Source organism: Telluria sp. ZB4P36 (assembly GCF_059685865.1).
On record NZ_JCASIE010000010.1, the window covers coordinates 115344 to 173014 of the forward strand.

39 protein-coding genes (2 of these 39 cut by a window edge) are annotated in these 57671 nt (G+C 67.2%); 19 read left to right on the top strand and 20 right to left on the bottom strand.

Annotated elements, in window-relative coordinates:
• From rbsK to AC56LK_RS14690, 9 genes are all read right to left on the bottom strand, one after another.
• A protein-coding gene (rbsK, locus tag AC56LK_RS14650; RefSeq protein WP_497185226.1) for a ribokinase crosses the window boundary here: on the bottom strand, positions 1 to 700 show its 5' portion. It extends 260 nt beyond the left edge of the window; the window shows 700 of its 960 coding nt (coding positions 1-700); its start codon is at positions 698 to 700; the stop codon falls past the left edge of the window.
• Positions 700 to 1713: an ABC transporter permease gene (locus tag AC56LK_RS14655; protein ID WP_497185227.1), complete on the bottom strand. Its 1014-nt coding sequence runs from the start codon at positions 1711 to 1713 to the stop codon at positions 700 to 702. Before AC56LK_RS14655 ends, rbsK begins: the two co-directional genes overlap by 1 nt.
• Entirely contained in the window at positions 1697 to 3277 is a 1581-nt protein-coding gene (locus tag AC56LK_RS14660) for a sugar ABC transporter ATP-binding protein (protein WP_497185228.1), read from the bottom strand. Before AC56LK_RS14660 ends, AC56LK_RS14655 begins: the two co-directional genes overlap by 17 nt.
• On the bottom strand, positions 3274 to 4236 hold the full coding sequence (locus AC56LK_RS14665; protein WP_497185229.1) for a substrate-binding domain-containing protein: 963 nt from the start codon (positions 4234 to 4236) through the stop codon (positions 3274 to 3276). The genes AC56LK_RS14660 and AC56LK_RS14665 overlap by 4 nt, the downstream gene beginning before the upstream one ends.
• 31 nt (positions 4237 to 4267) lie before the next feature.
• On the bottom strand, positions 4268 to 5584 hold the full coding sequence (locus AC56LK_RS14670) for a right-handed parallel beta-helix repeat-containing protein (RefSeq protein WP_497185230.1): 1317 nt from the start codon (positions 5582 to 5584) through the stop codon (positions 4268 to 4270).
• Positions 5581 to 7818 carry a formylglycine-generating enzyme family protein gene (locus tag AC56LK_RS14675; RefSeq protein WP_497185231.1) on the bottom strand — a complete coding sequence of 746 codons (2238 nt, stop codon included), beginning with the start codon at positions 7816 to 7818 and terminating at the stop codon, positions 5581 to 5583. The genes AC56LK_RS14670 and AC56LK_RS14675 overlap by 4 nt, the downstream gene beginning before the upstream one ends.
• 127 nt (positions 7819 to 7945) lie before the next feature.
• A complete protein-coding gene (locus AC56LK_RS14680) occupies positions 7946 to 8857 on the bottom strand; it encodes a carbohydrate kinase family protein (RefSeq protein WP_497185271.1) in 912 nt (303 codons plus the stop codon).
• A gap of 13 nt (positions 8858 to 8870) precedes the next feature.
• Entirely contained in the window at positions 8871 to 10091 is a 1221-nt protein-coding gene (locus AC56LK_RS14685) for an AGE family epimerase/isomerase (RefSeq protein WP_497185232.1), read from the bottom strand.
• A complete protein-coding gene (locus AC56LK_RS14690) occupies positions 10088 to 11377 on the bottom strand; it encodes a sugar MFS transporter (protein WP_497185233.1) in 1290 nt (429 codons plus the stop codon). Before AC56LK_RS14690 ends, AC56LK_RS14685 begins: the two co-directional genes overlap by 4 nt.
• Positions 11378 to 11633: 256 nt before the next feature.
• Between AC56LK_RS14690 and AC56LK_RS14695 the strand changes: the two genes are divergently transcribed.
• Entirely contained in the window at positions 11634 to 12215 is a 582-nt protein-coding gene (locus tag AC56LK_RS14695; RefSeq protein WP_497185272.1) for an aldose epimerase family protein, read from the top strand.
• 790 nt (positions 12216 to 13005) lie between these two features.
• Here the strand turns inward: AC56LK_RS14695 and AC56LK_RS14700 are convergent.
• Together AC56LK_RS14700 and AC56LK_RS14705 are read right to left on the bottom strand one after the other, a co-directional pair.
• Positions 13006 to 14229, bottom strand: a complete 1224-nt coding sequence (locus AC56LK_RS14700; protein WP_497185234.1) for a cellulase family glycosylhydrolase — start codon at positions 14227 to 14229, stop codon at positions 13006 to 13008.
• 84 nt (positions 14230 to 14313) lie between these two features.
• Positions 14314 to 15516, bottom strand: coding sequence for an AraC family transcriptional regulator (locus AC56LK_RS14705; RefSeq protein ID WP_497185235.1), 1203 nt, complete (start codon positions 15514 to 15516; stop codon positions 14314 to 14316).
• Positions 15517 to 15711: 195 nt separating this feature from the next.
• On the opposite strand from AC56LK_RS14705, the gene AC56LK_RS14710 reads away from it, so the two are divergent.
• Genes AC56LK_RS14710 through AC56LK_RS14725 form a run of 4 tightly spaced genes read left to right on the top strand, consistent with a single transcriptional unit; the run spans position 15712 to position 21235 of the window.
• Positions 15712 to 17109, top strand: a complete 1398-nt coding sequence (locus tag AC56LK_RS14710) for a sugar porter family MFS transporter (RefSeq protein ID WP_497185236.1) — start codon at positions 15712 to 15714, stop codon at positions 17107 to 17109.
• A gap of 42 nt (positions 17110 to 17151) precedes the next feature.
• Positions 17152 to 17991, top strand: coding sequence for a phytanoyl-CoA dioxygenase family protein (locus tag AC56LK_RS14715; RefSeq protein WP_497185237.1), 840 nt, complete (start codon positions 17152 to 17154; stop codon positions 17989 to 17991).
• A 4-nt stretch (positions 17992 to 17995) separates the two neighbouring features.
• Positions 17996 to 18916, top strand: a complete 921-nt coding sequence (locus AC56LK_RS14720; RefSeq protein WP_497185238.1) for a hypothetical protein — start codon at positions 17996 to 17998, stop codon at positions 18914 to 18916.
• 21 nt (positions 18917 to 18937) lie between these two features.
• Entirely contained in the window at positions 18938 to 21235 is a 2298-nt protein-coding gene (locus AC56LK_RS14725; RefSeq protein WP_497185239.1) for a GH36-type glycosyl hydrolase domain-containing protein, read from the top strand.
• A gap of 15 nt (positions 21236 to 21250) precedes the next feature.
• Here the strand turns inward: AC56LK_RS14725 and AC56LK_RS14730 are convergent, their stop codons facing one another.
• The 9 genes from AC56LK_RS14730 to AC56LK_RS14770 all read right to left on the bottom strand — a co-directional run bounded on the left by AC56LK_RS14730 (position 21251) and on the right by AC56LK_RS14770 (position 36678).
• Entirely contained in the window at positions 21251 to 22639 is a 1389-nt protein-coding gene (locus tag AC56LK_RS14730) for a right-handed parallel beta-helix repeat-containing protein (RefSeq protein ID WP_497185240.1), read from the bottom strand.
• A 43-nt stretch (positions 22640 to 22682) separates the two neighbouring features.
• Positions 22683 to 23987, bottom strand: a complete 1305-nt coding sequence (locus AC56LK_RS14735; protein WP_497185241.1) for a polysaccharide pyruvyl transferase family protein — start codon at positions 23985 to 23987, stop codon at positions 22683 to 22685.
• 146 nt (positions 23988 to 24133) lie between these two features.
• Entirely contained in the window at positions 24134 to 26878 is a 2745-nt protein-coding gene (locus AC56LK_RS14740; RefSeq protein WP_497185242.1) for an MGH1-like glycoside hydrolase domain-containing protein, read from the bottom strand.
• Between the two features lie 20 nt (positions 26879 to 26898).
• Positions 26899 to 29136 (bottom strand): beta-glucosidase BglX, encoded by a 2238-nt coding sequence (bglX, locus tag AC56LK_RS14745; RefSeq protein ID WP_497185243.1) that lies wholly within the window; start codon positions 29134 to 29136, stop codon positions 26899 to 26901.
• A 397-nt stretch (positions 29137 to 29533) separates the two neighbouring features.
• Positions 29534 to 30280: a LytR/AlgR family response regulator transcription factor gene (locus AC56LK_RS14750; protein WP_497185244.1), complete on the bottom strand. Its 747-nt coding sequence runs from the start codon at positions 30278 to 30280 to the stop codon at positions 29534 to 29536.
• An 89-nt stretch (positions 30281 to 30369) separates the two neighbouring features.
• Positions 30370 to 30717: a hypothetical protein gene (locus AC56LK_RS14755; protein ID WP_497185245.1), complete on the bottom strand. Its 348-nt coding sequence runs from the start codon at positions 30715 to 30717 to the stop codon at positions 30370 to 30372.
• Positions 30718 to 30876: 159 nt separating this feature from the next.
• Entirely contained in the window at positions 30877 to 32823 is a 1947-nt protein-coding gene (locus AC56LK_RS14760) for an NPCBM/NEW2 domain-containing protein (protein ID WP_497185246.1), read from the bottom strand.
• On the bottom strand, positions 32820 to 34646 hold the full coding sequence (locus AC56LK_RS14765; protein WP_497185247.1) for an endo-1,4-beta-xylanase: 1827 nt from the start codon (positions 34644 to 34646) through the stop codon (positions 32820 to 32822). The genes AC56LK_RS14760 and AC56LK_RS14765 overlap by 4 nt, the downstream gene beginning before the upstream one ends.
• A gap of 16 nt (positions 34647 to 34662) precedes the next feature.
• Positions 34663 to 36678, bottom strand: coding sequence for a glycoside hydrolase family 97 protein (locus tag AC56LK_RS14770; protein WP_497185248.1), 2016 nt, complete (start codon positions 36676 to 36678; stop codon positions 34663 to 34665).
• A gap of 336 nt (positions 36679 to 37014) precedes the next feature.
• On the opposite strand from AC56LK_RS14770, the gene AC56LK_RS14775 reads away from it, so the two are divergent.
• The 14 genes from AC56LK_RS14775 to AC56LK_RS14840 form a co-directional block, all read left to right on the top strand.
• A complete protein-coding gene (locus tag AC56LK_RS14775; protein ID WP_497185249.1) occupies positions 37015 to 38196 on the top strand; it encodes a fumarylacetoacetate hydrolase family protein in 1182 nt (393 codons plus the stop codon).
• A gap of 24 nt (positions 38197 to 38220) precedes the next feature.
• A complete protein-coding gene (gene xylB, locus AC56LK_RS14780) occupies positions 38221 to 39012 on the top strand; it encodes a D-xylose 1-dehydrogenase (protein WP_497185250.1) in 792 nt (263 codons plus the stop codon).
• Entirely contained in the window at positions 39009 to 39887 is an 879-nt protein-coding gene (locus tag AC56LK_RS14785; protein WP_497185251.1) for an SMP-30/gluconolactonase/LRE family protein, read from the top strand. The genes xylB and AC56LK_RS14785 overlap by 4 nt, the downstream gene beginning before the upstream one ends.
• Complete coding sequence (locus tag AC56LK_RS14790) at positions 39888 to 41669, top strand: IlvD/Edd family dehydratase (protein ID WP_497185252.1); 1782 nt, start codon at positions 39888 to 39890, stop codon at positions 41667 to 41669.
• 121 nt (positions 41670 to 41790) lie between these two features.
• A complete protein-coding gene (locus AC56LK_RS14795; RefSeq protein WP_497185253.1) occupies positions 41791 to 44193 on the top strand; it encodes a glycoside hydrolase family 3 N-terminal domain-containing protein in 2403 nt (800 codons plus the stop codon).
• 146 nt (positions 44194 to 44339) lie between these two features.
• A complete protein-coding gene (locus AC56LK_RS14800) occupies positions 44340 to 45749 on the top strand; it encodes a right-handed parallel beta-helix repeat-containing protein (protein ID WP_497185254.1) in 1410 nt (469 codons plus the stop codon).
• 3 nt (positions 45750 to 45752) lie between these two features.
• Positions 45753 to 48440 carry an alpha-mannosidase gene (locus AC56LK_RS14805; RefSeq protein WP_497185255.1) on the top strand — a complete coding sequence of 896 codons (2688 nt, stop codon included), beginning with the start codon at positions 45753 to 45755 and terminating at the stop codon, positions 48438 to 48440.
• A 199-nt stretch (positions 48441 to 48639) separates the two neighbouring features.
• The gene (locus tag AC56LK_RS14810; protein WP_497185256.1) at positions 48640 to 50310 is read left to right on the top strand and encodes a sodium:solute symporter family transporter; all 1671 of its coding nucleotides are present in this window, start codon (positions 48640 to 48642) and stop codon (positions 50308 to 50310) included.
• A 43-nt stretch (positions 50311 to 50353) separates the two neighbouring features.
• The gene (locus AC56LK_RS14815; protein WP_497185257.1) at positions 50354 to 51412 is read left to right on the top strand and encodes a UDP-glucose--hexose-1-phosphate uridylyltransferase; all 1059 of its coding nucleotides are present in this window, start codon (positions 50354 to 50356) and stop codon (positions 51410 to 51412) included.
• A 19-nt stretch (positions 51413 to 51431) separates the two neighbouring features.
• Complete coding sequence (galK, locus tag AC56LK_RS14820; RefSeq protein WP_497185258.1) at positions 51432 to 52583, top strand: galactokinase; 1152 nt, start codon at positions 51432 to 51434, stop codon at positions 52581 to 52583.
• 146 nt (positions 52584 to 52729) lie between these two features.
• Positions 52730 to 54880, top strand: a complete 2151-nt coding sequence (locus AC56LK_RS14825) for a glycoside hydrolase family 88 protein (protein WP_497185259.1) — start codon at positions 52730 to 52732, stop codon at positions 54878 to 54880.
• A gap of 21 nt (positions 54881 to 54901) precedes the next feature.
• Positions 54902 to 56362 (top strand): polysaccharide pyruvyl transferase family protein, encoded by a 1461-nt coding sequence (locus tag AC56LK_RS14830; protein ID WP_497185260.1) that lies wholly within the window; start codon positions 54902 to 54904, stop codon positions 56360 to 56362.
• 104 nt (positions 56363 to 56466) lie between these two features.
• Positions 56467 to 57483 carry a LacI family DNA-binding transcriptional regulator gene (locus AC56LK_RS14835; protein WP_497185261.1) on the top strand — a complete coding sequence of 339 codons (1017 nt, stop codon included), beginning with the start codon at positions 56467 to 56469 and terminating at the stop codon, positions 57481 to 57483.
• A 30-nt stretch (positions 57484 to 57513) separates the two neighbouring features.
• A protein-coding gene (locus AC56LK_RS14840) for an MFS transporter (RefSeq protein ID WP_497185262.1) crosses the window boundary here: on the top strand, positions 57514 to 57671 show its beginning. 1198 nt of this gene lie beyond the right edge of the window; 158 of the gene's 1356 nt are visible here — the first part of the coding sequence; its start codon is at positions 57514 to 57516; the stop codon falls past the right edge of the window.

Below are 57671 nucleotides of genomic sequence, written 5' to 3' on the forward strand. Positions count from 1 at the left end.
TGTCCAGGCAAACGCCCAGCGCACCCATCGTAAGCAGCACGGCGCGCGCGCCGGCCCGGCGCAGCGCGGCGGTCGCCTGCAGCGCAGACGCACGATCGGCCGCCACCACCCCGGTCAGTTCGAGCGCTTCGGTCTGGTTCACTACCAGGTAATCAACCTGCCCGAGCAAATCACCGTCCAGCACCTCGCGCTGCACTGGAGCGGGATTGAATACCACCTTCACGCCCGCCGCGCTGGCAAGGGCGATCGCCTCGCGCACCGCGTCCAGCGGCGTCTCCAGCTGGCAGATAAGCAGGTCCGACCGGGCGATCACGCCGGCCAGCTGGCGCACGCGTTCGGCGCTCACGCAGGCATTGGCGCCCGCCGCGACCACGATGCTGTTTTGTCCTTGCCGGTCGACGACGATACCGGCCACGCCACTGGGCCTGCCTGGCATGCTGTCGAGATAGTCGACCGAGACGTTGTGCGAGGCCAGGTTGTCGCGCAGCTCGGCGCCGATGGCGTCATCGCCCACGTGGCCGATCATGGTCACGCACGCGCCTTCGCGCGCAGCCGCCACAGCCTGGTTGGCGCCCTTGCCGCCCGGTTCCTGGCGGTATGAGCGGGCCGCCAGGGTCTCGCCGGGCGCGGGCATGCGTTCGGCAGTGAATACCAGGTCCATGTTGACGCTGCCGACTACAACAATGCGCGGCGCGGCCATCATGCGCTCCGCTGGCCGCGGTTGCGCAGCATGTCGGCGATAACCGCGATCACGATCACCACGCCGGTGATGACGCGCTTGGCCGGATCGCTGGCGCCGATCTGTGCCAGTCCCGCTTCGAGCACGGCAATGATCAACACGCCGATAAAGGTATTGATTACCGAGCCGCGCCCGCCCATCAGGCTGGTGCCGCCGATGACCACCGCGGCGATCACCTGCAGTTCCATGCCGGCAGCCGAGTTCGGATCCGCCGCCTCGAGGCGCGCCACCTGGAACGTTGCGGCCAGCGCCGACAGCAGGCCAAGCAGGGCGAACACGGTGACCCTGGTGCCGCCGGTGCGAAGGCCCGCCATGCGCATGGCAGCCTCGTTGGTGCCGATGCCGATCATGTGGCGCCCGAATACGCTGCGCGAGAGCACCAGCTGGCCCAGCGCCACCACGGCCAGCGCGATCACGAAGGCGGGTGATACGCCCAACGCGATCGGCTCGTTGATGAAGGAGACCGCGCTGCCGATGTACTTGGTGCGCGAGCCGGTGACCATGTAGGCCGAGCCGCGCGCCACCTCCAGCATGCCGAGCGTGACAATGAAGGATGGCAGCGACCAGGCTACCGACACCGCGCCGTTGACCAGGCCGCAAGCCAGGCCCGCGCCCAGGGCCAGCGTGGCGGCGGGCACGACGCCCCAGCCCCAGTCGACCATTGCCAGACTGAGCAGCCCGCCGCATAGCGCCAGCACCGAACCGACCGACAAGTCGATGCCACCGGAGATCATCACGAAGGTCATCCCAACCGCCATCACGGTCAGCGCCGGGATCTGGTTGGCGAGGGTGCTGAAGGTGTCGGCGCTGAGGAAATAGTCGCTCGACAGGCTGAAGAAGATCAGCATCGCGCCCAGCACCAGCAGCAGCCCGGCATACTGGCTGAATTGAAGCGCACTGCCCAGCCGGTGGCGGCCGGGAAGGCGCGCGGTAAACGGCGTGGCCGCGAGGGAGTCGCTATCGCGGAGAGTCATGATGGATTTCCTTTTCCTGTGGCGCGTGCGGGCGCCGGTCATCGGTAGTTTGGTTGGCTTCGTTGTATTGGCTGAATGCGGCCGCCAGCAGCGCGTCCTGGCTGGCCTCGTGGCGAGCGAAAATGCGCACCAGCCGGCCGGCGCTCATGACGCCTATGCGGTCGCACAAGAGGCGCAACTCGGCCAGGTCGCTCGACACCACCACCAGCGCGCGTCCTTCGGCGGCCAGGCCGGCCATCAGCCGGTAGATGTCGAACTTGGCGCCGACGTCGATGCCGCGCGTGGGTTCGTCGAACAGCATGATGTCGCAGCGCTTGTGCAGCCAGCGGCCGATCGCCACTTTCTGCTGGTTGCCGCCGGAGAGCTGGCCGACTGGCTGCTCGACCGAATCGGCGCGCACGCCCATGGCCTGGCCGATGCGCACGGCGACCGCGCTTTCCCGGACCCGCCGCAGCCAGCCGGCGCGCGACACCGCCTTGATGTCGCCCAGCGTGGTGTTGACCCGAATCGGCTGCGACAGCAGCAGCCCTTCTTCCTTGCGGTCTTCGGAGACCAGGCACAGGCCGTGGCGCAGCGCGTCGCGCGGCGAGCGCAGGCGCAACTCCCGGCCGTCGACGGCAATCGTCCCGCCGTCGGGACGGTCGGCCCCGACAATCAAGCGCAAGGTTTCGGTGCGGCCCGAGCCGACCAGCCCGGCGATGCCGAAGATTTCGCCGGCATGCACCTCGAAATCGACCCCGCGCACCGCCGCGCCGCGGCACAGGCCCCGCACCTTCAGCCGCACCACGTCAGAGGTGCTGTTGGTGCGCTCGAGCTCCTCGCCCACCTCGCGGCCCACCATGAGGCGCACCATTTCGGCGGTGGCAAAATCGGCAGCCTGGCGCGTGGCCACCAGCCTGCCGTCGCGCAGTACCGAAATCGAGTCGGCGATACGGCGCGTCTCTTCGAGCCGGTGCGAGATGTACAGGATCGCCACTCCCATGGCTTTCAAGCGCGCGATCTGGGCGAACAGCAGGTCGACTTCGCGCCCGCTCAGCATGGCGGTGGGCTCATCGAGGATCAGTACGCGGCATTCTCCGTTGAGCGCAGCCGCGATCTCGACCATCTGGCGCTGCCCGATACCCAGCCGTGACACCGGGGTGGCGGGGTCGAGCGCGCCCAGGCCGACCTCGGCCATCAACCCGGCCGCGCGCGCGTGCAATGTACGGTAGTCGATCAGGCCGGCGCGCTGCGGCAGCTCGCGCAGGAACAGGTTCTCGGCCACGCTCAGGGTGTTGATCAGACTCAGTTCCTGCAGCACGATGCGCACGCCATGGCTTTCGGCTTGGCTGCGCGATTGGGGCGCATATGGCTCGCCATCGAGCAGCAGGTGGCCGGCGTCCGGCTCGGCCAGGCCGCAGATGATTTTCGACAGCGTGCTCTTGCCGGCCCCGTTCTCGCCGGCCAGCACCCGCACTTCGCCCGGCTGCAGCGACAGCTCGACTTCGCGCAGCACGGGCGCCGCGTAGCGCTTGGACACGCCGCGCACCTGGAAGCGCGGCGTGGCGGTCCACGGCACGGTCACAGGCGTCCCGCGACCAGGTCGACCGGGGTCTCGACCAGCATGCTGTGCACGGCATCGCGGCGCTGCACCAGCTTGAGCGCGGTCTCGATGCCGTGCACTGCCAGCCGATCGGCGTGCTGGTCGGCGGTCGCCGCCAGCCGACCGTCCTTGAGCATCGGCCCGACCGCCGCCAGGTTGTCGAACCCGGCCACCTTCACCTTGCCGGTCTTGCCGGCCGACTTCACTGCCGCCACCGCGCCCATCGCCATGCTGTCGTTGGCGCACAGGATGGCCTTCAGGTCCGGCGTCTCGCGCAGCATGGCCGCTGCGACCCGGCTGGCCTTGTCGATCTCCCAGTCGCCGTTCTGCACGCTGGCCACCTTGAGGCCGGCGGCCCTGGCCGCGTTCTGGAAGCCGGCGCTGCGCAGGCGCGAGTTGTTGGCGTTGGGCAGGCCCTCGATAATGGCGACCTTGTCGCCTGGTTTCAGCGCCCTGGCGACATAGGTGGCCACCTGCGCGGCGCCCTTGCGGTCCTGCGGACCGACAAAGGGTACGCTGATTCCCTTCTCCTTGAGCGCCGCCGGATCGAACTGGTTGTCGATGTTCACGACCACGATACCGGCTTGCTGCGCGCGCTTGACGGCCGCGACCAGCGCGCGCGAGTCGCTCGGGGCCACCACGATGGCGTTCACGCGGGCCACGATCATCTGTTCGATCAGGCGGATCTGGCCCCCGGTGTCGGCTTCGTCCTTGATGCCGTTGGCGATCAGTTCATAGCGGGCGCTGTTGTTTTGCTGGTGGGCGCGCGCGCCCTTTTCCATGGTCAGGAAGAACTCGTTGGCCAGCGACTTCATGATCAGGGCCACGCGCGGGCGCGCCGGCGCAACAATTGCGGCATTCGCGGCATTCGCAACATTGGCGCCCTGCGCGAGCACGGCCAAGCCGGCCGCGATGGTCTTGAGGAAAGTACGGTGCTGCATGCTGTTCTCCGGTGTGGTTGCGTACAAATGATCAGTCGGCGCGCCGAAGGCCCGCCTTCCAGGCGGGTGCGCCTGGCGCAAAGGCGCCGTAATAGCCCACCGCCGGCCGCGGGGCCGGCATGCGCGGCCGGTAATCCTCGGCCCCGGGATCGACGAAGCGCACCGGCGCCGCCACTTCCGTCGGCGCCAGCGGACGGCCCAGCATGGCGGGCACGTCGCCGTTCGCGCTGTAGTACAAGTTATTGCTGCGCTTTTGCGGGACGATGCCCAGCGGGTGGGACGCGCTCCGGTACAGGCGCTGGCGGCCATCAAGCACGAACAGGTTGTTCGCTACCTCGAACTCGTCGTCACCCTTGTCGTTGAAGCTCCAGAATACCGTCCCGAGCGGGAAGAAGTCCTTCTCGGGGAAATTCGGCAGCGACAGGCGCACGACGGTGTTGTTCAGGATGCGCACGTTCTTCACGTTGCTGCCGCCGACGAACTTGTCGACGTCGACCGACAGGTTGTGCTCGACCAGCACGTTCTGCGCCCGCCCCGCGATCTCCAGGAAGCCGCCCTTGACGTCGAAGGAGGCGTTGTGGTGGATGTGGATATCGTGCGCGTCGTATTCCGGGTCCTCGCCGTCCAGTTCCACCGCTGCGCCGTCGTTGACGTAGATGCCCCCGAAGAAGCCGATGTTCTCCATCCGGTTGTAGGCCACCTCGTTGTACGGGCCGACGATCGAGACGGCGATCGCGCCCCACTGCTCGGTGATCTTGCCGCTGTCGCGAAACAGGTTGTTCAATACCCGCGAATGGGACCCGCGCACGCGCACGCCCACGGGCGTGTTGACGAACTCGTTGTTGCGCACCGTGACACGGCGCGCCCCGCGGTCCACGAACAGCGCGGCGAGCTGAGTCACGTTGCGGTGCTGGGCGCTTTCCTTCCAGTGCACGGGCGGGTCGTCGGGTGGCGGCGTGGGCGTGTCGTGGAGGTAGAGGTTCTCGACCACCACGTGGCTGCCATACACTTCGATGATCCGGCCCATCGACCATGCATGGAAGGGATTCGACAGGCGCGGCGCCCTGCCCTTGCCATAGCTGGACACCACGATCGGCTGCGCTGCGGTGCCCGATTGCGACACGCGCAGGGCGCCGGCCCAGGCGCCGCCGCGCGCGAAGTACAGCCCGTCGCCCGGCTTGAGCACGGCCCGATTGGCGCGTTCGATGCTTTTCCACGGGCGCGCGCGCGTGCCCGGATTGTCATCAAGGCCGCCGGCGGAATCGAGGTAATACTCATCTGCGAGCGCCGCGGCGCTGGCCAGGTAGAGGGCGGCCGCGAGCCGCGTCAGGCGTGGAAAACACTTCATTGTTCGGCATCCTTTACACATCGAAATCCTGTCATCGCATTGCGGTCCATGCTGGGCGACATCAAGAGGAACTTGCCGTGCTGGTCGAGGCGCTGGGCCTGCGGAAAGTACCAGTGCGAGCCTTGCGGGCGGTAGATGCTGCCGCCGCGCAGGACCGCCGCGCGCGTATGCTCGTCGCCGAACTCGTCGGTCCACTGCCACACGTTGCCGATCAAATCCATCACACCGAAGGGGCTGGCGCCGCCCGGATGGGCGTCGACCGGGGCCGGCGGGCCGGGTTCGCGGCGGGTATCGGGCTCGGGCACCCTGCTGGCGTCCCAGGCGTTCCCCCATGGGTAGAGGCGGCCGTCCGTGCCCTGGGCGGCATACTGCCACTCCCAGGAGGTCGGCAGGCGCTTGCCGGCCCAGCGCGCGTAGGCGCGCGCATCGTCCAGCGACACCCACACCACCGGACGCGCGGCCAGCTCCGGCGCAAAACTGCCGTCCTTCCAGTGGCGCAGGTAGTTCTGGGTGTCGCGCGGCACGTAGCCGGATGCGTCGATGAAAGCCTTGTACCGGGCGTTGGTGACCGGGTAGGTATCGATGTGGAAGGACGGCAGCTGCATGCTCCTGCGGTGGAAGCGGCGCGGCTGGTCTTCCCACGGATACTGGACGTCGACCCCGGCCTGGTTGATGCCCTCGACCGCGATCCCGGTCACCTTGAAGTCGAACAAGCCGGCTGGAATGGTGCGCATGCCCTCCGGCGCGTGCCTGCTGCGCGGGCTTGGCCCCTGTTCCACCATGCGCTGCGGCAGCGGCTTCCATTCGTTGTGATACGCGGAGAGCGGGCGCGCCGTCATGGTGCGCATGCTTGCCAGGTGCCGCTCCAGCGCGGCGTCCACCGAAGGGCTCGCCAGCAACGCGCCGAAGCCCTTGCCTTCGAGTCCGAAGCTGAGCACATCGAGGCCATCGGGCCCGCGGCGCGGCCGCAGCTCGACGCCGTGGTAGACGTCGAAGTAGCGCATGCCCGCGACATGCGGCACCGCGATCTGCTCGCCCTTGACGCCGTACTCGTTGCGGTTGACGATGGTGTAGAGCGCGCCGCCGGCCAGCCGCCAGCGGCTGGCCAGCACGCCATACTGGCGCGTCGGAGTCATCGGTTCCCACCCGGGACTGGCCAGGTAGGGCGCAAAGGCGCGCGAGATGGTGGCGATGCGCCGCAGCGCCTCGCCGTCGCGCGCAGTGAGGCCGTTCCAGATACCCCAGACGTTCTCCCAGGACTGGAAACCGGTACCGTTGAAGAAAGCGAACTGCAGCATCTCGGCGCGGTTGCGCTGCCAGCGGTCATTCACATGCACCATGTGGCGCGGCTCGAGCCACTTGAACTTGGACAAATGCACGACCGGGTTCTGGAGTGCGTAGGGATATTCGAAATAGCCCCAGCTCATCAGGTTCCACCCCAGCTGGTCTTCCATGGGGGCGATTTCCGGCTCCGTCGCCAGCGGATAGCCGATCCTCTCCGCCGCCTGCGCGAAGGCCAGCGGCACCCCGGTCATGGTGTCGCCATTCAGGCCGTCCGCACCCAGCTCCTTCATGAGGGCCGCCGCCTCCTCCGGCAGGGGCTTGCCGCTGTTGCGCGTGCCCGCATCCCAGGGCATCACCGGGAACAGCACGCGTACGCCGCGCGCCTTGAACTCGGCCACCATGCGCCGGACGCCCTCTTTCCCGCCCGGCATGTTCTCGATCATGTCGAGCTGGTTGCGGTTGTCGATGCCGATGTTCGGGTAGATCGGCCAGACCAGCACCGAGTCGATGCCGCCATAGCGCGCGACCAGGTCGTCGAGGTAGCGGTCGACGGTGTAGCGGCCCGCGACCGGATCGTAGAAATAGCGGTCATGCACCATCATCTGCGGCTGGACGAAACTGCGCTGGGTCCACGCCAGCGCCGGATTGCGGTAGCGCGCGTCGTCGTAGCGCAGTTCGGCCAGGCGCCGCACGCGCCAGCGGCCGAGCGCATCGCGCCACGCGGCCAGCTGCTCGCCCGTGCAGCCGAAATCGTCGCCCGGCTTTTGCGACCAGCGCAGCACCAGGCAATCAGGGCCGCTAATCAGCTGCCGGGTGTTGAATTTTCCGGCAAAGGACGGGACCGGCTTCTGGCCGGGAATGGCAGCGGCGTCCTGGGCGCACACCGGCAAGGCCGGCGCGAGGACTGCGGATGCCAGGACCCAGCTACGCAGGAATGGGAAGAGATGCATGGTAGTCGCCGTTTCACACGATGGAACAGCCCAGTATCGGCAAGACGGTGGCGACCGGCAATGATGGAAACTGGTAAGAGGTGTTCCGTTTTTTGGGATGCGGTACGGGCGCCGCCTCGATTGCGGCTCACAACAACGCCGTGACGGCATCCAGCGTCGGCGGTGTGGCCCCCGCGGCACAGCAGGCAGCCGCACCGGCGGCGACCGCGAAGCGCAGGTGCGCGGCGGACGACCCTTCCGGCCGGTAGAGCATGCTGTAGACCAGTCCGGCGATGCTGGCGTCGCCCGCGCCGACCGTGTCGACCACGCGGATCTTCGGCGCCGGCGCATGCCACTCGGCCCCGCCGATATGCAGCGACGCGCCATGTGCGCCGCGTGTGTACAGGATGGTGGCCTCCGGGTTCCAGCTGCGCAGCGTCGTGAGCGAAGCGCCGAGGTCGGTGCTCCGGAACAGCCCGGCCAGGTCCTCGTCGGACACTTTGATGACCTGCGCCAGTTCGGTCATGCGGCGCAAGGTGGCGTCGTAGGCGCCCGTCATGAGATTGCGGTAGTTCGGGTCGTAGCTGATGCGCACCCCGCGTGCGTGGAGGGTCTCGGCCAGCCCGACCAGCCGCGAGGCGAGCGGTTCGCGCGCCAGGCTGATGCCGCCGAAATGCACCCAGCGTACCGCGTCGAGCCAGTCGAGCGGCAACGCAGCCGGCTCGAAGTGCAGGTCGGCGCTGTCGCTGCCGGCAAAGAAGTAATCCGGCGGGTCAAGCTGGTGCACCACCGCGAGCAAGGGATTGCGCCGCTTGCGCTGGATGAAGCGCAGGTCCAGGCCCGCCGCTTCGCTGGCCTGCCACAGGCTGCGGCCGAAGACGTCCAGGCTGATGGCGCCGGCGAACGCGCTGGGCGCGCCCAGGCTTGCCATGGCGCGCGCCACGTTCCAGGTCGAGCCGCCCGTGACGGCGTTCCAGCGCATGCCGGCGGCGTCGTCGATGATCAGGTCGGTGAGGGCTTCGCCGGCCGCCACGAATGCGGGCAAGCGCGAAGCAGGCATCGATGGCGGCATGCTATCCCTCCACGTCGGTCTTCAGAACGTTCAGCACCTCGTAGCAGGCGCCCATGGTGTGGTAGTCGGTCTTGCCCGCCGGGCTCTTTTCGTCGCTCAGCTTGCTGTTGTCGGGACCCAGGATGCGATACCATGCGCCGTGCCGGTGATCGACGAAATGCGCCCAGCTGTAGGTCCACAGGCGCTGATACCAGTCCCAGTAGCGCTGCTCCCCGGTGCGCTCGGCCAGCAGCGCCGCCGCGGCCAACGATTCGGCCTGCACCCAGAAGTACTTGTCCGCGTCGCACACCGTGCCGTCCGGACCGAAACCGTACACCAGGCCGCCGTGGCGCTCGTCCCAGGCAAGCCCGACGGCAGCGTCGAACAGTTCGGCCGCGCGCGGCAGCAGCCACCCGGTGTCGCCGCCCACCGCCACCGGATGGCGGTCGAGGATCAGCAGCAGCTTGGCCCATTCCGTCAGGTGACCAGGCTGGTAGCCCCACGGGCGGAAGATATTGCTCTTGTCGTGGCGGTTGTAGTCGGGGTCGACCGACCAGTCCACGCGGTAGTGCTCCCAGACCAGGTTGCCGGCCAGTGCGGCCTGGCGCACCGTGATGTTGCGGGCGAGCTGGGCGGCGCGGCGCAGGTACAGGGGCTCGCCGGTGGCCTCGTAGGCGGCGATCAGGGCCTCGCAGGCGTGCATGTTGGCGTTCTGGCCGCGATAAGGCGCCACCGTGCTCCAGTCGGCGCTGGCCTCGTCCGCATACAGGCCGTGCTGCGGCTCCCAGAAACGCCGTTCCATCAGGTCGAAGGTCTCGGCGACCCAGCCGCGCGCCTCTTCCACCCCGGCATGCAGGGCGTGGGCATAGGCCAGCAGCACGAAGGCCAGCCCGTAGCAATGATTGGTGGGGTCGAGCACTTCCTTCCTGCCGTCGCGCCAGTCGAGCTGCCAGGCATATCCGCCGGTGGCCGGATCGCGATGCACGCTGCGCAGGAAATCGAGGCCGTGGCGCACCCGCGCCAGGTCGGCCGGGTCGCCGAAGTGGCGGTATGCCATGGCGAAATTGAAGATGAAGCGCGTGGACGACACCAGGTGGCGGGTGTGGCGGTCATACACGCTGCCATCGTCGCGATAGAAGTGATGGAAGCCGCCGGACGGGTCGACACAGCGCGGCTCGTAGAAGTCCAGCGTCCGGCGCACATGGCCGAGCAGGAAGTCGCGCGAGCGGAAATTCAGCCTCATGGCGCGGCTCCCTCGCGATACAGCCCGGCGTAGCGCAGGCCGTAGTACAGGATGAACAGGTAGCACACGGCGGGCACGGCGAACGACAGGTGCAGGCCGGCGGCGTCGGCGACATAGCCCTGGCCGAAGGGCACCAGCGCGCCGCCGACGATCGCCACGCACAGGATGCCGGACGCCTGGCCGGTGGCGCCGCCCAGCTTGTGCAGGGCCATGCTGAACATGGTCGGGAACATGATCGAATTGAACAGGCCGACCAGGATCACCGACCACATGGCCACACCGCCCTGGCCGAACATGGCCGCTGCCAACAGCAGCATGGCGCAAGCCGCGTTGCCGGCGAGGATACGGCCCGGATTCAGGTGCCGCATGGCCGCGGCGCCGATGAAGCGGCCGACCATGGCGCCGCCCCAATAGTAGCTGACGTAGTAGGCGGCGTCCGCGTGCGACAGGCCGGCAACCGATCCCTCGCCAAGGAAATTAATCAGGAAACTGCCGATGCTGACCTCCGCGCCGACGTACAGGAAGATCCCGACCGCGCCCAGCAGCAGGTGGCGGTGGCGCAGGACGGCCAGGCCGCTGCCTCCCCCCTCGTCCGCCTGGGCGATGCGCGGCAGCCGCGCCACCTTGAACAGCACGCCCAGCAGCAGCAGTGCGGCGGCCAGGGCCAGGTACGGGCCCTGCACCAGCGCCGCCTCGGCTGCGCGGTGGGCCAGCTGTTCGGCTTGCGGCAGGGCGGCCAGCTGCTCCGCCGAAAGGACGGTGCCGGACAGGATCAGCATCCCGCCCAGCGCCGGGGCGATGGTGGTACCGAGCGAATTGAAGGCCTGGGTGAGGTTCAGGCGGCTGGCGGCGGTACGCGCGTCGCCCAGCACGGTCACGTAGGGATTGGCCGCGACCTGGAGCACCGTGATACCGGCCGCAAGCACGAAGAAAGCCAGCAGGAATACGCCGTAGCCGCTGGTCGCGGCCGGGTAGAACATGGCGCAGCCGGCGGCCGCCACGCACAGTCCGGCCACGGCACCGTTCTGGTAACCGATACGGCGGATCAGTGCCCCGGCCGGGATCGACACGACGGCATAGGCGCCGAAGAAGCAGAACTGCACCAGCATGGCCTGCACGTAGGTGAGCGTATAGAGCGACTTCAGGTGCGGGATCAGCACGTCGTTCAGCGAGGTGAGCAAACCCCACATGAAGAACAGTGCGGTGACGATCGCCAGTGCGGGGCCATGCTTGGCCGAGCTGTCGTGCTCGGCCGCGACCAGGCTGGTTGGGGAAATGCTTGCCATGGGTGGAATCTCGGGTTGTGCGTGGATGAGGAGGACGACCAATCCTGACAAGTTAACGCATCCCGGCATACATAGAAATTACGATATTTGCGCGTGGCGAAGCGTGCCGGCGGATTTCATAATTGCCCGATGCGGCGCCGCCGGTATTTGCGTAAGCAACTGCAAAAAAACATGAGAAATCGCCTTCGATGCTTGCGCTATCCTTTTTGCCGCGCCCCCACAGTTCGCCCCGGTATCGATCCATTACGGCCTGAGCATCCGCTACAGCGCGACGACGGACAAGCCGACCGTCATCAACCTGACCAAGCACGGCATGCTCAACCTGGGCGGCATCCCGGCCCGCTATCCGGCGACGGACGCCGAACTGCGCATCGAATCCGACGCCATCCTGCCGATCGACCGGAACTTGATCCCGCTCGAGAATGCCATGCCGGTCGCCGGGACGCCGTTCGACTTCCGGACCGCCGCCGCAGTCGCTCCGCGCCTCCGCCTGAAGGTTCCCCAACTGGCGCTCACGGCCCACTACCACGCGATCCGCATCCACTGCGGAAAAGCCGGCCATGCGCTGGCGGCCGCCGCGCGGGCGGGCACGTGGCCCGAGCGCGCCGTGCACATCGAAGCGGCGCTGGCCTGCCTCGACCAGATGAAGGCGGCATGCCTGGCCTACACGCGGCAGCTGGAACGCCTGGTGCCCAATCCGGGCGGCAGGCGCGACACGGCCCAGTCGATCGTCGCCGATTTCGTGCGCAATCCGTCGGTCGAATTCATCGACAGCAAAGTGCTTGCACTGCGCGAGGCTCTGCGCCTGCAAGCTGCGCCTGCGCGATTGTTTGCCTGAGATTCAAAGGCGAGCATGCGGTAAAATATCGGCCGTCTTTGACCTGTTCAATATACGCTACGGGTCGAGCCCGGCTTTTCGTGACGGTCCACGATTATCCAGACGTGGCCACCTGCTGCGCCGAGCTGATCGCCCGTATTCGGCCTTCACTTTGGGAGAGACCTATGCAGTGCTTTGGATACGGTAGTTTCATTCGACCACACATTGCGACATTGATAGCCGCGAGTCTGCTGTCTGCTTGCACGACACCCTCCGCGCCAACCCTCGAGGAACTCACTGCTATTGGGGTTGCTGAAGGCACTGTATATTGGCAGGCTGAACAGAAGCTCTTGCAAAAGGGCTATGTTTGCTATGTAAGCGGGGCCAAAAGAGAGAACTTTGACTTCACAAAGCAAACAGGCATTTTCCCTACGTGCCTTCTTCGTATCCGGTTCAAAGTCAACGACCAGAATCTTGTAACCGATCTGCACGTCGCAAATCCGGCCTGTATCGGAACGCCATGAGGTCAGTCACCATTTTTGTCATGTAGTCGCGTTAATGGATGAAATTGACAAATGATCAGTTCGGCGCACGCCGGACAGGGGCCGCTCGGCCGCTCCCAGTACCGCCAGCGCTTGTCTGGAGCCGTGCCCGCTGCGCCGGTGCCGTCACGGTCTAGCCCGATACGGCGGGCGCGCACAGAACTGCCAGCCGTACCAGCGCCGTGAACCGCGCCTGCTCTGGGCATTCGTTCAACATCTTTGCTTGAGTTGATGAGCGCTGCAGCGGCGACGCGCTACGTGTCCCTAACTCAGTTTTTCTTGGGCTGGTAGCCCATGTGGGCCATCAACCACTGCCACGTGGCCTCGTCATTGCGCTGCGCCGGCGGCGCGGCCGGCGTCCTGGCCGGCTTGACCGGCTTGCCGCGCCAGCGCTCCGCCAGGCGGCGGTAGACGTGCGCGGCCGGCTTCATGCGGTTGTTCGTGTCGAGCAGGCCGAGGTCGTACTCGAAGGGATGGAACTCGAACTCGCGGCTGACGTCGTGGCTGGCCCACCAGGTGAACCAGCTGACGCCCTCCTCCAGCGCCGCTTCGACGGCGATTTCCAGGTATTTCGGTATGTCCTTCTCCGGCATCTCGACATTGCAGACGCCGAATTCCTGGATCCACACCGGCTTGTTCGGGTCGCGCGCGTGGCTGCGCACCAGCGCCGCCATGGCCGCCGGCAGGTGCGTATATGGCTTGTCGAGCGGTCCGCCCAGCTTGCCGGCGCCGGTCCAGAACGGCCAGCAGTGCAGCGCCACGATCGCCTGGGTCTCGATCAGCGCCTCGCGGCTGAAGGTGTCTTCCCTGAACCAGGGACCGTTGTCGACACCGTTCACGTGCACCTTGCCCGGCGCGGCCGCATGCATCTCGCGGAACACCCGGCGCATCCAGGCATCGCCCTCATCGACCTTGGCCGACCACTGGCAGTTGATCTCGTTGCCGATGTCGAAGCCCATGAAATTGGGGTGGCGCTGCATGCGCGCCGCCAGCGCCTGCAGGTACACCGACTGCGCCGCCGCCCATTGGGGCGAGGTGTAGAACGGCTCCTTGTGATAGAACACCGGGTCGAAGCGGAAGCCGCTCAGCCAGCCGGTGTAAATGGTCGGCATGACGTCCAGCCCTTCTGCAGCGGCGGCCTGCATCAGGGCGTCGAAGCGGTCCAGGTGGGCGCCGCTGACGGTCTTCGGATTGGGCTGGAACCAGGGCCATACCACCATCACCCTGAGGTGGTCGATACCCAGCTCCGCCATCCGCGCCATGTCGGCGCGGATATCGGCGATCTTCCAGTCGTTGAAACTGAAGTACCAGTTCCTGGACGGGACGTAGTTCAGGCCGAAGCGGTGGTGCATCAGGCTCTGGTTGTTGCCCTTGTAGCCGCGCGTGCCGGCCGCCAGGGCCTCGGTGCCGCCGAGGGCGCCGATGGCTGCGGCCAGCGAACCGGCCTTGAGGAAGTCGCGGCGCGAGCCGTCCTTGGAATCGTTTGAATGCATGGTGTCCCGGTCAGGTTGAATGCGGGCTCGCCCAGCGTGAGCACAAGCCTTGGCGAGTGTCGCATAAGGCCGAACGGCGGGAAATTATGAAATCTGCGCAGACGGCTGCTGATTTTTGCCATGTTCCGGCGCCTGCGCACGCCTGCGGAACTCGCTCGGCGTACAACCCAGTTCGCGCGCGAACACGGCGTACAGGTACTGCACCGAACTGAAGCCGCAACGCTCGGCCACCTCCGCCAGTTCAGTCAATCCCTGGGCCAGCATGACCTTGGCCGCGTCCAGCCGGCGGCGAAAAATCGCGTCGTGCACCGATTGTCCCAGCTCGCGCTGGAACTGGCGCTCGAGCCAGGAGCGCGACAGGCCGGCGTGGCGCGCCACCTGCTCGGCCTTGATGCCGTCGGTCGCATGCAGGCCGATGAAATGCAGGGCGCGCGCCACCGCCCCGGCGTGCGAGCCCGCGCGCGGCGCGGCGCCATTCATGCCCGACGGTGGAAGCAGGATGCGCCGCACGCCCAGGCCGAGGCCCAGCATGTCCTGGTGCAGAAGCGAGGCGGCGGCGCGGCCGATGGCGTCGGTGGCGTGCACGACGGAACTGATGGGCACGCGCGCCAGGGTATGCACCAGCGGGTCGTTGTCGATGCCGACGATCGACACCGAGCCGGCCAGCGCACGCGGCGCCGCCGCGCATGCCTGGATCAGGTGGCGCGCCCGGGTGTCGTTGACGGCCAGGTTGGCGACCGGCTTGGGCAGCGCGGACAGCCAGTCGATCAGCTCGCGCAGCTGGTCTTCCCAGGCAAGTACGCTCGGCTCGTGGCCGTGGTAAAGGGGGGCGGGTGCGCCGTCCGCCGCGCACAGGCGCGCGAACGCTCGCTCGCGCTCCGCCGCCCAATGCCGGTTGTGCGCCGGAGGAAGGCTGTACATAGCCAGATGGGGAGCGCCCTGCTCGACCAGGTACTGATAGGCCTTCTTCACCAGCGCCAGGTTGTCCGAGCCGGCCAGCGAGAAGGCACCGGGCGGCGTATCCGCGCTGGCGCTGCCGACGCCGACCACGCAGGCGCGCGCCGCGGCCAGCTTGTGCACCGCCTGCGGCTGGTCCATCTCGGCGATGATGCCTTCGATGCGCCACTGCGCCACCTGCTCGATGGAGCAGGACGAAAGGTCGGCCGCGATCAGCTCCCAGTCGAGCCCGTGGCGCGCCACGTGCGCGGCCACGCCGGCCGCCACATCGCGGTAGTAGAAATTGCTGACAGTGAAAAGCAGCGCGATGCGTTTGCGCGAATGGTTCATCGGGGCCTCCTGCGTGCATCCTAGTGACAGCGGAGCGCGCCTGCAACTGGAAAGCAGATTTCATAAAGCGCAAGCATCAGAAGCATAATCCCGCTCCCCCCGCACGCCGCTATCCTGTGCTGGACTGCAGCCGGCGAAGCGGCCGGCCCAGGCAGTCCGGCGACAACACCAACAAGGGCGCAGCCCAGGAGACGCATGCATTCCACCATCGAATCCGGCCCGGCCGAACACGGCGCGGCCATTTCCTCTTCCAGCGTGGCGCCGGTCAACCTGCGCGCCCTGATGCTGCTCGGCCTGGCCGGCGGCTTCGGCGGGATCATGTTCGGCTTCGACATCGCCATCATCACCGGGGCCGGGCCTTTCATCGAGAAGGAATTCGGCCTCAGCCACCTGCAGCTGGGCCTGGCCTTCAGCTCCCTGCTGTTCGGCTGCATGCTGGGCGCGGCAGCCGCCGGCGCGCTGGCGGACCGTTTCGGCCGGCGCGGCGTCATGTTGTGGGTGGCGCTGCTGTTCGGCGCCACCTGCGTCGCCACCGGCGCAGCCACCGACTTCCTGTGGTTCAACGTCGCGCGCTTCCTGGGCGGTCTCGCGGTGGGCGTGGTGTCGCTGGCCGCGCCGGTTTATATCGCCGAGGTGTCGCCGACGCGCCTGCGCGGCCGCATGGGCGCGCTCTACCAGATGGCCATCGTCACCGGCATCCTGGTGTCCTACCTGATCAACTATGCACTGCGCGACGCCGGCCCGGACGCCTGGCGCCTGATGTTCCATACCGGCGCCCTGCCCTCGGCCATGCTGTTCGCGCTGATGCTGGCTTCTCCCGAGACGCCGCGCTACCTGGCCAGCCGCGGGCGCGACGACGAAGCCCTGGCGGTGCTGGCCCGGGTCAGCGGCGCCGCGCATGCCAGGGCCGAACTGGACGCGATCCGCGCCTCGCTGGCGCACCAGGACGCAGGCTGGAGCGCGCTGCTGGCGCGGCCGAACCGCCGCCCGCTGCTGGTGGTGCTGGTACTGGCCATCCTGGTCCAGCAGACCGGCATCAACACGGTGATCGACTACTCGCCGGCGATCTTCCGCTCCGCCGGCTTCACGCTGGACGCCGCCCTGTTCTCCACCTTCGTGGTGGGCGCGGCCAATTTCGTCTTCACCCTGCTGTCGTTCTGGGTGATCGACCGCCTGGGCCGACGTCCGCTCTACCTGGTGGGCTCGAGCGGCATGGCCCTGACCCTGGCCGGGCTGTCCGTGGCCGCGTGGACCGGACACTTCCAGGGCATGCTGGTGCTCGGGCTGATCGTACTCTACCTGTTCTTCTTCGCCTCCTGCATCGGCCCGGTGTTCTGGACCCTGCTGCCGGAACTGCTGCCCAACCACATCCGCAGCCGCGCCATGATCGTGCCGGTGCTCGCGCAATGGGCCGCCAATGCGGTGGTGGTGCTGCTGTTCCCCTACGTGTTCAACCGGATCGGCAGCGGGGCCACATTCGCCCTGCTCGCGTTCAGCTGCACCGGCCAGGCGCTGTTCACCTGGCTGTTCGTTCCCGAGACCCGCGGCCGCTCGCTCGAAGACATCGCCGCGGGCTGGAACAAGCCGCGCTGACTCCAAGCACCATGTTCAAACTTGCGTCCGAAAGGGATTGCCATGCCTAACTACGTCCTCGACCAGGACCAGAAAGCCGCCTACGACCGTGACGGCTACGTGCTCTTGCCCGCCTTCTTCAAGCAGGAGGAAATCGCCCTGCTGCGCGAGACCGCCCAGCAGGACCGGATACTCGACCAGGCCTCGTTCGGCCGCGCCGACGGCGAAGGCGGGGTGGTGCGCCTGTCGCTGTGGAACCACCCGACCGACACCATCTACGGCGCCATCGCCCGTTCGCGCTCGCTGGTCGAGTCGATCGAAACCCTGCTGGGTGGCGAGATCTACCACTATCACTCGAAGATGATCATGAAGGATGCCCGGATAGGCGGCGCCTGGGCCTGGCACCAGGACTACGGCTACTGGTACCAGAACGGCGTGCTGTTCCCGCGCCTGTGCAGCGCCTTCATCGCCATCGATCCCTGCACCCGCGAGAACGGCTGCCTGCAGGTGGTGCGCCGCTCGCACCTGCTGGGCCGGCTGGACCACCGCCTGACCGGCGACCAGGCCGGTATCGACCCGGAACGCATCGCGGCCATCACCGCGCGCCTCGACACCGTTCACGTGGAAATGGAACCGGGCGACCTGCTGCTGTTCCATCCGAACACCCTGCACCGCTCGGACCAGAACCATTCGGACAAGCCGCGCTGGTCGATGATCTGCTGCTACAACGCGGCCGACAACGATCCCTACAAGCCCTCGCACCACCCCAGCTACACCAGGCTGCACAAGCTGGACGACGATGACATCCTTGCCATGGGTGCCAGGCGCTTCAGCCAGGACGACAGCACGGCCCTGCTGGATGCGGGCGACGACCGTTCCGCCGCCAGCACGATGGAGCGCTGAGGACATGCGCTACCGATCGGAAGAGCTGGTGCACATCCTCAACACCTGGACCATCCGCGCGCTGCCGGCCTGGTCGAGCGCACCGCTGGTGGACGATCCGGACGCCACCGTCGCGGCAATCCTGCGCGCCGGCTACGCCGGGCTGCAGCTGGAACCGGGCGATCCCCTGATGGACGCCGGCTTGCGGGCCGGCGCCCTGGTGCACGGCGCCGGCCGGGTCACCGCGCCCGGCCAGGCCCGCGAGCTGGTGGGCGCGCACAAGGAACTCGGCTTCGGATTGAGCACCGTGCACCTCGGCACCGGCTTCGAGTCGCAGGCCGAGGGCTATGCGCTGGCCGAAGCGCTGCTCGATGCCGCCGCCGGCTGCCGCTACCCCGTGTATGTGGAAACCCACCGCGCCACCCTCACCCAGGACCCGCGCCGCACGCTCGACCTGGTAGAGCGCTACCCCGAACTGCGCTTCAACGGCGACTTCTCGCACTGGTATGCCGGCTGCGAGATGCGCTACGGCGACTGGGAGGCCAAGCTCGCTCTGCTGCAGCCGGTATTCGACCGGGTGCGCTACCTGCACGGCCGCGTCGCCGACTCGGGCGCGCTGCAGCCGGCCATCCTCGATCGCGAGGCGCCCCACGTGCGCGACTTCCGCCAGCTCTGGACCCGTGCCATGGCCGGCTTCCTCGCCCATGCCGGCGCCGGCGAGGTGCTGTGCTTCGCGCCTGAGCTGCTTCCGCATGCGTTCTCGGTCGATGGCCGCATGGTGTACCCGGCGTACGCGCGCCAGCGGACCGGCCCGGATGGCAGCGGCGAGGACGATTGCGACCGCTGGCAGCAAGGCCTGCTGCTGGCGCGCATCGCCGACGGCTGCTTCAGGGACGCCTGCGGACGAGCCGCGCAGCCCGAGAGCCGGCCACCATTCACCGCTTGAACCACCTGAAGGACTACCCGCATGCCCTCTGCACGACGCAGCTTTCTCAAGACCGGCGCCGCCCTGGCGGCGGCCCACGCCTTCCCGCTGTTCGCGAGCGGCCGCGACGCGGGAAGCGCGCCCGCCCTCGGCCAGTGGCTGGAAGACCGCCACCGGCTGCCGGCCTACCGCTACCTGGGCCCGCTGCCCTTCCGTGTCCTCGACCGTGACGGCAAGGACGCCCGCCAGCCCGACGACCCCATGTTCATCCTGGGCAACTACCGCCTGACCGTGTTCGCTCATGTCAGCGGCGTGCTCGAGATCCTCACCGGCGAGCGCGCCTGGGCGCGCGCCAATGCCTCGGCCGAACGACTCAACTACGGCGAGCATACCGCCTCGCTGACGCTGAGATCGGGACGCACCGAGCTGGTCGGCCTGCAGTCGCTGGCCGCCGACCCAGCGCGCTGCCGGCGCCTGTTCGGCGTCGGCTTTGCGCGCTACGACTATGCAATCGACGATGCGATCACCTGTTCGCGCATGGTGTCGGTACAGCCCTCGCACGCCGTCCATCGGGGCAACCCGACCGTGGTCGTGACCGTTACCTTGAGCAACCGCAGCGCGGCGCCGGTCGACTTCGATTATCGCGAAGGCGTCGGCACCCGCTACGTCGCCGCGGACAGCCAGCGTACCGCCCCGGACCTGCTGCGCGGCCGCTACGAGCCGAGCGTCGCCGTCGACCGCGGGGGCAAGCTCGCGCTGTGCAGCAACCGCTTCCATGCCCGCCAGTTGCTGGTGCCGGACGGCAGGAATGCATCGTCGTCCATCGATACGCTGCCGATGCACCTGTTCCTGTCGACGCGCGCCGAGACCGGCATCCTGATCGACGCCGGCGAGTCGGACGCGCAAGGACTGCGCGCACGTGCGCGCGGCAGCCTGGCACCGGGCAAGAGCGTCAGCTTCGACATCGCCATCGGCCTCACCACCGCCGGCATGCCGGAGGCGCGCGAACAGGCGCGCAAGCTGCTGGCGGCTGCGCGTCGTGACGGCGCCGGCGAAGGCCTGTTCCAGCACGCGTGGCTGCGTCGCCTGCCCGACCTGTCCGGCGAAGCCAATGCGCTGCTGCGCCGCGAAGCGCTCTGGAACGCCTACTGCCTGGAAGCGATGGCCACCTGGAGCAGCTACTTCCAGGAGACCTTCATCCCCCAGGGTCAGGTGTACAGCTACCAGGACGGCGAGAACATCTCCAACCGCGACCATGCCCAGGCCGTGCTGCCGCTCGTGTACACGAATCCGGCGCTGGCCAAGTCGGCCTTGCGCTACATGTTCAAGCACACCACGCCGATCGGCGAGATCCGGCGCGGCAACAGTGGTGTCGGCTATTCCGCCCCCGGCATCTACAAGGAGAGCGACGAGCAGCTGTACGCCTTCATGGCTGCCGGCGAATACCTGCGCGTGACGCGCGACTATGCCATGCTGGACGAACCGATCGGCTACTACCCGGTCGAGGCCGGACGCAGCGAGACCGTGCTCGCCATGCTCAAGCGTCACTTCACCTACCTGCGCGACGAGGTCGGACTTGGCGAGCATGGCCTGGTCAAGATGCTGAACTCGGACTGGAGCGATTCCTTCTTCCATACGGTGCCGGTGAACACCGTATTCCACTCGGCCGAGTCGCACATGAACAGCGCCATGGCGCTGGCGGTGATACCGCCCCTGGCCGATGCACTGAAGGCATCCGGCAAGCCGGCCGCCGGCGAGCTCGTCGCCGCGCTGGACAGCTACGCGGCGCGCCTGCGCAAGGCCTTCCTGGACGACCTGGGGGAGCGTGACTTTGCGGCCCGCGCCTACCTGGGCGAGGGCAAGGGCGAGTTCGGCAGGGACATCGTGTGCATCGAAGCACAGGGATTCCTGCTGCAGCTGGCCGAGCTGCCGGCCGGGCGCAAACGCCGCATGTATGCGCGCATCAAGCCGGCGCTGCTGGAACCGGTGGGCTTCCGCATCCATGAGAAGCCGATCTTCGGCCATGCGGGCGAAGGCGAAGACGGCGCGATATGGGCGGCGCTGGAGCACCAGCTGGTCAAGGGTGTGCTCAGCTTCGACAAGGCGGAAGCGGAGCGCCTGCTCGAGCGCATGAGCTTTGCCAGGCGCGCCGAGGTCTATCCACGGTATTGGCTGGGACAGTGGACCCGCTTCGACGGCATGCAGAGTACGCTGTCCTCGCGCGAGGGACTGTTCAACTACTGGTTCCCGGACATCTTCAAGGAAGCCTTCGTCGGCTTCTGCTCGCACGCCCATGCCTGGCCGCTGTATAACTACATGCTGCTCCGGCGCGGGCCATGAGCGAGCGCCAAGCGGCTAGCGCTCGTAGGCGCCGCGGTCGCGCCGCTTGCCCTGCGGGCGGCGCACACCCGTGAGATCGTCCGGCTGCGCCACCTCGTCGGTGCCGGAGCCGATCGCCGCACTGCCCCTGGCCAGGCGGAAGTCCGCCCTGCGCAGGTCCGTGTACACGTCCACGAATTTAGGATCGGCCACGATGTCGTTCGGCCCGCGGATCACGTCCTGGGCCACCGGGTACAGGTTGTAGTCCCAGCGGATGTTCCTGTTGCTGTGGTTCGAGGTGACCTTGGCGCCCGGGCGCGGCACGATGATGTTATTGAGGATGACGATGTCGTTGGAGCGGTTCGGGAACAGCTCCTCGTAGCCGACCACCGCACCATTCCAGTAGGTGGTGTTGTTGACGATGTCCACGTGCGAGGTTCGGAAGGTGTGGATGCCCGAACCGCCGTTGAAGGCCGACAGGTTGTTGGCGATCAGCGAACGGCCCTTCCACACGGGACGCTTCGGCTTGGCCGGCGCAGCCGCGCCTGCTGCCGCGGCATCCGCCGTCGCCACGGCCGCGTCGGCGTTCGGATTGGTGGCGCCGCCGGCCGTGTCCTGGTCGGTGACGTCCAGCAGGATTCCGTTGCCGTCGCTGAGCTTGCCGATGCGATCCCACGGCACCATGGTCCTGTTGTTCCAGACCATGTTGCGGCGCACGATCACGTGGTAGCCCGGATTGTCGTCGAAGGCCCAGTTGTTGAGGAAGGTGATCCCCGAACCGCCGTAGCGCATGAACCAGGCGTTCTCGAACACCTTGTTGTCTTCCACCGTGACGTAGTCGGCCTCGATGACGACGATGCCGCCGCCCGGCATCTTCGACACGGTGCAGTTGCGGATGACGATGTGATGCGGCTTGCTGTCGGGCGGGTTGTTGCGGCCCTCGACGAAGATGCCGTTGGTATTATGTTCGGCATCGAAACCGGGTTTCTTGGCCGCTTCGATGGCGCGGATCAGCACCAGTTCATCGTTGTGGCCGGTGACCGTGAGGCCGTCGAAGATGTGGTAGGAGCCGTTGACTTCGATCGCCGACCATTGGCGCGAACGCAGGTCCGGGGTTTCGCCCTTCTTTGCCTTCCAGGTGATCCAGGCGTCCGGCCGCCCCGATTTGCGCACCTTGAGCAAGGCCGTGTTGTGGCCGCGGTCGGCATCGGGCTCGCTGCGGTAGATGCCGCCGCCGATCAGCACCGTGTCTCCCGGCTCGACCACCGACTCGGCCTTCTGCAGGGTGCGGAACGGCGCGCTTGCGCTGGTGCCGCTGTTCGCATCGCTGCCTTTCGGCGAGACGTGCCACTCGCGCGCGTGCGCCGTGGCGGTGACGACGGCGAGCGCCAGGAAAAGGGTGAAGCTTGTAACGATTCTCAGCACTGTCTACTCTCCATCATCACCGAGCACGCTCGGTATTGTTTGATTAATTGCCGCGGCGCACCTTGTCGAGCTCCCTGCCCAGCACCGCCATCGTTTCGGCGAAGCGCTTGTGGGTGAACTCGCGCGCCCTGCGCGCCTTGGCGCGCGCTTCGGCAGGGTTCTTGGCCATCTTCAGCACAGCTGCCGGGAAGGCGGCCACTTCCTCCTCGACGTCAAAATTGAACAGCCAGTCGGACAGGCCGATGTCGTCCCACATGCGGCCCTTGCTGCTCTGTTCGACCCAGCGGTTGACGATCGCCGGCACCCCGAGCGCAATGCACATGATCGGGCTGTGCATCTCGTTGCTGAACATGCCCTCGCAGCGCTTGTAGACCCCCATCGCTTCTTCCAGCATCCAGGGACGGTCGAGCCACACCACTTTGCGCTTGACGTCTTCCGGGAGGTGGTCGTAGACCCAGGTCTTGCCGATCTCGGTCTCGGTCTCGTCCTCGTTGCCGATCAGGACCTTCAGATCGGTCTGGCGCGTGACCTGGATGATGGCCTCGCGCAGGGGGGCATGATCGAATTCCTTCATCTCCTCGTTGCGCTGGTACTGGCGGCCGTCGAAGGGACGCTTCTTGCGCACGTGGTGCCAGGTCGGCGTGTAGCGCTGCTTGGGCAGGCACACCATGAATTTTCCGTCGGCCAGGCCCAGCCTGGCCAGCAGCCTGGCGGCCGCTGGATCGTCCGCCACGTCGGTGGAGAACACGACGTCCGGCGACCAGCCCATGATCGGGGCCTTGACGCCGTCGAGCTGGGCCTTCTTGAGCGACACGGAATCACGGAAGTACGCGAACGCGGCGCGCGACAGGGTGTCCTTCTCGCCGTTACCGAAGATCCAGTGGCCATACGTGACGCCGTACACGCCGAAGGGTTTGCCGGTGCGCTTGTTGAAGGCCTCCAGGTCCATCCAGGCCAGCGCATACGGGCCCGAGTTGTGCAGCATGAAGTCGGCGGACGCCACCGCCGCTTCCAGTTCCGGGGTCGAGGCGACGCCGTTCTGGTCCAGCTTGCCCTGGGCGATCTTCAGCTTGGGGAAGCGCTTCATGAGCATGCGGATCTCATGCTCGGGCACCTCCATGTACCACGGCCACAGGGTCACTTCGACGTCGGGCAGGTGGCGTTCCAGTACCGCCAGCGCGGCCGGGGTGTGGGCGACGTCGCCGATGTTCTCGATCTGCCAGTGCGAGCGCAGGATGATGCGGCGCGGCTTCGCCGCCGCCAGGGCCGCGAACGGCAGCATGGCCGCGCCGGCGGCGGCCGTCAGGGTTCCCAGCATGCGGCGGCGGGATGCTTGTTGCAGGGTCATACTTGTCTCCTACTTGATGAACATGCGCCAATTCTGGACATTGACGCAAGGACCTTGCAATTGCGAAAAACGTCGGAACGATTGCGCAAAACGCTTGCCGCCGGCCGCGAACGCCGTGGTGCACCGGCGCGGCCACGGCGCAAGGCTCACGCACCTGTTCGCCACAGGCGCAGAAAGCCGGTCTGCGCCTTGCCGGCTGGCACCCGGATCGACAGCGCCCCGCCGGACAGTCGGCGCACCTCGACCGCCTTCCCGTTCCAGCTGGCGCGGTAACGTCCCGGCACGGCCACGGCCAGCACCGCGCTGTGCGTGCTGTGCTGGGTGGGATAGAGGGCCAGTTCGGCATCGAGGCGGCTGTTGTCCGCCGACCACGCGCGCTTGCGTATCCACACGTCGTAGCCAGCGGTGAGGCTGCCCAGCTCGAAGTAGCTGGCATACCAATTGGCGATCGGACCGGACAGGCCGGAGAACTGGTGCCAGCCCACGCCCTGCCCGGTGGCGATCTCGAAGTGCTCGGCCGAGGTCCCGCTCTCGGCCGCTTCGCGCTGGTACAAGCCGAGCGCGGTCCTGGCAATGGTCCAGGCCTGCTCGTCGCGGCCCAGGTCCAGCAAGGTCTTCCAGATGAAATACTGGTGCGGGAACCAGACCGTCCCGTTCCAGTAGCCGAGCGGATCGTAATAGCCGGCGCGCTGGTCGACCGCCGTGATACCGGCGCGGCTCCACAGCCGCCCTTCCGTACCGAGGTGCTCCAGCAGGGCGCGCGTTTGCTCCGGCGTGGCGATGCCGGCCACCAGCGGCTGCACGCCATCCAGGCCGCGGTTGAGCTGTTCGCCCTCCTCGGTGCGCAGCAGGCCGGCTGGCCGGCCGGCCTCGTCGTGCAGAACGTAGCCGAAGTAGCCGCTGTCCGGATCCCAAGCGTGCTGCTGGATGGCGCGCGCCAGCCGTGCGATGTCGGCGTCATAGTCCGCTACGTCGCCGCTGCGGCCCAGTTCCAGCGCGGCCATGCGCAGGATGCGCGCGGCGCGAATCGCGTGGGAGGTGGTCACCATCGGCGCGGTGCGCCGGGCGATGCCCCGTGCATGCATGCGGACCTGGGCCGGATAGTCGTCCCAGCCGCCGCTGTTGTAGAAATAATCCCAGGTGCCCAGCAGGCCCGACGGCAGCCGCGCCGTGGTGGACGAGGGAAAACGCCCGACCAGGAACTCGTAGTACTGGCGCAGGCGCGGATACGCATGCTGCAGCAGGCCACGGTCCTGGGTGCGGTTCCACAACTCCAGGAACTGGGTATGCTGCACCGGAAGCGGCGTGCCGTGATGGATGAACGCCGCCTGCGCTTCCGGCGCCGTGGTGTAGGCATTGAGCACATCGGCGGACAGGCGCGGCGCCACCGCCGCCATCGCCAGGCCGATGAAACCGGAATCCCAGGTATACAGGGAGTCCCACCACTTGCCCGGCGTGAAATGGCGGATGTACTGGTCCTGGGTATAGACCGGGTACACGACATTCATCAGGAGATTGGCACGGATCAGCTGGCGTGCGAGGCCGTACTTCGCTCCGGCGGCCAGGCTGGGCGCCGGAGCGGCGCTGCGCCGCGCCTTGTCGAAGGCCGCGCCGGCCTCCTGCTGTCCGGTGCGCAAGGCCGCCTCGACCTCGGCCCGGCTGCCTTCGGTGACCACCGTCCAGATGGTTTCGCTCCCCCCGGCCGGGACCGGCGCCCCGCGGAAATGCAGGTTGGTGTAATGGCCGGTACGGTCGCCATCGAACTCCAGCGCGCTCTTGCGCATGCTGTGGCGACCGAAGAAATGGTCGAGCATGCCGTTGCGCACCTGGCGTACGCGGGTCGCATCGCGGTACCAGCGCAGGCCGTAGTAACGCCCGCTCTGGCGGTATTTCAGCAACACGGAGTGCGGCAACGGCCCGGGGATGATCTCAGGCGTGGTATCGCGATCTTCCGGCTCGAACCGCACCTGCGCGGCCAAGTCGCCGGTCGACAGGGCGAATCCGTTGATCTCGACCGCATCGGCGCCGGCGTTCCTCAAGTTCAGTTCGTCGCCCGTTCGTCCGAGCGTGAGGACATGGGTCTGGTAGCCCGGCCCGGGGGCAAGGACGATCGGCACCATTCCAGCGGCCTCAAGGGCCGCTCCCTTGGGCGCGCGGTAGCGAAGCACCACGACGGTGCCGGCGGCGACCTGGCCCAGCCCATAGCTGGCGCGATCGCCCGGACGCAGGCTCAGCGCGCGGCCATCGACCATGCCATCGTCGCGCTCCTCGTTGCGCAGGCGGCCGTCATAGGGAAGCCGGTCCTGGGGACCTGGCGCGGCCACCTCCAGCGCGCGATAATGCACGGCATTGATCCAGCGCGCACCCGGCGGCAGTGCTGGACGCAGGATGCGGCGCGGCGTCAGCACCTGGTTCGGCCCCCTGTTGGGCAACTGCAGCGAAGCCACTAGGTTGAGCGTGACGGTGCGGGGCTGCCCAGTAGTGTTGAACAGGTCTGCCCGGATCACGCGGGTGCGTTCGTCCAGCGCGGCAAACGCCAGTTGCGCGTACAGGCGATCGCCGTCGATGCGTTGGCGAAAAGCGTAATAATCCAGGCCGGGCGCCGCGTCCCAGGCCACCATGCCGGTATTGAGCGAGGCATTCGGCGCCGAGGGCGTGGTGGTGGTGTGGCCGCCGGCAAACAGCGAAACGTCGAAGCGCAGTCCGCGCTCCTGGTCGGTCAGGTGCGACAGCCCCAGGTAGGCATTCGAATACGGCCCCCAGGAGGGGGCGCGCAGGTCGTGGCTGCGGCTGTAGGAGGCCAGGTCGGCCGGCAACAGTGGCGCGGCGGCGCACGCCGATCCCGCCGCGAGCAGCAGCGTGCCGCCCAGGCGGCGCCAGAATGGGTTCACGCTTCCTCCCATGGCCGGCCTCAGTCCGTCAGCTCGAACTGCCCCTTCAGGCGGATGTCGTCGGACGCGCTGCCGATCATCAGCTCGAAGCGGCCCGGCTCCGCGCCCCACTGCAGGTCGGCATTATGGAAGGACAGCAGCTCGCGGTCGATCTCGAAGCTGACGCGCCGGGTCTGGCCCGGTTCCAGGCGCAGCTTGCGGAAGCCCTTCAGCTCCTTGACCGGACGGGCGACCGAGGCCACGGGATCGCGCAGGTACAGCTGCACCACTTCCTCGCCGGCGCGGCGCCCGGCGTTGTGCAGCTCGAAGGACACGGTCAGCTTGTCCTTGCCGGACAGGCGCTGCGCGGACAGCTGCAGCTTGTCGTACTTGAAGCTGGTGTAGGACAGGCCGTGGCCGAAGGCGTACAGCGGGGTGTTCGGCGAATCCATGTAGGCCGAGCCGTACAGCGCCTCTACCTCCGGCACAGGCCGGCCGGTGTTCAGGTAGGAATAGTAGATCGGCACCTGGCCCAGGCTGCGCGGGATCGTGATCGGCAGCTTGCCCGAGGGATTATAGTCGCCGAACAGCACGTCGGCCATGGCGTTGCCGCCTTCCGTTCCGGGCAGCCAGGCGTACAGGATGGCGTCGGATTGTTCGGCTACGTCGGCAAAGGCGAGCGGACGCCCCGCCAGCACCACCAGCACCACCGGCTTGCCGGCCGCCTTGGCGGCGGCACGTACCTGGTGGAACAGCTGGTCCTGCTTGCCCGGCAGGGTGATCGAGGTGTACGAACGCGCTTCGCCGGTATGATCGAAGGACTCGCCCAGCGCCAGCACCACCACGTCGGCCTCGCGCGCGGCCTTGACGGCGGCGCTGAAGCCGCGGGTATCCTTGCAGGCGATGTCGCAGCCCTTGACGACGCTCAGGCGGCTGCCCTTGGCCAGCTGCCGGCGCATGCCGTCGGCCAGCGACACCACGTTGGCCGGGTCGCTGTGCACGATCCACGCGCCCTCCAGGTCGCGGCGCGCCTCGGCCAGGGGCCCGATCAGGGCGATGCGGCGGACGTCCTTGCGCAGCGGCAGCGCTTCACCCTTGTTCTTGAGCAGCACCATGCTCTTGCGTGCGACGTCGCGCGTGGCGGCGCGGTGCTCCGGATTGCCATGCACCGCCTTTTCACGGGCGGCGTCGCTGTAGCGATAGGGATCGTCGAACAGGCCCAGTTCGAACTTCTTGGCCAGCACGTGGCCGACCGCCTGGTCGACGCTCGCTTCGCTGACCTTGCCTTCCTTGACCAGCTGCGCCAGGTGCTTGTTGTAGGCGTAGCCTTCCATGTCGATGGTGTTGCCGGCGTTGATCGCCCTGGCGGCGGCATCCTTCAGGTCGGCAGCGTAGCCGTGGCGCACCATCTCGGCCACCGATTGCCAGTCGCTGACGATGATGCCGTCGAAGCCCCATTTCTGGCGCAGGATGTCCTTTTGCAGCATGGCGCTGCCGGTGGCCGGGATGCCGTTGAGCGTATTGAAGGCGTTCATGAAGGTGGCCACGCCCGCATCCACCGCGGCCTTGAACGGCGGCAGGTAGACTTCGTGCAGCTGCTGGGGACTGATGTCCACGGCCTGGTAATCGCGTCCCGCGACTGGCGCGCCGTAGGCTGCGAAGTGCTTGGCGGTGGCCATGACGCTGTCCAGCTGTCCCAGGCCCTTCCCCTGGAAACCCTTGACGCGCGCCTTCGCGATCGCCGAGCCGAGAAAGGCATCCTCCCCGGCGCCTTCCATCACCCGGCCCCAGCGCGGGTCGCGCGCGACGTCGACCATCGGCGCGAAGGTCCAGTGCACGCCGGAAGCCGCCGCTTCGGCGGCCGAGATGCGCGCCGAGCGTTCGATGGCCTCCAGGTCCCAGGACGCCGCTTCGGCCAGCGGCACCGGGAAGACGTTCTTGTGGCCGTGGATGACGTCCAGTGCGAACAGCAGGGGGATCTTCAGGCGCGACTGCATCGCCAGGTCCTGCAGTTCCCGGGTCTCTTCCACCGACTTCACCGTCAGCAGCGAGCCGATCCTGCCGGCCCTGATGTCGGCACGCTTGTCGACGTTCTTGGCCTCGGCGTTGGCCGGCCCGGTCAGGCCGCTGGCCACGACCTGGTTCAACTGGCCGACTTTCTCTTCCAGTGTCATCTGCTTGAGCAAGGCCTGTACCTTCGCGCTGATGGCCGGATCGGCGCCATGGGCGGGGCCGGCGAACATGGCCAGCACGGCAAGCGAAGTAATGGTGCGCTTCATGAATCCCTTGTAGATAGGTGAAATTTTGGGCGAGCGTAGCATGCCTGCGATGCGCCGTTGATTGCGTTTTTTGCGCTGCCGTACATGTTTTTCCCGGTCGAATCCAGGTGCCCCGCCGCGACGACGGCGCGGGCTGTTACGAAAGCTTCTCCGGCAAGAAAACGCAATTGACGCTTCGTCGCAGCGGCAAGCAGGCTGCAGGGATCGACCACCACCCCTCAGCCGCCGACATGAGCAGCCATCGCCCGCTTCCAACCGATCCGCGCCGCCGCATCGCCCTGCCGGGTGCGGACGGGGCGCTGGCCACCGTGGACTACCGCAGCGCGCATGACCCCTCAACAGCGTGGTGTCGGACCTCGTGCGGCGCCACCTGTAGCGGAAGCAGGACAAGCCGATCTTACATCGGCCGGAAACGCCAGGAATAGGCTTGGCTGGCTTTTAGAACTTCGGGCCGGTCCTTCAGCGTGATCATGATCTTTCCTAGTTCATCGCGCCGGATTCGAGAAATAGCTGCTGCCCGCACGACTGCACTGCGATGTACCTGCCAAAACTGCTCCGGGTCGAGACCCTCGATCAACTCGCGTAGCGGCGTACGAACCAGTGCCTCGTCGTTGGCGGTCACCACGCGCGTGTACTTCTCATCCGACTGAAAATACAGCACGTCGTCGATTGGAAAGATCTTGATGGTGTCGGCAACGCTTGCGCTAATCCAGCGAATCTGCGCTGCGTCTCCGCGCAGGCTCCGGTCTAGCTTGGTCATCAGAGCGCTTATGTCCGACAGCGGCAGCGCTAGTCGCTCGCGCAGGCGGCCGCAGGTCTGTTGCAAACGGGCCCGCCCGACCGGTTTGCGCAGGTAGTCGATTGCACCGGTCTCGAATGCATCGAAGGCGTGCTCATCATAAGCCATGACGAACACCACGCGGCAGTGCGTCCCCGCCACCTTCGCTACGTTCAGTCCGGACAGGCCAGGCATGCGAATATCGAGGAATGCGATGTCGGGCTGCAGGCGATCAATGGCTTCCAAGGCCACGGTGCCATGTTCGCATTCAGCCAGCACGTCCAGGGAAGGCCATACCTCAGCCAGCAGGCAGCGCAATTCCCTCCGCGGGAGGTCTTCGTCATCGGCAATGATCGCAGTAGGCATACGGGCTGTCAGTAGTCAAAGGACAGAGGAATGCGCAGTGTGGCGGAGACCCCGCCATTGGGACGAGCTTTCAATTCAAGACTGGCGTGCTAGCCGAACCGGGTCCGCAGGCGCTCCTGGATATTGGCCAAGCCGATACCACTCCCGGAGACCGTCGCGCCGAAACCGACACATGGCGGTGCCACCGGAAATGCCGCACCAGCACAGCCAGTCCCGGGCCGATCAGCACAGCCGCAGCCGCAGTGACGATGTAGACCAAGCTCGCTTGATCCGATCATCGCCATGAAAACGACAATGACAAGCAAGGCTCCGCTGAGCATGGCCACGCTGCGATAACGGAACCATGGAATGCTATAGATTGGATAGTTGCGCGCACGGCCAAACCAGCGGCCGGTGCTTGCGGCCACCTCCGTAGGCAGCAAGATCGGGGAGTACATCCTGTTCTCCTTGTAAATGTTATGAGGAAACAGAGAGTAAGCCGCGTGCGTGCCGTTGTGCAGTGAGGCGACGAAAGTGCGTCTTTTGCGTGATGGAACACGATTTCTCGACGATAGGGCTTTCGACCTCCGCCGTAATGGACACGGAATGCAGTCGCGTTAATTGATGGAATCGACACCAGTCAGCGCAGCCTTGCCCCAGGTGACCACCAGCGTACCGGCGCCGCCCGCCGTGCCGGCCTGGCGCGCGATCAGTTCCACCACATTGGCCCCGGCCACCCCGGCCTGCAGGGCCTGGGCGCCCTGCCCCCAGCGCAGCGGACGCGATTTGGCCAGCAGGCGGCCGTCACCGTAGACCTCGAACACCACCGCATCCTTCGTGTTGCGGGTGCTGTCGTCCACGCCGACCTCCGCCCTGAACATCGCATACTGCCCGTCGTTCTTCACTTCCATGCGCGAGCCCGCCAGGATGCCGATACCGCTGCGGTAGCCTTTTCCATTGATTTGCAAAGCGCCGTCGTATGGCGTCATGTCGGCCTGCGCGCCGCCCCAGCCCGTGTACTGCGGACGCTCGCCGCCGCTCTTCGTCCCCGACCACACGTTGACCGAGCGGTAGACGGTGGGGTCGGCCTGCGGCAGCACGACGCCGTCGTCGGCCACGTGGATCCGGCCCGGCATCTCGGACAGGTACAGCCCGTCCTCCAGTTCGCGTTTGCCGCTCGCTTCGAACACCAGCGACTCGTGCGGCTGCAGCCGGAACCGGGTGGCGCCCAGGAAGCTGCTGGCCTGCCCGCTCCACAGCTCGCGCAGCTGGATCGGCGCATCGTCCGCGAACTTCAGGTGGGCCGCCAGCAGGTCGGCCGTCAATGGCGAACCGGTGCGGTTGACGATCACCACGCCCTTCCTCGAAGGATCGGCAAGCTGCTTGACGATGATCTGCAGGTCATGGCTGTCGAAAGCGATCACGCCGGCGTTGCCGGCCTTGTCCTGGTTGAGCGCGACGATGTCGGTGTTGCGGTAGATGTCCATCACCGCCTGCGGCGTCTTGCGCAGGTCTTCCCCGATCAGGAGCGGCGCGTTGATGATCGCCCACAAGGCGAAATGGGTGCGCGCCTCCGTCAGGTGCTTCGCATCGAACTCGCCATGCCCGATGTGCAGCATGTCCGGATCGTTCCAGCTGCCGGGACGGGCATACAGCGCGCGGTGCGAGGCCGAATCGAAGGTATGCAGCATGCGTCCCCACCAGGGTGCGATATCGCTGCTGGTGCGGATCACGTTGCCCACGCGCTGGCCCCAGCTGCGCACGTCGGCATCGCCCCACACGCAGATGGAGAAGGTGAAATCGTTGTCCGGCCGCGCCTTGAGCAGCGCGCGCCCGACCTCTTCGTAACCGTCATGCACCCGTCTGATGTCGGTGCGCAGGATCGACACCGGATCGATCCACGGCTGCACCATGCGGTACCCGCGCTCCTTCACTGCGCGCGACTCCGGGCCGTAGGCGGCGATACCGCAGGCGTCCACCTTGATGTAGTCGAAGCCCCACTCGCCCATGTACAGCAGGATGTCGCGCTCGACATTGTCGCGCAGGCCGATGGCCTTTTCATCGAGCGTCCCCTTGGGTACGCGCGCGATGTCCTCCGGACTGTTGCCCTGCTGCGAGCAGGAATTGTGTCCCAGGTCGCTGTAGATGCCTGGCTTCAGCCCCATCGACTTGATGCGGTCGGTGAAGGGCTTGAAGCTGTTGCCGCCGCCGGCGGCGGCCGAGGGGAAGCGCTCCGTGTTGATCACCATGCGGCGCGTAGCGGTGTCGCGCCTGGCCCAACAGCCGTCGTCGACGTTGACGTAGACATAGCCGAGCCCGGCCAGTCCGGACTCCACCATGATCCTGGCCGACTCCATCACCTTGTCTTCCGACAGATCGGTGAGGAAGGCGTTCCAGCTGCTCCAGCCCATCGGCGGCAGCGGAGCGTGGCCGCGCGACAGCGCGGTCCATTTTCCGCTCGCCTTCAGGGGTGGGCGATCGAGGGTGGTGCCAGCTGCAAACGCGCCATCGGCGCACAGGCTGAATAGGACCGCGGCCAGCGGCAATCGGCACCGGACGCTCATGGCAGGCGCACCAGCACCTGGGCGCCCTGCTTGTCCAGCTCGAACGGCACGCTGACACGCTTGCCCTTGTACGCGACCGTGGCCTGATAGCTGCCGAAATGGCCGCGCGCGCCGAACTCGCCCGAAGCAGTGCTGGCGCCATCGACCCGGGTCTTCCATTGCTTCGTCACCAAGTCCTTCCAGGCCGCCAGGCTGGGCTTGGCACTCCAGTCCTTGCGGAACATCGCGGCATCCGGCTTCCAGTGCTGGCTTTCCCAGAATCCCCACTTGATGAAGCCGGAAACGGCCGGATGGCTGTAGGTGGCGATCAGGAAGTCGCGCGTGTAGTCGGCCTGCAGCGCCTCATCCTTGGAATTGATGTCGAATTCCGTGATCTGGACCGTGTTCCCGCCTTCGGCCAGCAGGTCGAGATCGGACAGTACGGAAACCGGGGCGCGCGGCGTCTGGCCGACATGGCCCTGCACGCCCAGTACGTCGACCCGCGCGCCGTTCTTGCGCAGCATGGCCGCGAATTCCTTGAACTCCTTGATGAACAAGGGACTGGAGCTGCGGTTGAGCATCGCGTACTCGTTCAGGGTCAGCTGCAGCTTCGGGTCGCTCTGCTCCGCCAGCTTGAACCACTTGGCCACTTCTTCCTTCGGCATGTGCTTGAAGTAATCGGTCTCGTGCACCGGTTCGTTGACCACGTCCCAGCCGATCAGCTTGCCGTGCGTGGCTTTGCTGATGTCGCGGATATGCTCGTCGATCAATCCGGGCAGCTTCTCGCCGCGCTTTGGATCGGCCGCGATGTCCGGCGGCGAGAACTTCCAGGCCGGCCACACCAGGTTGTGCCCCTTGGCGCGCAGGCCGTTTGCGCCGATCCAGTCGAGCGCCTTGAAAGCGTTGGCGCGATGGCGAGGATCGCGGTAGCGCGGCCATTTGAAATCGTTCTCGATGACGGCGGTATTGAACAGCGCCTTGAGCTCCTGGCGATAACGGTCCGATTCGGGCGCGATCAGGCGTGCGGAGTCGACCGCGGTGCCCCACAGGAAGGCGGCGCGGATCATCGCCGCCTCGACCTTCGCGCCCTGCACCGGGCGGCCGCGTGCATCGACCACCTTGATGGTGAACGGCGCCGTGCGGATCCGTTCGATGCGCGCCAGCGCGGCGCGCCGCCACGCGGCCTCGGGCTCGCGGCCGACGTAGGTGAAGCGCGTCACCGGCAGCGCGGCCTGCGTGGCCCGGTCACCGAAGTTCAGTACGTCGAAGTGCGCGAATTCGATGCGCTGCTCCAGGTTGCCGAAGGTGAGGCGGATCGTTCCGGCGCCGGCGCCGGCCGCTCCCGGCGCGACGAAGGGCACGTTGATGACGGTCCAGTCGGGACCGACGCTGAACGTCTGCACGGCCCGAGCATCGGTACCTGGCGCCTCGAAGATGAATACCCCTTCGGCCTCGCCGGACTCCTGGCGCGCGTGCAGCGCCCGTGCGGCGAAGCGCGCCAGCAGTATGTCGCCCTTCTTCACGGGCACGCTGCTGCTCCAGCGTGCGCTGATTCCGTTGTAGTTCTGCGATCCTTTCGGGTTATCGGCCAGGAACACCGGGCTGCCTCCCTCCTGCCGTACCACGCTGAACGAGCCGGGCCGGCCGGCCCCGTTGATATCGTCGCGGAATACGAACTCCCTGGCCGGATCGGCCGGCAGGATACTGGCGGGAGCCGCCTGGCGCAGCGCCTCCGGCAGCGCAGGCAGGTCCTGTCCGGCCGCGCGGGCCGGGCCGTGCAGCAGCATTGCCGTCAACAACACCGGGCCCGCCAGCCGGGCCACTCCTTGGATACGATCAGACATGTTCATCTCCCGGCATTCAGGGGGCGCGGCGCAGCACTACCGCGGCTCCGCCCGATGGATTGATAGTGAGGCGCAGGCGTGCGCCGGCCTGCACCGCACGCTCGGACACCTTGAGCGCATCCATCGACGTGCCGTCCTCCCACACGCGGGCCTGGAACCGCCCTTCACCGAGGAAGTCCAGCGGCAAGTCGACGCTGCGTCCCTGCTCGTTGGTCATCGCACCGATGTACCAGTCCTTGCCGGCCCGGCGCGCCGTCACCACATACTGGCCGATATCGCCCTGCAGCACGCGGGTCTCGTCCCACTTGACCGGCACCGCCTTGATGAAGTCGACGCCGTCCTGCCAGCCGCCGTCCGCCTTGCGGTAGGACGGCGGACTGTCGGACACCATCTGCAGCGGTGTGTCGTAGACGACATACATGGCCAGGTTATGGCCGCGGGTGGTCTGCACGAACGGGTTCAGGAAGCGGATCTGGTCCTGGAACCGGCTGGCCGGGAGGTGGCGCATCGCGCCCGGCGTGTAGTCGGCAGGCCCCAGCAGCATGCGCGTGAACGGCAGGGTCACGTTGTGGGTGGCGGTGACGCGCGAACTCCATTTGTTGAACTCCGCGCCCAGGATGCCTTCCTGGGTCATCAGGTTCGGATAGGTGCGTTCCAGGCCCATGGACGGATAGCCGCCGTGCATGTCGACCATGATCTTGTGCCGCGCCGCCCTGGAAATCAGGCGTTCGTAGAAGTTCACCATCTGCTGGTCGGCACGCATCATGAAGTCGACCTTGATGCCCTTCAGGCCCCAGCGGGCGTAGGTTGCCAGGGCCGTATCCATCTGGCGGTCCAGCTGCTCCCATTGCAGCCACACCCACACCCCGATGCCCTTGGACTTCGCGTAGGCGACGACCGCCGGCAAGTCCAGTTCGGGCTTGTGGCGGGTGACGTCGGCTCCCTTGACCGGCTCGATCGCGCTGCCGACCGACCATCCCTCGTCGATCATGATGTATTCCAGGCCCATCTCGGCGGCGAAGTCGACGAAGGCCTTGTAGGTGGCGGTGTTCATCCCCGGAGTGGGCACGGCCGCCTGCGAGCCGTTCCACCAGTCCCAGGCCACCTTGCCCGGCTTGATCCAGGTGGTGTCCGACAGCTTCGAAGGCGCGGCGAGCGTTTGCACCAGGCTGGTGCTGGCTAGTTGAGCCGGGCTGTCGGCCACCATCAGCACGTTCCACGGCGTCTTGAATCCGCCCGGACCCAGCTTGACCTTGGCGATCGACGCGCTCTGGCGCACGCCGGCCGGGGTATCGAAGCGCGCCGGGTGCTTGAGCTGCACGCCCAGCGCGCCGTTCTCGCGCCCGCCGAGGAAGGCCACCGGATAGTCGCGCACGTCCGAGACCGTCAGGGCGAAGGTGGCGCCGTCCTGGCCGGTCTTGCAGACCAGCGGCAGGGTATAGAGGCTGGCGTCGCGGATCCTGGAGGCCTTGACCGGGTCGAATTCTCCCTCGTGCCCCCCGAAGTACTGCCCCTGGTTATAGCCCCAGCAGTCGAAATCGGCGGCAAACGCGTACTGGGTGTCTTCCTTCCTGATCGCCAGCTCTTCTCCGGCGCTGCCGTGGATCACGTAGCGGAAGGCCGCGCCCTGGTCATACAGGCGAAATACCAGGTCGATACGGCGCTGCGGCACGGCCAGGTCCTGGTAGCTCAGCACGGTCTCGCGGTAGTGGTCGGGCACGCTGGAGAAACGGCCGGCCACCGGCGTCCAGCTGTCCTTGACTTCGCGCGTTGGGCTGGTCGCGACCAGCCGGTAACCCTTGCTGCCCGCGCTGGCGGTCCAGGTGCGCAGGTTGAACGGCGAAGGCAGCAGCAAGGACTTGCCGCGGTACGACAGCGTGAAGGACGCGATGCTGTCCGGTTTGCCCTCGGCCAGCATCGCCTCGCCGATCGTCGCCGTCAGGCGGCCGTCGGGAGAATGCAAAGTGGGGGCGGCGTGGACGATGGTGCTGGCGAACGCCAGCGCGACCATGACAAAGACGGTGGATTGCATAAGTTTCCTTATTGTGCGAAGCGCCTGCGGGCCCGCGAAAAAAAATCCGGGACGCGCGCAGCGGATCCCGGGAAGCAGCCTTGGACTGCGGAGACATATGCGGCGGAAGGCCGAACACATGGCGCAGATCTTAGCGCGTCGCCGTGTGGGAGCAATTCCGTTTTTTCCAATCCGATTGCGTTTCCGCGTACGCCAACCCCATCCGGGGCCAGACGATTTCGCAATCGGCCCCGAGAAATCATCAAAGTTCGATGTCGATGCCTGCGCTATCCTTTTTCGTCCCCGCCGGCCTGCGCCGGCCGCCATTGCAACACGGGCATCAGAAAAGGAACCATCATGACGAAGCATCAAGCGGGCTGCCTGCCCGCAGACCCGGACAAGGCGCTGCTGGTCGGCCGCGTCTGGCGTCCGGCCCCGCACGACGGCCCGGCGGTCGTGGCCGTGCGGCGTGGGCGCGTGATCGACATCACCGCGCACGCCGCAACCGTCGCCGGCCTGCTCGAACGCGACGACGTGGAGGCACTGGCGCGGACGGCCGCCGGAGAAGACCTTGGGGACGCCGAGCAACTGCTGCAGGCGGCCATGAAAGGCAGCAACGAACAGGGCTTGCGGCTGCTGGCGCCCTGCGACCTGCAGGCGATCAAGGCCTGCGGCGTGACGTTTGCAGTCAGTCTCCTGGAGCGGGTGATCGAAGAACAGGCCAAAGGCGATCCGGAACGCGCCGCTGGCCTGCGCGGACAGCTGCAAGCCTCGCTGGGCGCCGACCTCTCGGCCATCGAGCCCGGTTCGGAGGCGGCCATGCGCCTGAAGGCCGATCTTTCCGCACGCGGCCTGTGGTCGCAATACATGGAAGTCGGTATCGGCCCCGACGCCGAGGTATTCACCAAGGCGCAGGCCATGTCGGCGCTCGGACACGGCGCCATGGTCGGGCTCCATCCCGCATCGCACTGGAACAACCCCGAACCCGAAATCGTCCTTGCAGTGAACAGCCGCGGAGAGGCGGTCGGCGCTACCCTCGGCAACGACGTCAACCTGCGCGACGTCGAGGGCCGCAGCGCCCTCTTGCTCGGCAAGGCCAAGGACAATAACGGATCCTGCGCCATCGGTCCCTTCATTCGCCTGTTCGACGAAGGCTTCACGCTGGATACCGTGCGCGAGGCGGAAGTCGGCATGCAGATCGCCGGCGTCGACGATGGCTTTGAATTGTCCGGCACCAGCCGCATGCGCGAGATCAGCCGCGATCCGCTCGAACTGGTCAGCCAGACCTGCGGGGCCCATCACCAGTACCCGGACGGTTTCATGCTGTTCCTCGGCACGATGTTCTCGCCCATCAAGGATCGCGGCATCGCGGGCGCCGGCTTTACCCATCATCCGGGCGATCGCGTGAGCATCGCGACGCCTTCGCTGGGCACGCTCGTCAATACCGTCGGACGCAGCGACCAGATCGCGCCCTGGACCTTCGGCGTCAGGGCCTTGTATGCCAACCTTGCGCGCCGCGGCCTGCTCGCCGTGGCCTGAACGATCCCATCCGACAGAATACCCATGCCAGACGCCTCCATAGAAAAACTGGTGTACGCCACCTATCCCGACCTGTTCGACAAGCGCGTCGCCATCACCGGCGGCGCCGGCGGCATCGGCGCCGAACTGGTCGCCGCCTTCGCGCTGCAAGGCGCACGCGTCTACTTTCTCGACATCGTCGAGCAGGCCGCGCATGCCCTGGTCGCCTCCCTCGACGCTGCGCGGCACGCTCCGCGCTTCCTGCGGTGCGACCTCACCGATCTCGCCGCCCTCGAGGCCAGCTTTGCCGCCATCGAAGCCGAAGTCGGCGGCGTCGACATCCTGGTCAACAACGCCGCCAACGACGACCGTCACGAGGTCGCGGACGTCACGCCGGCCTACTGGGAAAACCGGATGGCGGTGAACCTGCGCCAGAAATTCTTCTGTTCGCAGGCCGTCATTCCAGGCATGAAACGCCGGGGGCACGGCGTGATCCTGAATTCCGGTTCCATTTCCTGGCACCTGGCATTGCCCCAGCTGAGCCTGTACATGAGCGCGAAAGCCGCCATCGAGGGCATGACGCGGGCGATGGCGCGCGACCTCGGAAAATACGGCATTCGTGTCAATACCGTGGTGCCCGGCGCCGTTCGCACCCCGCGCCAGGCGGCCTTGTGGCATACGCCCGACGAGGAAGCACGCATCCTTGCCGGCCAGTGCCTCCAGGCCCGGGTCGAGATGCAGGATGTCGCCGCACTGACGCTGTTCCTGGCGTCCGACAACGGACGCCGCTGCAGCGGGCGCGAATACTTCGTCGATGCCGGCTGGTACGGCGCATGAGCGCGACGACGCCCGTCTGCCTGTGGGAGGCCGGTGCGCTGCTGGGCGAAGGCGTGCTGTGGGACGCTTCCAGGAAATGCGTCTGGTTCGTCGACATCAAGGGCCGCCGCATCCACCGGTGCGCAGCCGATGGCGGCGGGCGCCGCAGCTGGGACGCGCCCGGGCAGGCGAGTTTCATCGTCCCCGCGCCCGATGGCGCGATGGTGTGCTCGCTGGAAGATGGCCTGTACCGCTTTATCGAGGCCACGGGTGAATTTCGCCGCTTGTACGAGGTCGAGGCCGACGAGGTCGGCAACCGCTTCAACGATGGTCACGTCGATGCGCAAGGGCTGTTGTGGTTCGGCTCGATGGACGATGCGGAACAGGCGCCTTCCGGCGCGCTGTACCGTTTCGACGGCGCCGACGCCGAGCGCATGGACACCGGATACGTCATCACCAATGGCCCGGCCGTCAGCCCGGACGGGGCAACGCTCTACCATACGGACACACTGGAAAAGCGCATCTATGCATTCGACCGCGCCCCCGGCGGGGCGCTCTCCAACAAGCGACTGTTCATCGAACTGAAGGACGGCGGCTATCCGGACGGGATGGCGGTCGACGCTGCCGGACAACTATGGGTCGCGACCTTCGGCGGCTGGCGCATCGACCGCTTCGACGCCAAGGGCAGCAAGCTCGGCGAAGTGCGCCTCCCCTGCGCCAACGTCACCAAGCTGGCCTTCGGCGGCGACGACCTCCGCACGGTCTTCGTCAGCACCGCCCGCAAGGGATTGTCGGCGGAAGAACTGGCGGCGCAGCCGCTCGCGGGCGGACTGTTCGCGTTCCGCGTCGAGACGCCTGGCCTGCCGCAACACGCCATGCACATCAAAGGACCTTGAGTGAGCCAAGCAAAGCACAAACGCCGTTTCCGTTCGCAGGACTGGTTCGACAACCCGGACCGCATCGACATGACCGCGCTCTACCTGGAGCGCTTCATGAATTACGGAATCACACCCGACGAGCTCCGCTCGGGCAAGCCGATCATCGGGATTGCCCAGAGCGGCAGCGACATCTCGCCCTGCAATCGGATCCACCTGGACCTGGCCAAGCGCGTACGCGACGGCATCCGCGACGCCGGCGGCATCCCGATGGAATTCCCACTGCACCCGATCTTCGAGAACTGCCGCCGCCCGACGGCGGCGCTGGACCGCAACCTGGCCTACCTGGGCCTGGTCGAGATCCTGCATGGCTACCCGATCGACGCCGTGGTCCTGACCACCGGCTGCGACAAGACCACGCCCGCCCAGCTGATGGCGGCCGCCACGGTCGATATCCCCGCCATCGTGCTCTCGGGCGGCCCCATGCTCGACGGCTGGTTCGAAGGTGAACTCGTCGGCTCGGGCGCCGCCATCTGGAAGGGCCGCCGCCGCCTTGCCGCGGGCGAGATCGACGAGGACAAATTCATCCAGATCGCCACCGCATCCGCCCCGTCGGCAGGCCACTGCAACACCATGGGGACCGCGTCGACCATGAACGCCGTGGCCGAGGCGCTCGGCATGTCGTTGACCGGCTGCGCGGCCATTCCCGCGCCCTACCGCGAACGCGGCCAGATGGCTTACGAGACCGGGCGCCGCATCGTCGCCATGGCGCACCAAGACCTGCGCCCCTCCAGCATCCTGACGCGCGAAGCCTTCCTCGATGCGATCGTCGTCAACGCCGCGATCGGCGGCTCCAGCAACGCCCAGCCGCACATCACGGCCATGGCGCGCCACGCGGGCGTCGAGATCACGCCGGAAGACTGGATGGAAGTCGGCTACGAAGTGCCGCTGCTGCTCAACATGCAGCCGGCCGGCAAATACCTGGGCGAGCGCTTCCACCGCGCCGGCGGCGTGCCTGCCATCATGTGGGAACTGGAGCAACAAGGCTTGCTGCGCTCCCGGCGCCCGACCGTTACCGGTCTCACCATGGCCGAGAACCTGGCCGGCCGCGAAAGCGCCGATCGCGAGATGATCCGCCCCTTCGATACCCCGCTCAAGGAGGCGGCGGGCTTCCTGGTCCTGAAGGGCAATTTGTTCGATTTCGCCATCATGAAGACCAGCGTGATCTCGGAATCCTTCCGCGCGCGCTATCTGTCGGAACCGGGCGCCGAGAACCGCTTCGATTGCCGGGTGGTGGTGTTCGAGGGATCCGACGACTATCACCACCGCATCAATGACCCATTATTGAGCATCGACGAGCGCACCATGCTGGTGATCCGCGGTTGCGGCCCGCAAGGCTGGCCGGGATCGGCCGAGGTGGTGAACATGCAGCCGCCCGACGCCCTGATCAAGCGCGGCATCACGGCCTTGCCGACCCTGGGCGACGGCCGCCAGTCCGGCACCTCGGACAGTCCGTCGATCCTGAACGCTTCGCCGGAAAGCGCGGCCGGCGGCAACCTGGCGCTGCTGCGCACCGGCGACATCGTGCGCGTCGACCTGAACACGGGCCGCTGCGACGTGCTGGTGTCGGACGAAGAGCTGGCCGCCCGGCGCATCGATACCCCGCCGCCGATCCCGCCGGACCAGACCCCCTGGCAGCAGATCTACCGTGCCAGCGTCGGCCAGCTGCATACCGGGGCCTGCATGGAACTGGCCCTGCCTTACCGGGGCGTCGGTCATGACATGCCGCGTCACAACCACTAACAAGCTTGCCTGGGCGCGGCCAGTCCATCGAAAAAGCGCAATCGCGCGGCGAAAAACGGCATTGCGGTCTTGCGTCGCGCCCGCCAGCATGGCAGGTAAGTCAGCTTCCCCAGGAGTCGAAGTGCCCCGTTCCCGCCGCCGTTTCCTGCAGCAAGCCGCTGCCCTGGGCGCCTTGCCCGCACTGAACCACGCCCATGCCGCCGGGCTGGACGTGCCGCCGGCAACGGCGCCCTACCGCGACCCGCGCCTGCCGGCCGGCCGGCGGGTGCAAGACCTGCTCGCGCGCATGACCCTCGACGAAAAGGTCCATCAGCTGCAGTGCGTATGGAGCGGCAAGAGTGCCATACAAAGCCCCGACGGCAGCTTCTCGCCCGACAAGGCAACGGCGCGCTACCCGCACGGCATCGGCATGCTGGCGCGCCCTTGCGAACGCCAGGTCGACGTCGCGGCCGACGTGATCGGCGACACCGGACGCGACGTTCACCGCGATGCGGCCGACACCGCGCGCTACTGCAATGCGGTGCAGCGCTGGGCGCGCGAGCATACGCGCCTGGGCATTCCGCTACTCCTGCACGAAGAAGCCCTGCACGGCTATGCGGCGCGTGACGCCACCTGCTTCCCCCAGGCCATCGCGCTCGCCTCGTCCTTCGATCCTGACCTGGTGGCCGAGGTATACGGCGTCGCGGCGCTGGAAATGCGTGCACGCGGCGCCAGCCTGGCGCTGGCGCCGGTGCTGGACGTGGCGCGCGATCCGCGCTGGGGCCGGATCGAGGAAACCTATGGCGAAGATCCGCTGCTGTGCGCGGAGATCGGCAAGGCCGCCGTGCGCGGCTTCAGCGGCGATACCATGCCCCTGGCGCCCGGCAAGGTGCTGGCCACCCTGAAGCACTTCGCCGCCTACGGCCAGCCCGAGAACGGCACCAATACCGGCCCGGTCTCGGTGGGCGAACGCGTCTTGCGCGAAGAGTTCCTGGCCCCCTTCGAGGATGTGCTGGCAAGCACCCGTGCGGCCGCCGTCATGCCCTCTTATAACGAACTGGACGGCATACCGGCACACGGCCATGACTGGCTGCTGAACCGCGTGCTGCGGCAAGAGTGGCAATTCAAGGGAATCGTGGTGGGCGACTACGGCGGCGTCGGCAACCTGGCCGGCCGCTTCAAGGTCGCCCCCGACCTGGAAGCGGCCGCCGCCATGGGGCTGGCAGCCGGCGTCGACGTCGATACGCCCGATGCGCGCGCTTTCCAGAAACTGGCCGAGGGCGTGCGCGCGGGCCGCATCGACATCGAACTGGTCGACCGGGCGGTGGCGCGCGTACTGCGGCTCAAGTTCGAAGCCGGTCTGTTCGAGATGCGCGACCCCGACCCCGCGGCGGCCGAGGCACTGACTGCCGGCCCGCGCGCCCTCGCGCTGGCGCGCAAGGCGGCAGCCCGCTGCGCGGTCCTGCTCAAGAATGAAGGTCGGCTGCTGCCGCTCTCGCCCGCCAAGGTGGGCCGCATGCTGGTGGTGGGCACGCATGCGCGCGACACGCCGATCGGCGGCTACTCGGGTTTGCCGCGCAAGGTCGTCTCGGTGCTCGAAGGCCTGCAGGAGGAAGGCGCGCGCGCCAGCTTCTCGGTGAGCTACGCCGAAGGCGTGCGCATCACCGAAGAGCGGATCTGGGGCCAGGACCGGATCAACTTCACGCCGGGCGAGGTCAACCGGCGCCTGATCGCCGAGGCGCTGCGGGCCGCCGCAGCGGCCGACACCATCGTCATGGTCCTGGGCGACAACGAGATGACCGCCCGCGAAGCCTGGTCCGACCGTCACCTGGGCGACCGCCTCGGCCTGGACCTGCTGGGCCAGCAAAACGAGTTGGCACGGGCCATGCTGGACCTGGGCAAGCCGGTGGTCGTGCTCCTCCTGAACGGCCGCCCCTTGTCGGTCCGGCTGCTGGCCGAGCGCGCCCCGGCGCTGATCGAAGGCTGGTACATGGGCCAGGAAACCGGCCATGCCGTGGCCGACCTGCTGTTCGGCCGGGTCAACCCGGGCGGCAAGCTGCCGGTCAGTATCGCGCGCGACGCAGGCCAGCTGCCGATCCACTACCGGCGCAAACCGGGCGCCCGGCGCGGCTACCTGGACGGTTCCACCGATCCGCTCTATCCGTTCGGCTTCGGCCTGTCGTACACCAGTTTCGACATCGGCGCACCGATCCTCGCGCGCACCAGCATCCGCGCCGGCGAGCCGGTGGAAGTGCGGGTGGAAGTGGCCAACACGGGTTCGATCGCCGGCGACGAAGTGGTCCAGCTTTACCTCAGCCCCGAAGGCGGTCCGGTCACGCGCGCCACGCTGGCCCTGCGCGCCTTCCGCCGGGTCAGCCTGGCGCCGGGGCAGCGCAAGCTGCTGTCCTTTACCCTTGGCGCGCACGACTTCCACGCCTGGGACCGGGCCATGGTGCGACGCGCTGCGGCGGGCACTTACCACGTGCGCGCAGGGGGCAACAGCGCGCAGCTGAAATCGGCGGCCTTGACAGTACTGCCTGCATGAAATTTTATGAAATTTCAAAAGCCTTTTATGAATTGGCGTATTCGCCCCTGCTCTTGCAGCAGTGGGACTCGCCGCACTCCTATAATCGGCGTGCTGTCCCGACAGTACCCGACCGACCGATTGACCCATCACCGACGACTGAACCCATGCGCTTCCGCCCAACCCTGACCACGCTCTTCCTGCTTGTTTCCTGCATGAGCGCAAGCCTCGCGCATGCGACCGACTGGTATGTCTCGCCGAGCGGCGACAACAGCCGCGACGGACGAACGGCGGCCAGCGCCTTCCGCACCCTGCAGCATGCCGAATCGGTGGTGCAGCCCGGCGACGTGGTGCTGATCGGCGGCGGCGACTATACCAGTGATCCGGCCGCCGACATGAACGACGGATCGGCGCTGCTGAAGATCACGAAGAGCGGGCGACCGGGCGCCTGGATTACCTGGAAGGCGGCCCCCAAGGCACGCCCGGTACTGCACCCGCGCGGCTGGGCCGGCATCCAGGTCGAAGGCTCGTACCACGTCATCGAAGGGCTCACCCTGGTCGGCGCCAACGACGAGATCGCCCTGGTGCGCGCGCTGGAAGCTCCCAAGAAAGCGAAGAAAGACCCGTACTTCAACACGAACGGCATCCTTGTCGAAGGCCGCCGCGCCGGCGCCGACAGCAAACCGCACCATGTCGTGATCCGCAACAACAGCGTCTCGAAGTTCCCGGGCGGCGGCATCACGGCGATCGAAGCCGACCACGTCACCGTCGAAAACAACGAAGTGTTCGACAACGCCTGGTTCATGGAGTACGGTGGATCCGGCATTACCTTCCTCACCAACTGGCAGTTCGACGATGCCCCCGGCTACCACATCGTCGTACGCGGCAACAAGGTGTGGAACAACCGCACCATGGTGCCCTGGTCCAAGATCGGCAAGCTTTCCGACGGCAACGGCATCCTGCTGGACGTAACCGATCAGCTTGGGGGTTCCGGCGGCGGGGCCACCAACCCGAACGCCGATGCGGTAGTGCAGCCCGCCGCCGCGACCAGCACCGCGGAAGTCGCGCCCCCTCCGTCCGTACCCAGGGGCAAGCGCCCGGTCTGGACTGCGCGCGCCCTGATCGCCAACAACCTGTCGGCGTTCAACGGCGGCTCCGGCATCCACACCTTCCGTACCGCCCACGTCGATATCGTCAACAACACCACCTACTGGAACGGCAGCGTGGTCGATTACCAGGAGCTGTTCGCCAATCGATCGGACGACGTGGTCATCATGAACAACATCATCGTGCCGCGCCCGACCGGCAAGCTGACCTCGAACAACCGCAACACCAATATCCGCTGGGACTGCAACCTCTACCCGGCTGACCAGGACGTGTACAAGGGCCCGGGCGACATCGTCGCCGACCCGCAGTTCGTGAAGGTCGCGCGCGACCTGCGCGATGCCGACTTCCGCCTGCGCCCAGGCAGCCCCGCCCGCGATTCGGCCTGCGGCGAGCCGACCCAGGCTGCCGACCTGTCCGGCAAGAAGCGCCCGCAGGGCAAAGGGCGCGACCGCGGCGCCTACGAGCAGTAAGCGATGGGCATCGTGACGCTGCCCGCACGGGGCCGGCTGGCGCTCGCGCTGCTGCTTGCGTTGTCCTGCACGGCATCCGCGGCGGGACCGGCCTACCCGAAGGCGCCGACACGCCTCTACCTGGCCAACGACGAGCACACCGACTACATGTGGAGCACCGACGAAGCCAGCTACGGCGGCATCTTCGTCGACCTGCTCGACCACCACCTGCGCCTGGCCGACCGCACGGCCGGGCTGGCTGCGCCCTACCGCAACCGTTTCAATACCGATGGCAGCATGTGGCTGTGGGAATACGAAAAGCGCAGGGGCCCGGAGAAATTCAAGCGCCTGATGGCAAGGGTCAAGGACGGCAGTATTTCCTCGCCCCTGAACGCCCTCGTATCGGCGTATGGCGCCCAGCCCGCGGAAGCCGTATTGCGGGGCCTGTACTATGCGGGCCGGCTGGAGCGGCGTTTCGGGGTCCGATTCCAGCTGGCTTCCGCCACCGAGAATCAGACCTTGCCGCTCGGCCTGGCCTCGCTGTTTGCCGGCGCCGGCGCACGCTATCACTGGCGTGGCGTATGCGGCTGCGCGAGCCACCTGGACAACAAGGTCCTGGCCGAGCGGCCCAGCGAGATCTACTGGTACACCGGCCACGACGGCCAGCGCCAGCTGATGAAATGGTATTCGCTCGGCCCGTACAATATCGGCGGCTACTGGGAAGCCGGTTTCCCCGACAAGGCCATCGACTGGGTCGACAGCGATCCGGGTTTCCGGCGCCGGCACGTCGATCCGGCCACCGGGCAACCCTACTCGATCGTCGGCCTGTTCGGCTACGGGGGCGACGATCTGGCGCGCAAGCCGGGCGTCAGGCCGCCTCCTCCGATTCCCGAGGTGCCCGGGCTGCAGGGCGTGCCCTCGAACGCCTTCACCCCACACTTCCACCAGATCGCGCAGCGCCGCTCGAGCCCGCGGCGCCAGGTGATCGTCTCGAATGAACTGGACTATTTCGCCGACTTCGAAGGGCGGTACGGCGCCGGCCTGCCCTCGCAAACGCTCACCTATGGCAACGAGTGGGACCTGTATTCGGCCTCGATGGCCGAGACCTCGGCGCGGGTCAAGCGCGCCGTCGAGAAGCTGCGCGCAGCCGAACTGCTGGCCAGCCTGGTCAGCCTCAAGTATCCGGCCTTCATGGACCAGCATCGCGGCGCGCGCGACCAGGCCTTCATGGACCTCGGCCTGTACTGGGAGCACGACTGGACCGCGGACGGTCCGGTGACCCGCGGCCAGCGCGCCGGCTGGCAGGAACGCCTGGCGGCCTCGATCGAATACTACGTCAACGGCCTGCATGCGGACGGCATCGTGCGCCTGGGCGGCATGATGCCGCGTCCGGACAAGGGCGCGCAGCGCTTCTTCGTCGTCAATCCGCTTGGCTGGGTGCGCGACGACGTGGCCGACTTCCCGTATCGCGGCCCCGCCGGCGTCATCGTGCGCGAAGTGGGCACGGGACGCCCGGTGCGCAGCCAGGTGGTCGAGCGCGACGGCAGGCGCGTGCTGCGCATCCTTGCCGAGCAGCTGCCATCGGCCGGCTACAAGACCTACGAGATCCTGCCCGGACCGGGCAGCGGGAAGGACGGTGCCGCCGCCAGCTTCGCCGACGGCGTGTTCTCCAATGGCCGCGTACGTCTGCAGGTGGCGCGCGACGGCGCCATCCTGAGCTACAAGGATGAACGCGGCCGCGAGCTCGCAGCCACGATCGACGGCCGCGCCCTCAATGACCTGGCCCCCGGCAGCGACGAGGGGGAGGAACTGGTGCTGGAATCGGCAGGGCCGGTCTCGGCCACGCTGCGCGCCACCAGCCGCGCCGGCCTGCCGCACACGACCCGCATTACCTTGTACCGGGACAGCGGACGCATCGATATCGACAACGAGATCGACGCCAATTTTTCCGACAACCGGTACTGGGGATTCAGTTTCGACATCGATGCGCCGCAGGTCAGAAGCGAGGAAGTCGGCGCGATCAACTACAACCAGCTCGCGTCGAAGGGCGGCGACTACGCCGACACCCACGCGCGCTATGACCACATCACGCTGAACCACTTCGCCGACATCACGGCGGGGGACGGCCGGCGCGGCGTCACGCTCTCCAACCCGGACCTCGCCTTTGCCCGGCTCGGGCGCAGCAGCATCAGGCAGCTCGACACCTTCACCCCCCAGATCAACGTGCTCGCCGGCGGACAGGTGGACGGTCCGGCGCTCGGCATCCAGCACCAGAACGGCAATCGTCATTTCCTGCAGCGCTTCGCGCTGCGCGCCCATACCGGCTACGACCAGGCGGCCGCGATGCGTTTCGCGCTGGAGCACCAGAATCCGCCGGTGACTGGCGCCATCATCGGGAAGCCGGAGAAGGCCGCCAGCGCGCAGTACCCCGAACCATCCTATTCGCTGCTCCAGAACGACAACCCCGACGTCATGCTGTGGGCGCTGAAGCCCGCCGAAGACGGCATCCGGCAGGGTCTGGTGGCGCGCTTCTGGAACCTCGGCGAGAAGCCGAACGGCACGGTCGTCCGCCTGGAGACCGGTATCGCCCGCGCCTGGCATGTCAGTCACATCGAGACCGACGGCGCGCCGCTGGCGCTGTCCGGAGGCCGCGCCGGGCTCACGTTCAGCCGCCAGCAAATGCGGACGGTGCGCCTGCTGCAGCGGCGCTGAGGTGCAGGCGCGCAGCCATCCGCGCGGGTCCCGTGACCGGGAACGACTTTCCATAAGGGTCTAGCAAAATTCGCAATAGCGCCGAGGTGTCGTCTGGCGATACTCTCGGGTCTTTGGCAGATGGCGACCCGCGTCGCCATCGCCTTCCCTGCGGCGGGCATCTCCGTGTCCGGCCGCGCAGTGCTATCGCCGACCACTCATGACTCCATTCTCCACGCTCGACACAGTCGTATTCCTGTTCTACTTCATCGTGATCGCCGGCTACGGCACCTGGGTGTACCGGCGCAAGAAGAGCAGCTCCGGCAGCGCCTCCCAGGATTACTTCCTGGCCGAGGGCTCGCTCACGTGGTGGGCCATCGGGGCCTCGCTGATCGCTTCCAACATCTCGGCCGAACAGTTCATCGGCATGAGCGGCTCCGGGTTCAAGATCGGCATGGCGATCGCGGTCTATGAATTGATGGCGGCCGCCACCCTCATCATCGTGGCGGTGTTCTTCATGCCGGTTTATCTGAAGAACCGCATCTACACCATGCCGCAGTTCCTCGAGCAGCGCTATGGCAGGACCGTCGCCACCACCATGGCCGTGTTCTGGCTGGGCCTGTACGTGATCGTGAACCTGACTTCGATCCTCTACCTCGGCGCGCTGGCGATCAGCAGCATTGCCGGCCTGAACGTGTTTGCCTGCATGCTGTTCCTGGCGGTATTCGCCACCGTCATCACGCTCGGCGGCATGAAGGTGATCGGGTATACCGACGTCATCCAGGTCCTGTGCCTGGTGATCGGCGGCCTGGTCACCACCTGGATCGCGCTCGACCTGGTCGCGACGCTCGGCGGCGGCCAGGGTGCGGTGCGCGGCGCCAGCGAACTGTTCCTGCGCGCGGGCGAGCATTTCGACATGGTGCTGTCGCGCGACAATCCGAACTACATCGACCTGCCGGGCCTCTCCACCATCATCGGCGGCATGTGGATCGTCAACCTGAACTACTGGGGCTGCAACCAGTACATCACCCAGCGCGCCCTCGGCGCCGACCTGCCTACCGCCCGCAAGGGCCTCCTGTTCGCGGCCTTCCTGAAACTCCTGATGCCGGTGATCGTGGTCCTGCCGGGCATCGCCGCCTACGCCCTGGACAAATCGGGCATGCTCGGCGGCGCCATGCGCGAAGGCGGCGAACTGGTTCCGGACCGCGCCTACCCGGCCCTGCTCGCCATGCTGCCGGCCGGCCTCAAGGGCATCGCCTTCGCCGCACTCACCGCAGCCGTCGTCGCCTCGCTGGCCGGCAAGGCGAACAGCATCGCCACCATCTTCACGCTCGACATCTACCGCAAGCACTTCAAGCCGCAGGTGAGCGAGACGCAGATGGTGTGGATCGGCCGCGTGGCCGTGGTGGTCGCCATGGGGATCGCCGTGCTTATCGCACCGCTGCTGGGAATCGACAAGAAAGGCGGCTTCCAGTACATCCAGGAATACACCGGCTTCGTCTCGCCCGGCATCCTCGCCATGTTCCTGCTGGGCTTCTTCTGGCGCACGACGACGGCGGCAGCGGCGATGTTCGCCACAGTCGGCGGCCTGGTGTTCTCGATCGTACTGAAGTTCCTGCCCATGGTAATGGACCTGAGCTTCCTCGCACCGATCGGATTCTCCGTTCACGTCGGCAACGGCGTCTACGAGATCCCCTTCCTCGACCGCATGCTGATCGTCTTCCTGCTGGTCGTTGCGGGCATGGCCCTGATCAGCACCGTCGGGCGTCGCGACAGCGCGCTGCGCACGATGCACCTGGACCGCAGCCTGTTCCGCGTCGACGGCGGCTTCGCCCTGGGTTCGGCCGTGGTCTGCGTGCTGCTCGCCACGATCTACGGAACCTGGTGGTAGGCCAGGCATCCTTGCACGAAACACACTGTCAGAAAGGCTCACCATGTTCGACCCATCGGAGCACCCGCATCGCCGCCGCAACCCGCTGACCGGCGACTGGGTCCTGGTCTCTCCTCACCGCGCCAGGCGCCCCTGGCAGGGGCAGCAGGAAGCCGTCGACCGCTCGCCCAGGAGGCAGCACGATCCCGACTGCTTCCTGTGCGCCGGGAATACACGCGTCAACGGCGAGCAGAACCCGGATTACGGCGGCACCTATGTGTTCCCGAACGACTTCGCGGCGCTCATGCCCGACACCCCCGATGCGCCGGATGGCGGCGACCCGCTGTTCCAGAACATGGGTGCGCGCGGCACCAGCCGCGTCATCTGCTTCTCGCCGGACCACGGCAAGACCCTGCCCGAACTGCCGCTCGCGGCGATCCGCGGCGTCATCGACACCTGGTGCGCGCAGTCGGCCGAACTGGGGGCAAGCCATCGCTGGGTGCAGGTCTTCGAGAACAAGGGCGCCGTCATGGGCTGCTCGAACCCGCATCCGCACGGACAGGTCTGGGCCACCAGCTTCCTGCCCGGCCTGCCGACGCTCGAGGACCGCGAGCAGCGCAGCTATTTCGCGGAGCATGGCCGTCCGCTGCTGCTCGACTACGCGCAGCGCGAACTGGCCGCGCAGGAGCGGGTCGTGGTCGCTACCCGGCACTGGCTGGCGGTCGTTCCCTACTGGGCCGCCTGGCCCTTCGAAACCCTGCTGCTGCCACGTTTCCCGGCGCGGCGCCTGGAGGACCTGGACGCGGCCCGGCGCGCCGACCTGGCGCGCGCGCTCAAGGAGCTGACCACCCGTTACGACAACCTGTTCACGTGCTCCTTCCCGTATTCGATGGGCTGGCACGGCGCACCCCATGGGAACGGCGACGCCGGCGCCTGGCAGCTGCACGCCCACTTCCATCCTCCACTGCTGCGCTCGGCCTCGGTGCGCAAGTTCATGGTCGGGTTCGAGATGCTGGCCGAAGCCCAGCGCGACCTGACTCCGGAGCAGGCCGCGGCCCGCCTGCGCGCCGTGTCGGACATTCATTACCTCGACGCCGCCTACCCGGGCGACGCATCCACCTGAACGCTTGACTGAACCATTGATGAGCAACTCTTCCACGGCTAGAGCAGCTACCGTATTCCAGGCCGCCTTCGGGGCGGCGCCGACGATCCTGGTCCAGGCCCCGGGCCGGGTCAACCTGATCGGCGAGCATACCGATTACAACGATGGACTGGTGCTGCCCTGCGCTATCGACTACCGCACGAGCATCGCAGCCCGGCGCCGCGATGACCGCCTGGTGCGCATCGTGGCCGCCGACTACGACGACGCCACCGACCAGGTCGACCTGGATGCTCCCATCGCGCGCCTGGACACGCCGATGTGGGCCAACTACGTGCGCGGCGTACTGCAGGAACTGATCCTGCGCGGCCTGAAGGTTGAGGGCATGGACCTGGCGATCGCCGGCGACGTGCCGCAAGGCGCCGGCCTGTCATCCTCGGCGTCGCTGTCGGTCGCGGTGTGCAGACTGTTCGCCACCCTGCCCGGGTTCGAGGGACTGGGCCCGGTGGACATGGCCTTGATCGCCCAGAGGGCGGAGAACGACTTCGTCGGCTGCAAGTGCGGAAACATGGACCAGATCAGTTCCGCCGCCGGTGTCCCCGACCACGCCCTGCTGATCGACTGCCGCTCGCTGGAAGTACGGCCGGTGCCGATCCCGCCTGGCGCCGCCATCATGATCTTCGATTCGCGCATCGCGCGCGGCCTGGTCGACAGCGCCTACAACGCGCGCCGCCAGCAATGCGAGGAAGCGGCGCGCCACTTCGGCGTGCCCGCCCTGCGCGACGTCGATGCGGCCATGCTGGACGAGCGCGGCGCCGAACTCGACGCGTTGGCCCTGCGCCGTGCACGCCACGTCGTCAGCGAGAACGCGCGCGTGCTGGCCGCTGCCAAGGCGCTCGCCGCCGGCGACCTCGAACGCATGGGGAAACTGATGGCCGCATCGCACGCATCCATGCGCGACGATTTCGAGATCACCGTGCCGGCCATCGACCGGCTGGTGGAAATCGTCAAGGTGACGATCGGCCGGGCGGGCGGCGTGCGGATGACCGGCGGCGGCTTCGGCGGCTGCGTGGTGGCGCTGGTGCCGCACGGCCTGGTGGATGCCGCACGCGAGGCCGTGGCGCGCCATTACCGCAGTCCGCAGGGCGAGCCGGCGCGGGTCTACGTCTGCCGCGCCGCCGGTGGGGCGGCATAACCGGCAGGAATCAGAAGCCGCTGCGCACTTTCGGAATTGCCAGGCCTGGCTGCGCCAACAATAATCGCCACGTCAACCGATCGGACGGCGCATCGGAGTTCCGCGCGCCATCCGGTCGCTCTTCATTATCGTTTCGAAAGACCGCAATGCGCACCATCCTGTATGGACTCGCCCTCGGCGCCGGCGTGGGCATCTCTGCCCTGGCCGGCGCTGCCGACACCACAGTACCCCGGCAGGTCTCCGGCTCGAAGGCCGCCGAGCGCCAGGCCGGCGAGCCTGGTGCCGCCGAGATCGCGGCCGACATCGACCGCACGGTGAGCTGGCAGCTGGCCAATCCCAGCGGTACCCACCTGCGCGACTGGGTGATCGCACCCTTGTATGATGGACTGATCCAGGCGGCCATGGTCACCGGCCGCGCCCACTACCTGGCGCCGGTACTCCGGATGGGCAAGCAGTCGGGCTGGACGCTGGGTTCGCGCGGCCGCTTCGCCGACGATCATGCCGTCGGTCACGCCTGGCTCGATCTCTACCTGATGGACCCGAAGCGCACCGAACGGCTGGCGGCGATCCGGGCGCAGATGAGCGAGATCGTCGACAATCCGATCACGGAAAAGCTGGTCTACCACCACACCCCGGCCACGCCGGGCGTCAGCTTCGTCGACCGCTGGACCTGGTCGGATGCGCTGTATATGGGCCCGCCGGTGTTCGCGCGCCTGTACCGCGCCACCGGCGAGGCCAAGTACCTCGAGTTCATGGACCGCGAATACCGCGCCGCCGTCGAGCATCTGTACGACCGTGGGGAGCACCTGTTCTACCGCGACTTCAACTTCATCGACAAGCGCACGCCGCGCGGCAAGAAGGTGTTCTGGAGCCGCGGCAACGGCTGGGTGTTCGCCGCCCTGCCCCAGATCCTCGAGCACCTCCCCAAAACGCACCCGAGCCGCGGCTACTACGAAGACCTGTTCCGCGACATGGCGATCGGGATCCTGAAGACTCAGGGGGCGGACGGCCTGTGGCGTCCCAGCCTCCTCGATCCGGACGAAGTCCCGGTCGGCGAGACTTCGGGCAGCGGCTTCTTCGTCTACGGCCTGGCCTGGGGCGTCAACCACGGCCTGCTCGACAAGGCCGCGACCTGGCCGGCGATCACGCGCGGCTGGGCCGGACTGAAGACGCGGGTGCGGCCGGACGGCTATGTCGGCTATGTGCAGCCGATCGGCTCGGCCCCGCGCTCCGAGGAAGCCTACCTGACCGTGATGCCGGACGGGACCCGCGTGCACGCCCCGCCCAAGCCGCGCGTGCTCGGTCCCGATTCGACCCAGGACTACGGCACCGGCGCCTTCCTGCTGGCCGCCAGCGAGATGATGCGTGCGGTGGGCGGCGCCCGCCAGGTCAAGCCGGCCGCGCTACTGGCCGAGGCCGAGGCACTGCTCGCCAAGGATGCCCGCCAGTCGCGTGCCTACGCCCGCGTGGTGCCGGAACGGATGGACGACCTGGCCTGGGAGAACGACAAGGTCGCGTTTCGCATGTACGGTCCCGCCCTGCGCGATGGGCCGGAAGACAGCGGCATCGACGCCTGGTTCAAGCGGGTCCACTATCCGGTGCTCGACAAGTGGTACGGCCTGGCGACCGGCCCGGCCCGGAAGAGCTACCACGTCGACCGCGGCGAAGGGTATGATGCCTACCACGTCGGCGATACGCGCGGCGTGGGCGGCATCGGGCTGTGGGTGGACGGCAAGCTGGTCACCTCCGACACCTTCGTGAAGGGCCAGGTGCACTGGACGCGTCCGGACGTGGCGGAGTTCTCCAACATCTTCGTATACCCGATCACGATCGGCGGCAAACCGGTCTATGAGCACCGCTACTCGCGCCTGAGGCTTGGCGAACGCATGACCGAGATCCGCTCGTTCTTCTCGCATTCGCAGAGCCCCTACGATTCCCACCCGATCCTGGATTTTCCCTACGAGGTGGCGATCGGGCTGGTGACCCAGGACGCCGCGAGGGCCGACATCGTGCTGGATGCGGGGCGCGGCTTCATCGCGGTCAACGAACCAGTGGACGGCAAGTCCTTCGGCGCCGGCGTGGCGATCGAGCCGGCGCGCATCCTGCGCACCGCAAGACTGGCGCCCGAGGACAAATACGGCAAGCACGCGCACGGCCTGGTGTTGACGCGGGTGGACGGCAACGGCTACGTAAAATACCGCAGCGGCTTTGCATGGAGCGGCGACGGAGACATTACCAGCGCCGACCAATGGCTGGCCTACCTGGCGAAACAGGCGGCCGCCGCACAGACCCGGTAAGGGCAACACGAGGAGATGACCATGAACAGCACCATACCGCGCCTGACGCGCCGTCGGCTGCTTGCCGCCATGCTGGCAGGCGGAGCCCTGCCCTGGACCGCCCTGGCACAGTCGCGGCGCCAGCCGGTCATCCTGTGGCGCAATGCCTGGAACACCAACAATATCGGCGACATCGGCCACGTACCCGGCGCGCTCGCCCTGCTGCGCCACTATATTCCGGAAGCGAAGATCATCCTGTGGGCCCACAAGGACCTGGTCATCCGCGGCGAATATGCGAGCCTCGGACACCTGCCCGACGGCGTGATCGATGCAGGCTCGGTCAGCCGCAAAGTGATTCCCGACCTGCAGGTGGTGCGCGGCGAGCTCGATCCCGAGGGCCGAGCCGACAACCCGGCCCTCGAGGCCGCGATCGCCTCGGCCGACCTGATGGCGATCGGGTCCGGCGCAGGCATCCTTGAACCGAACGCCCTTCTGCGCTACAAGCGCCGCACGGGCAAGCCGATGGGCATGTTCGGCATCACCACCGACTCCTTCAACTTCACCAATTTCCATGACGGCGAAGCCAGCGCGGACGTGCAGGCCCTGCGCGCGGCCAGTTTCGTGTTTACGCGCGAGCAGACTTCGCTGCGCCTTCTGAAGGGCGAGGATGTAGATGGCGCCGCCGGCGCGTCTCCGGACCGTCCCGACACTCCCGTCAACGAGGCCATCAACCGCAAGCCGGTCGGCATGGACCTGTCGAATGTGCCGGCCGCATTCGTCCCCGACACCACCTTCGCCTTCGCCGTGCGCGACGAAGCCCGCGCGCAAGCCTTCATGCGCTCCCACGGACTCGAATCGGGCAAGTTCATCTGCGTGGTGCCGCGCCACCGCTGGACGCCGACCGGCACGCCGACCCGCCAGGGCGATTCCCGCGATGCCTACAACGCGCTCTACATCGAACAGGACTGCGTCAAGCTGCGCACGGCCATCGTCGAATACGTGCGGCGCACCGGCAACAAGGTCGCGCTGGTGCCGGAAACGGTCTATGTGGTGCCGTACCTGGACGCGATGCTGCGCCATGGGCTGCCTGCCGACGTCGCCGCCAGGGTGGTGACGCGGCGCGACTACTGGCTGCCGGACGAAGCGCAATCCGTGTTCGCCCATGCCCAGGCGGTGCTCAGCGTGGAGAACCATTCGCCCATTCTTGCCGCGGCCGCCGGGACGCCCTTCGTCATGCTGCACCAGCCCGAAGACTCGTTCAAGGGCGACATGTTCGCCGATATCGGCCTGGCCGAGTGGTATGTCGAGGACATCAATCGGGCCGACGGCGCGGATGTGGCGCGCGTGCTCATGAGCATCATCGGCGATCTGCCTGCCGCGCGCCGGCGCCTGGCGCGCGCCATGAACCTGGTCGAGCGCCGCCACGAGTGGGGCATGCAGCGCCTGCGCAGCCTGCTGGCGCTGGGCCCGTCGCGGGTGCGACGCTACCGTGCCGGGGCCTAGCAGGCGCCGCGCCATGCTCCGGGAGCCCGCCGGTTTCTGCTACCATGCGGCAATAAGCGACAGGCGCACGGATGCTGTCGCACCGAGGAGTATCCGGAGAAACTATGCGTAAGGCAGTAACGTTGCAGCAGGTGGCGGACGCCGCCGGGGTGTCGCTCAATACGGCTTCGCGGGCGATCCGCGAAGACCGCTATGTCTCGGAAGAGGCGCGTGCGCGGGTGCGGGAAGCTGCCGAACGCCTGCATTATCGGCCGAATGTGCTGGCCCGGCGCATGCGCGGCGACAAGGCGCGCCTGCTGGGTATTTTCGTCAACGCGATCGGCTGGGGCGTGGTGCACGAACTGGTCGACCACATCAGCGAGGAAGCGCGCCGCCTGGACTTCGACCTGGTGGTATTCAGTGCCGAGAATTTCCACGACCGCCGCCGGGTCGGCACCAGCGACCTGCTGGCCGGGCTGTGCGACGGCTTGTTGATGCTGCTGCCGAACCATGAAGACAAGTTCCTCGATGTGCTCGAACGCGACCGCAGCAACTGCGTGCTGATCGGCTTTGCCGCCCGTGAGATCGGCCTTCCGGTCGTTTTGGTCGACAATCGCGCGGGCGGACGCACGGCGACCGATCACCTGATCGGGCTCGGCCACCGGCGCATCGCCTTCATCCACGGCAGCCACGCCACCGGGCAAAGCACGGAGCGCCAGGCCGGCTACCTCGATGCGCTGCGGGCGGCCGGCATCGAGCCCGACGCGGCCTTGATGGTACTGGGTAACTTCAACCCGGCCGACACTCGTGCGGTGACGAGTGGCCTCCTGGACCTGGCCGATCCCCCCACCGCCATCTTCGCCGCCAACGACGGCATGGCGCTGAACGTCATGGAAGTGCTGCGCAACCGCGGCCTGGCGGTCCCGGACGACGTATCCGTGGTCGGCTTCGACGACATGCCGCTGGCGAGCTACGCCCAGCCGCCCCTGACCACGCTGCGCCAGCCGTCGCGCGACCTGGCGGTACGCGCCGTGCACCGGCTGCTCGCCATGATCGACGGAGAGCCCTTCGACCCGGCCCGTGAAGCCATTCCGGGCGAGCTGGTGGTGCGCGCCTCGACCGGCCCGGCCAGGCCGCGCTAGGCGGCGCCTGCGGCCTCCCCAGCACCCCGCATGAAGGCCTCGACCATCGATTGCGCGGGCGCGCCGCGCTACGAGGCCGGCACCCTGCGCTATTGCACGCTGGGCCTGTTCATGGTGATCGGCTGGCTGCTGGTCGGCGAACTCGGGATTGCGATGCGCGACCGCGCCGTCATGCCTTCCAGCCTCGA

Bases quoted from the DNA above. Each gene is read 5' to 3' on its own strand.
- AC56LK_RS14655 (WP_497185227.1), bottom strand. From the start codon at position 1,713: ATGACTCTCCGCGATAGCGACTCCCTCGCGGCCACGCCGTTTACCGCG.
- AC56LK_RS14665 (WP_497185229.1), bottom strand. From the start codon at position 4,236: ATGCAGCACCGTACTTTCCTCAAGACCATCGCGGCCGGCTTGGCCGTG.
- AC56LK_RS14670 (WP_497185230.1), bottom strand. From the start codon at position 5,584: ATGAAGTGTTTTCCACGCCTGACGCGGCTCGCGGCCGCCCTCTACCTG.
- AC56LK_RS14675 (WP_497185231.1), bottom strand. From the start codon at position 7,818: ATGCATCTCTTCCCATTCCTGCGTAGCTGGGTCCTGGCATCCGCAGTC.
- AC56LK_RS14680 (WP_497185271.1), bottom strand. From the start codon at position 8,857: ATGCCTGCTTCGCGCTTGCCCGCATTCGTGGCGGCCGGCGAAGCCCTC.
- AC56LK_RS14685 (WP_497185232.1), bottom strand. From the start codon at position 10,091: ATGAGGCTGAATTTCCGCTCGCGCGACTTCCTGCTCGGCCATGTGCGC.
- AC56LK_RS14690 (WP_497185233.1), bottom strand. From the start codon at position 11,377: ATGGCAAGCATTTCCCCAACCAGCCTGGTCGCGGCCGAGCACGACAGC.
- AC56LK_RS14700 (WP_497185234.1), bottom strand. From the start codon at position 14,229: ATGCATTCAAACGATTCCAAGGACGGCTCGCGCCGCGACTTCCTCAAG.
- AC56LK_RS14705 (WP_497185235.1), bottom strand. From the start codon at position 15,516: ATGAACCATTCGCGCAAACGCATCGCGCTGCTTTTCACTGTCAGCAAT.
- AC56LK_RS14710 (WP_497185236.1), top strand. From the start codon at position 15,712: ATGCATTCCACCATCGAATCCGGCCCGGCCGAACACGGCGCGGCCATT.
- AC56LK_RS14715 (WP_497185237.1), top strand. From the start codon at position 17,152: ATGCCTAACTACGTCCTCGACCAGGACCAGAAAGCCGCCTACGACCGT.
- AC56LK_RS14720 (WP_497185238.1), top strand. From the start codon at position 17,996: ATGCGCTACCGATCGGAAGAGCTGGTGCACATCCTCAACACCTGGACC.
- AC56LK_RS14725 (WP_497185239.1), top strand. From the start codon at position 18,938: ATGCCCTCTGCACGACGCAGCTTTCTCAAGACCGGCGCCGCCCTGGCG.
- AC56LK_RS14735 (WP_497185241.1), bottom strand. From the start codon at position 23,987: ATGACCCTGCAACAAGCATCCCGCCGCCGCATGCTGGGAACCCTGACG.
- bglX (WP_497185243.1), bottom strand. From the start codon at position 29,136: ATGAAGCGCACCATTACTTCGCTTGCCGTGCTGGCCATGTTCGCCGGC.
- AC56LK_RS14750 (WP_497185244.1), bottom strand. From the start codon at position 30,280: ATGCCTACTGCGATCATTGCCGATGACGAAGACCTCCCGCGGAGGGAA.
- AC56LK_RS14755 (WP_497185245.1), bottom strand. From the start codon at position 30,717: ATGTACTCCCCGATCTTGCTGCCTACGGAGGTGGCCGCAAGCACCGGC.
- AC56LK_RS14760 (WP_497185246.1), bottom strand. From the start codon at position 32,823: ATGAGCGTCCGGTGCCGATTGCCGCTGGCCGCGGTCCTATTCAGCCTG.
- AC56LK_RS14765 (WP_497185247.1), bottom strand. From the start codon at position 34,646: ATGTCTGATCGTATCCAAGGAGTGGCCCGGCTGGCGGGCCCGGTGTTG.
- AC56LK_RS14770 (WP_497185248.1), bottom strand. From the start codon at position 36,678: ATGCAATCCACCGTCTTTGTCATGGTCGCGCTGGCGTTCGCCAGCACC.
- AC56LK_RS14775 (WP_497185249.1), top strand. From the start codon at position 37,015: ATGACGAAGCATCAAGCGGGCTGCCTGCCCGCAGACCCGGACAAGGCG.
- xylB (WP_497185250.1), top strand. From the start codon at position 38,221: ATGCCAGACGCCTCCATAGAAAAACTGGTGTACGCCACCTATCCCGAC.
- AC56LK_RS14785 (WP_497185251.1), top strand. From the start codon at position 39,009: ATGAGCGCGACGACGCCCGTCTGCCTGTGGGAGGCCGGTGCGCTGCTG.
- AC56LK_RS14800 (WP_497185254.1), top strand. From the start codon at position 44,340: ATGCGCTTCCGCCCAACCCTGACCACGCTCTTCCTGCTTGTTTCCTGC.
- AC56LK_RS14805 (WP_497185255.1), top strand. From the start codon at position 45,753: ATGGGCATCGTGACGCTGCCCGCACGGGGCCGGCTGGCGCTCGCGCTG.
- AC56LK_RS14810 (WP_497185256.1), top strand. From the start codon at position 48,640: ATGACTCCATTCTCCACGCTCGACACAGTCGTATTCCTGTTCTACTTC.
- AC56LK_RS14815 (WP_497185257.1), top strand. From the start codon at position 50,354: ATGTTCGACCCATCGGAGCACCCGCATCGCCGCCGCAACCCGCTGACC.
- galK (WP_497185258.1), top strand. From the start codon at position 51,432: ATGAGCAACTCTTCCACGGCTAGAGCAGCTACCGTATTCCAGGCCGCC.
- AC56LK_RS14825 (WP_497185259.1), top strand. From the start codon at position 52,730: ATGCGCACCATCCTGTATGGACTCGCCCTCGGCGCCGGCGTGGGCATC.
- AC56LK_RS14830 (WP_497185260.1), top strand. From the start codon at position 54,902: ATGAACAGCACCATACCGCGCCTGACGCGCCGTCGGCTGCTTGCCGCC.
- AC56LK_RS14835 (WP_497185261.1), top strand. From the start codon at position 56,467: ATGCGTAAGGCAGTAACGTTGCAGCAGGTGGCGGACGCCGCCGGGGTG.